The organism is Burkholderia sp. 4M9327F10 (assembly GCF_005503145.1).
GTDB lineage: Bacteria > Pseudomonadota > Gammaproteobacteria > Burkholderiales > Burkholderiaceae > Paraburkholderia.
The window spans coordinates 1-55,241 of the sequence record NZ_SCNV01000038.1 but is presented as its reverse complement, the minus strand read 5'-3'; the positions used below and the strand labels follow the sequence as shown (position 1 = coordinate 55,241).

At 63.7% G+C, this 55,241-nt stretch carries 55 protein-coding genes and 1 other RNA gene (1 of these 56 running past the window's edge); 31 read left to right on the top strand and 25 right to left on the bottom strand.

The features are described 5' to 3' along the window. Nucleotides 1-1,490, bottom strand: the 5' portion of a protein-coding gene (locus FFS45_RS27670; RefSeq protein WP_249362956.1) for a cobyric acid synthase. Its footprint begins 58 nt before the window's first position; the window shows 1,490 of its 1,548 coding nt (coding positions 1-1,490); the start codon lies at nt 1,488-1,490; its stop codon lies off the left edge, out of view. 65 nt (nt 1,491-1,555) lie between these two features. On the opposite strand from FFS45_RS27670, the gene cobU reads away from it, so the two are divergent. The 4 genes from cobU to FFS45_RS27650 all read left to right on the top strand — a co-directional run bounded on the left by cobU (nt 1,556) and on the right by FFS45_RS27650 (nt 5,044). After that, the gene (gene cobU, locus FFS45_RS27665) at nt 1,556-2,104 is read left to right on the top strand and encodes a bifunctional adenosylcobinamide kinase/adenosylcobinamide-phosphate guanylyltransferase (RefSeq protein ID WP_137957823.1); all 549 of its coding nucleotides are present in this window, start codon (nt 1,556-1,558) and stop codon (nt 2,102-2,104) included. A gap of 2 nt (nt 2,105-2,106) precedes the next feature. Beyond that, nucleotides 2,107-3,042 (top strand): adenosylcobinamide-phosphate synthase CbiB, encoded by a 936-nt coding sequence (gene cbiB, locus FFS45_RS27660; RefSeq protein ID WP_137957822.1) that lies wholly within the window; start codon nt 2,107-2,109, stop codon nt 3,040-3,042. Then, a complete protein-coding gene (gene cobD, locus FFS45_RS27655) occupies nt 3,035-4,054 on the top strand; it encodes a threonine-phosphate decarboxylase CobD (protein ID WP_137957821.1) in 1,020 nt (339 codons plus the stop codon). The genes cbiB and cobD overlap by 8 nt, the downstream gene beginning before the upstream one ends. A 66-nt stretch (nt 4,055-4,120) precedes the next feature. Further along, nucleotides 4,121-5,044 carry a cobalamin-binding protein gene (locus FFS45_RS27650; RefSeq protein WP_137957820.1) on the top strand — a complete coding sequence of 308 codons (924 nt, stop codon included), beginning with the start codon at nt 4,121-4,123 and terminating at the stop codon, nt 5,042-5,044. A 62-nt stretch (nt 5,045-5,106) separates the two neighbouring features. Here the strand turns inward: FFS45_RS27650 and cobC are convergent, their stop codons facing one another. From cobC to FFS45_RS27625, 5 genes are all read right to left on the bottom strand, one after another. Next, the gene (gene cobC, locus FFS45_RS27645) at nt 5,107-5,697 is read right to left on the bottom strand and encodes an alpha-ribazole phosphatase (protein ID WP_137957819.1); all 591 of its coding nucleotides are present in this window, start codon (nt 5,695-5,697) and stop codon (nt 5,107-5,109) included. Next, nucleotides 5,682-6,440 (bottom strand): adenosylcobinamide-GDP ribazoletransferase, encoded by a 759-nt coding sequence (locus tag FFS45_RS27640; protein ID WP_137957818.1) that lies wholly within the window; start codon nt 6,438-6,440, stop codon nt 5,682-5,684. The genes cobC and FFS45_RS27640 overlap by 16 nt, the downstream gene beginning before the upstream one ends. Before the next feature lie 72 nt (nt 6,441-6,512). Then, nucleotides 6,513-7,565 (bottom strand): nicotinate-nucleotide--dimethylbenzimidazole phosphoribosyltransferase, encoded by a 1,053-nt coding sequence (gene cobT / locus FFS45_RS27635; RefSeq protein ID WP_137957817.1) that lies wholly within the window; start codon nt 7,563-7,565, stop codon nt 6,513-6,515. A 36-nt stretch (nt 7,566-7,601) separates the two neighbouring features. Then, nucleotides 7,602-8,462 (bottom strand): ABC transporter ATP-binding protein, encoded by an 861-nt coding sequence (locus FFS45_RS27630; RefSeq protein ID WP_137957816.1) that lies wholly within the window; start codon nt 8,460-8,462, stop codon nt 7,602-7,604. Beyond that, nucleotides 8,459-9,511 (bottom strand): iron ABC transporter permease, encoded by a 1,053-nt coding sequence (locus FFS45_RS27625; RefSeq protein WP_137957815.1) that lies wholly within the window; start codon nt 9,509-9,511, stop codon nt 8,459-8,461. Before FFS45_RS27625 ends, FFS45_RS27630 begins: the two co-directional genes overlap by 4 nt. 701 nt (nt 9,512-10,212) lie before the next feature. Here FFS45_RS27625 and FFS45_RS27620 point away from each other — a divergent pair. The 5 genes from FFS45_RS27620 to FFS45_RS27600 all read left to right on the top strand — a co-directional run bounded on the left by FFS45_RS27620 (nt 10,213) and on the right by FFS45_RS27600 (nt 12,839). Continuing rightward, complete coding sequence (locus tag FFS45_RS27620; RefSeq protein WP_137957814.1) at nt 10,213-10,569, top strand: ATPase; 357 nt, start codon at nt 10,213-10,215, stop codon at nt 10,567-10,569. Continuing rightward, nucleotides 10,566-10,880, top strand: a complete 315-nt coding sequence (locus tag FFS45_RS27615) for a cell division protein ZapA (protein WP_074302088.1) — start codon at nt 10,566-10,568, stop codon at nt 10,878-10,880. Before FFS45_RS27620 ends, FFS45_RS27615 begins: the two co-directional genes overlap by 4 nt. 120 nt (nt 10,881-11,000) lie before the next feature. Continuing rightward, nucleotides 11,001-11,182, top strand: a non-coding RNA gene (ssrS, locus tag FFS45_RS27610) — 6S RNA. 144 nt (nt 11,183-11,326) lie between these two features. Beyond that, complete coding sequence (locus FFS45_RS27605; RefSeq protein ID WP_137957813.1) at nt 11,327-11,785, top strand: EVE domain-containing protein; 459 nt, start codon at nt 11,327-11,329, stop codon at nt 11,783-11,785. Nucleotides 11,786-12,113: 328 nt separating this feature from the next. Then, nucleotides 12,114-12,839, top strand: a complete 726-nt coding sequence (locus FFS45_RS27600) for an SIMPL domain-containing protein (RefSeq protein ID WP_137957812.1) — start codon at nt 12,114-12,116, stop codon at nt 12,837-12,839. Nucleotides 12,840-12,956: 117 nt separating this feature from the next. Here FFS45_RS27600 and lgt read toward each other — a convergent pair whose 3' ends face one another. After that, complete coding sequence (lgt, locus tag FFS45_RS27595; protein ID WP_137957811.1) at nt 12,957-13,862, bottom strand: prolipoprotein diacylglyceryl transferase; 906 nt, start codon at nt 13,860-13,862, stop codon at nt 12,957-12,959. A gap of 129 nt (nt 13,863-13,991) precedes the next feature. Then, nucleotides 13,992-14,984, bottom strand: a complete 993-nt coding sequence (locus FFS45_RS27590; protein WP_137957810.1) for a LysR family transcriptional regulator — start codon at nt 14,982-14,984, stop codon at nt 13,992-13,994. Between the two features lie 194 nt (nt 14,985-15,178). On the opposite strand from FFS45_RS27590, the gene ilvD reads away from it, so the two are divergent. Both ilvD and FFS45_RS27580 read left to right on the top strand, forming a co-directional pair. Then, the gene (ilvD, locus tag FFS45_RS27585; protein WP_137957809.1) at nt 15,179-16,852 is read left to right on the top strand and encodes a dihydroxy-acid dehydratase; all 1,674 of its coding nucleotides are present in this window, start codon (nt 15,179-15,181) and stop codon (nt 16,850-16,852) included. Nucleotides 16,853-16,957: 105 nt separating this feature from the next. Beyond that, on the top strand, nt 16,958-17,284 hold the full coding sequence (locus tag FFS45_RS27580; RefSeq protein WP_137957808.1) for a c-type cytochrome: 327 nt from the start codon (nt 16,958-16,960) through the stop codon (nt 17,282-17,284). 63 nt (nt 17,285-17,347) lie between these two features. Here FFS45_RS27580 and FFS45_RS27575 read toward each other — a convergent pair whose 3' ends face one another. The 3 genes from FFS45_RS27575 to FFS45_RS27565 all read right to left on the bottom strand — a co-directional run bounded on the left by FFS45_RS27575 (nt 17,348) and on the right by FFS45_RS27565 (nt 20,020). After that, entirely contained in the window at nt 17,348-17,884 is a 537-nt protein-coding gene (locus tag FFS45_RS27575; protein WP_249362955.1) for a DUF2486 family protein, read from the bottom strand. A 113-nt stretch (nt 17,885-17,997) separates the two neighbouring features. Next, complete coding sequence (locus FFS45_RS27570; protein ID WP_137957806.1) at nt 17,998-18,414, bottom strand: DNA polymerase III subunit chi; 417 nt, start codon at nt 18,412-18,414, stop codon at nt 17,998-18,000. Between the two features lie 49 nt (nt 18,415-18,463). Beyond that, nucleotides 18,464-20,020, bottom strand: a complete 1,557-nt coding sequence (locus FFS45_RS27565; protein ID WP_137957805.1) for a leucyl aminopeptidase — start codon at nt 20,018-20,020, stop codon at nt 18,464-18,466. A 132-nt stretch (nt 20,021-20,152) separates the two neighbouring features. On the opposite strand from FFS45_RS27565, the gene lptF reads away from it, so the two are divergent. Genes lptF through FFS45_RS27550 form a run of 3 tightly spaced genes read left to right on the top strand, consistent with a single transcriptional unit; the run spans nt 20,153 to nt 22,787 of the window. Continuing rightward, nucleotides 20,153-21,253 carry an LPS export ABC transporter permease LptF gene (lptF, locus tag FFS45_RS27560; RefSeq protein ID WP_137957804.1) on the top strand — a complete coding sequence of 367 codons (1,101 nt, stop codon included), beginning with the start codon at nt 20,153-20,155 and terminating at the stop codon, nt 21,251-21,253. A gap of 3 nt (nt 21,254-21,256) precedes the next feature. After that, entirely contained in the window at nt 21,257-22,405 is a 1,149-nt protein-coding gene (gene lptG, locus FFS45_RS27555; RefSeq protein ID WP_137957803.1) for an LPS export ABC transporter permease LptG, read from the top strand. Between the two features lie 10 nt (nt 22,406-22,415). Then, nucleotides 22,416-22,787, top strand: a complete 372-nt coding sequence (locus tag FFS45_RS27550; RefSeq protein WP_137957802.1) for a CbiX/SirB N-terminal domain-containing protein — start codon at nt 22,416-22,418, stop codon at nt 22,785-22,787. 774 nt (nt 22,788-23,561) lie between these two features. Here FFS45_RS27550 and cobA read toward each other — a convergent pair. From cobA to FFS45_RS27515, 6 genes are all read right to left on the bottom strand, one after another. Beyond that, complete coding sequence (gene cobA / locus FFS45_RS27540; protein WP_137957841.1) at nt 23,562-24,311, bottom strand: uroporphyrinogen-III C-methyltransferase; 750 nt, start codon at nt 24,309-24,311, stop codon at nt 23,562-23,564. 113 nt (nt 24,312-24,424) lie between these two features. Then, entirely contained in the window at nt 24,425-25,738 is a 1,314-nt protein-coding gene (locus FFS45_RS27535) for a GTP-binding protein (protein WP_137957800.1), read from the bottom strand. Between the two features lie 21 nt (nt 25,739-25,759). After that, a complete protein-coding gene (cysD, locus tag FFS45_RS27530) occupies nt 25,760-26,722 on the bottom strand; it encodes a sulfate adenylyltransferase subunit CysD (RefSeq protein ID WP_137957799.1) in 963 nt (320 codons plus the stop codon). A gap of 85 nt (nt 26,723-26,807) precedes the next feature. Further along, complete coding sequence (locus FFS45_RS27525; protein ID WP_137957798.1) at nt 26,808-27,548, bottom strand: phosphoadenylyl-sulfate reductase; 741 nt, start codon at nt 27,546-27,548, stop codon at nt 26,808-26,810. Next, entirely contained in the window at nt 27,545-28,090 is a 546-nt protein-coding gene (locus FFS45_RS27520; RefSeq protein WP_137957797.1) for a DUF934 domain-containing protein, read from the bottom strand. The genes FFS45_RS27525 and FFS45_RS27520 overlap by 4 nt, the downstream gene beginning before the upstream one ends. A gap of 23 nt (nt 28,091-28,113) precedes the next feature. Then, nucleotides 28,114-29,793 (bottom strand): nitrite/sulfite reductase, encoded by a 1,680-nt coding sequence (locus tag FFS45_RS27515; protein ID WP_137957796.1) that lies wholly within the window; start codon nt 29,791-29,793, stop codon nt 28,114-28,116. Between the two features lie 218 nt (nt 29,794-30,011). On the opposite strand from FFS45_RS27515, the gene FFS45_RS27510 reads away from it, so the two are divergent. The 11 genes from FFS45_RS27510 to FFS45_RS27460 all read left to right on the top strand — a co-directional run bounded on the left by FFS45_RS27510 (nt 30,012) and on the right by FFS45_RS27460 (nt 41,734). After that, nucleotides 30,012-30,953, top strand: a complete 942-nt coding sequence (locus FFS45_RS27510; RefSeq protein ID WP_137957795.1) for a CysB family HTH-type transcriptional regulator — start codon at nt 30,012-30,014, stop codon at nt 30,951-30,953. Between the two features lie 54 nt (nt 30,954-31,007). Further along, a complete protein-coding gene (locus FFS45_RS27505) occupies nt 31,008-32,168 on the top strand; it encodes an ABC transporter substrate-binding protein (protein WP_137957794.1) in 1,161 nt (386 codons plus the stop codon). Between the two features lie 257 nt (nt 32,169-32,425). Then, nucleotides 32,426-33,241 (top strand): DeoR/GlpR family DNA-binding transcription regulator, encoded by an 816-nt coding sequence (locus FFS45_RS27500; RefSeq protein ID WP_137957793.1) that lies wholly within the window; start codon nt 32,426-32,428, stop codon nt 33,239-33,241. 25 nt (nt 33,242-33,266) lie between these two features. Next, nucleotides 33,267-34,163: a substrate-binding domain-containing protein gene (locus FFS45_RS27495; protein WP_137957792.1), complete on the top strand. Its 897-nt coding sequence runs from the start codon at nt 33,267-33,269 to the stop codon at nt 34,161-34,163. Beyond that, nucleotides 34,160-35,785, top strand: a complete 1,626-nt coding sequence (locus FFS45_RS27490) for a sugar ABC transporter ATP-binding protein (RefSeq protein WP_137957791.1) — start codon at nt 34,160-34,162, stop codon at nt 35,783-35,785. Before FFS45_RS27495 ends, FFS45_RS27490 begins: the two co-directional genes overlap by 4 nt. Continuing rightward, nucleotides 35,782-36,786, top strand: coding sequence for an ABC transporter permease (locus tag FFS45_RS27485; RefSeq protein WP_137957790.1), 1,005 nt, complete (start codon nt 35,782-35,784; stop codon nt 36,784-36,786). Before FFS45_RS27490 ends, FFS45_RS27485 begins: the two co-directional genes overlap by 4 nt. Then, a complete protein-coding gene (locus FFS45_RS27480) occupies nt 36,779-37,762 on the top strand; it encodes a sugar kinase (protein WP_137957789.1) in 984 nt (327 codons plus the stop codon). The genes FFS45_RS27485 and FFS45_RS27480 overlap by 8 nt, the downstream gene beginning before the upstream one ends. After that, nucleotides 37,755-39,038: a D-tagatose-bisphosphate aldolase, class II, non-catalytic subunit gene (locus tag FFS45_RS27475; RefSeq protein ID WP_137957788.1), complete on the top strand. Its 1,284-nt coding sequence runs from the start codon at nt 37,755-37,757 to the stop codon at nt 39,036-39,038. The genes FFS45_RS27480 and FFS45_RS27475 overlap by 8 nt, the downstream gene beginning before the upstream one ends. Before the next feature lie 24 nt (nt 39,039-39,062). Next, entirely contained in the window at nt 39,063-39,821 is a 759-nt protein-coding gene (locus tag FFS45_RS27470) for a GolD/DthD family dehydrogenase (RefSeq protein ID WP_137957787.1), read from the top strand. 125 nt (nt 39,822-39,946) lie between these two features. Further along, nucleotides 39,947-41,302, top strand: a complete 1,356-nt coding sequence (locus FFS45_RS27465) for a sugar ABC transporter substrate-binding protein (RefSeq protein WP_137957786.1) — start codon at nt 39,947-39,949, stop codon at nt 41,300-41,302. A gap of 162 nt (nt 41,303-41,464) precedes the next feature. After that, complete coding sequence (locus FFS45_RS27460; protein ID WP_137957785.1) at nt 41,465-41,734, top strand: hypothetical protein; 270 nt, start codon at nt 41,465-41,467, stop codon at nt 41,732-41,734. Between the two features lie 27 nt (nt 41,735-41,761). Here the strand turns inward: FFS45_RS27460 and FFS45_RS27455 are convergent, their stop codons facing one another. From FFS45_RS27455 to FFS45_RS27425, 7 genes are all read right to left on the bottom strand, one after another. Then, on the bottom strand, nt 41,762-42,469 hold the full coding sequence (locus tag FFS45_RS27455) for an NAD(P)H-binding protein (RefSeq protein ID WP_137957784.1): 708 nt from the start codon (nt 42,467-42,469) through the stop codon (nt 41,762-41,764). 53 nt (nt 42,470-42,522) lie between these two features. Further along, nucleotides 42,523-43,674, bottom strand: coding sequence for a Gfo/Idh/MocA family oxidoreductase (locus FFS45_RS27450; RefSeq protein WP_249362954.1), 1,152 nt, complete (start codon nt 43,672-43,674; stop codon nt 42,523-42,525). A gap of 36 nt (nt 43,675-43,710) precedes the next feature. Then, a complete protein-coding gene (locus FFS45_RS27445) occupies nt 43,711-44,769 on the bottom strand; it encodes a sugar phosphate isomerase/epimerase family protein (protein ID WP_137957783.1) in 1,059 nt (352 codons plus the stop codon). A gap of 69 nt (nt 44,770-44,838) precedes the next feature. After that, a complete protein-coding gene (locus tag FFS45_RS27440) occupies nt 44,839-45,801 on the bottom strand; it encodes a substrate-binding domain-containing protein (RefSeq protein ID WP_137957782.1) in 963 nt (320 codons plus the stop codon). A gap of 182 nt (nt 45,802-45,983) precedes the next feature. Continuing rightward, nucleotides 45,984-46,997, bottom strand: a complete 1,014-nt coding sequence (locus FFS45_RS27435; RefSeq protein WP_137957781.1) for an ABC transporter permease — start codon at nt 46,995-46,997, stop codon at nt 45,984-45,986. Then, nucleotides 46,978-48,465 (bottom strand): sugar ABC transporter ATP-binding protein, encoded by a 1,488-nt coding sequence (locus FFS45_RS27430; protein ID WP_137957780.1) that lies wholly within the window; start codon nt 48,463-48,465, stop codon nt 46,978-46,980. The genes FFS45_RS27435 and FFS45_RS27430 overlap by 20 nt, the downstream gene beginning before the upstream one ends. 3 nt (nt 48,466-48,468) lie before the next feature. Further along, the gene (locus FFS45_RS27425) at nt 48,469-49,455 is read right to left on the bottom strand and encodes a LacI family DNA-binding transcriptional regulator (protein ID WP_249362959.1); all 987 of its coding nucleotides are present in this window, start codon (nt 49,453-49,455) and stop codon (nt 48,469-48,471) included. Nucleotides 49,456-49,711: 256 nt separating this feature from the next. Between FFS45_RS27425 and FFS45_RS27420 the strand changes: the two genes are divergently transcribed. Further along, nucleotides 49,712-50,365 (top strand): protein-L-isoaspartate O-methyltransferase, encoded by a 654-nt coding sequence (locus tag FFS45_RS27420; RefSeq protein WP_137957778.1) that lies wholly within the window; start codon nt 49,712-49,714, stop codon nt 50,363-50,365. A 133-nt stretch (nt 50,366-50,498) separates the two neighbouring features. Next, a complete protein-coding gene (locus tag FFS45_RS27415; RefSeq protein ID WP_137957777.1) occupies nt 50,499-50,822 on the top strand; it encodes a rhodanese-like domain-containing protein in 324 nt (107 codons plus the stop codon). A 125-nt stretch (nt 50,823-50,947) separates the two neighbouring features. On the opposite strand, the gene FFS45_RS42480 is transcribed toward FFS45_RS27415, so the two are convergent. Then, nucleotides 50,948-51,343, bottom strand: a complete 396-nt coding sequence (locus FFS45_RS42480) for a hypothetical protein (RefSeq protein ID WP_249362953.1) — start codon at nt 51,341-51,343, stop codon at nt 50,948-50,950. Between FFS45_RS42480 and FFS45_RS27410 the strand changes: the two genes are divergently transcribed. The 4 genes from FFS45_RS27410 to FFS45_RS27395 all read left to right on the top strand — a co-directional run. Further along, nucleotides 51,342-52,505, top strand: coding sequence for a DUF3443 family protein (locus tag FFS45_RS27410; RefSeq protein ID WP_249362952.1), 1,164 nt, complete (start codon nt 51,342-51,344; stop codon nt 52,503-52,505). The genes FFS45_RS42480 and FFS45_RS27410 overlap by 2 nt on opposite strands. Nucleotides 52,506-52,673: 168 nt before the next feature. Continuing rightward, the gene (locus tag FFS45_RS27405) at nt 52,674-53,111 is read left to right on the top strand and encodes a DUF2844 domain-containing protein (RefSeq protein WP_137957775.1); all 438 of its coding nucleotides are present in this window, start codon (nt 52,674-52,676) and stop codon (nt 53,109-53,111) included. A gap of 32 nt (nt 53,112-53,143) precedes the next feature. Then, nucleotides 53,144-54,523 carry a DUF3443 domain-containing protein gene (locus FFS45_RS27400; protein ID WP_137957774.1) on the top strand — a complete coding sequence of 460 codons (1,380 nt, stop codon included), beginning with the start codon at nt 53,144-53,146 and terminating at the stop codon, nt 54,521-54,523. A 488-nt stretch (nt 54,524-55,011) separates the two neighbouring features. Continuing rightward, a partial coding sequence (locus tag FFS45_RS27395) for a transporter substrate-binding protein (RefSeq protein ID WP_171029778.1) occupies nt 55,012-55,241 on the top strand: 230 nt, incomplete at its 3' end.

Genomic DNA, 55,241 nt, shown 5'->3' with positions numbered 1-55,241 from the left:
AGCCGGTCCAGCGAGGCTTCACGCAGCGCCGGGTAGTCGATCGTCCCGGCATCGCTCAAGCCGGCCCATTCCAGCAGCGCGGCACAAGCCGAAGGCGTATCGAACAGACTGTGCACGTAGGTAGCGAGGATTTGCCCATCCGGCGATAGCGCCCCGTCCGGCCGCTCTCCGCCCTCCGGCGAGACCAGTCGCAACGCCGGCGCAGCGAGCGCCGGGCCTTCGGTTTCGCCCATATGAATCTCGTAACCGGCCGCATCCGCCGCACCCGGCAACGCTAGCCAACCCGTCACGTTCTTGAGTGTCTTCTCGCGCGTCAAGGTGGTCGAATAATCGAGCCAGCCGAGCCCCGCGACGCTTCCCGGCGCCCCTTCGACGCCATGCGGATCGGCCACTTCGCGCCCGAGCATCTGCATGCCGCCGCAAATGCCGATCACCTTGCCGCCGTAGCGCAAATGACGCTGCAGCACCTGATCCCAACCCTGCGCGCGCAGAAACGCCAGATCGCCCTGCACGTTCTTCGAGCCTGGCAGGATGATCAAGTCGGCGGGCGGGGGCGGCGTGCCGCTGCGCACGTAGTGAAAATCCACCTGCGGATGGGCACGCAGCGCGTCGAAATCGGTGTGGTTGCTGATATGCGGCAGCACCGGCACGACCACGCGCAAGGCCGTGCGCGCCTCGGCGCCGGCCGCCTGCGCGGCGCGCAGTTCGCGCGGCAGCATGTCTTCGGCATCGAGCGTGAGGCCGTGCAGATACGGCACCACGCCGAGCACCGGTTTGCCGGTCCGCGCTTCGAGCCAGTCGAGTCCAGGCTTGAGCAGGCTGATATCCCCGCGAAACCGGTTGATGATGAAACCGCGCACGCGTGCCTGCTCGCTCGCCGACAAACAGGCCAGCGTGCCGGTCAGATGGGCGAACACGCCGCCGCGATCAATATCCGCCACCAGCACGACCGGACAATCCACCGCTTCGGCAAAACCCATGTTGGCGATATCGCGCTCGCGCAGGTTGATCTCGGCGGGACTGCCCGCCCCTTCCACGAAGATCGTGTCGTAGCCCGCCTGCAGGCGCGCGTATGACGCCAGCACGGCTTCGAAGGCGACCGGTTTGTAGTCGTGATAAGCGCGGGCATCGAGATTCATGCGCGCCTTGCCGTGGATGATCACCTGGGCGCCGCGGTCGCTGGTTGGCTTGAGCAGCACCGGGTTCAGATCGGTGTGGGCTGCGATGCCCGCCGCCAACGCCTGCAAGGCCTGGGCGCGGCCGATCTCGCCGCCGTCGATGGTCACCGCGCTGTTGAGCGCCATGTTCTGCGGCTTGAACGGCGCGACCCGCACGCCGGCGCGCCGCGCGAGGCGGCACAGGCCGGCGACCAGTGTGCTCTTGCCCGCATCGGAGGTGGTCCCCTGGATCATCAGCGTGCCGCGCGGCACGCGTACCGGGTCAGGGACGCGCCCGCCCTCAGGCAAATTTGAAGTCTCTACCGTCGTCATGAAACGCAAGGCCGGGCCGGTTGATCGAAGCCGGCATTATCCCATTGCCCCGGTACAATCACGCGATGACTCCCCGCGACCTCACCTTCGTTCTCGGCGGCGCCCGCTCCGGCAAGAGCCTGCACGCCGAACAGCTTGCGAGCGACAGCACGCGGCCCGTCACCTATATCGCCACGGCGCAGCGCGGGGACGACGAGGAATTCGCCACACGCATCGCCCATCATCGGGCGCGGCGGCCGGCACACTGGCAATTGCTCGAAGCCTCGGTGGACCTCGCCGGCGCCGTCGCGCAAGCGGACGCGCCCGGCCATTGCATCCTGATCGACTGCCTGACGCTGTGGCTCGCCAACCTGCTGTGCCCGCCGGAAGGCACAGCACCCAGCGACGGCTACCTCGCGCGCTTCGCCGCGTTCGAGGCTGCGCTCGGCGCGGCCCAGGGCAAGATCATCGTCGTCAGCAACGAGATCGGCCTGGGCGTTGTGCCGCTCGGTGCGGCGACGCGCCTGTACGTCGACGAACTCGGGCGTCTCAACCAGCGCATCGCCGCATTGAGCACCCAGGTCACGATGATGGTCGCGGGCCTGCCGCTGGCACTCAAGTCCGCGAGCCGCTAGTCATGCTGTCCTTGCCCTTGATCGCCACCCTGGCGACGGCCGGCGTCGCAGTTGACCGCTGGTTCGGCGAGCCACGCACCGCTCATCCTCTGGTCGGCTTCGGCAAACTCGCCATGTTGATCGAAGCACGCCTGAACACCGGACAGCGCGGACGCCTGCTCGGCATCGCCGCATGGGCGCTCGCCGTGCTGCCGCCGGTGCTGATCGCCGCGTGGCTGGTTGCCACGCTGCCGTTCCTGCTGGCCTGCGCCGTGCATGTCCTGCTGCTGTGGTTCGCGCTCGGCGCGCGCAGCCTCAACGATCACATTGCGCCGATCGCCCGCGCGCTCGCCCAGCGCAATCTCGCCGAAGCGCGACTGCTGACAGCGCGCATCGTCTCGCGCGAGACGGCCCATGCCGACGAGGCCGCGCTCGCGCGCGCCGCGATCGAATCGGCGCTCGAAAACGGCAACGATGCGATCTTCGGCGCGCTGTTCTGGTTCGCCATAGCGGGTGGTCCGGGTGCGCTGGCGTTTCGCCTCGCCAATACGCTCGACGCCATGTGGGGCTATCGGACGCCGCGTTATCTGCGCTTCGGCTGGGCCGCCGCCCGCTTCGACGACGTGCTGAACTGGATTCCCGCCCGCCTGACGGCGGCAAGTTACGCGCTGCTCGGCGACACGCGCACCGCGTGGCGCTGCTGGCGCGAGCAGGCGCCCCGCTGGGATAGCCCCAACGCGGGGCCGGTCATGGCATCCGGCGCCGGCAGCCTGAACGTGCTGCTTGGCGGCGCGGCGGTGTATCACGGCGCCATCGAAACGCGCCCCACGCTAGGCGCCGGACAAACCGCCAGCACGACGCATATCGTCGCGGCGCTGCAGTTGGTGGAACGCACGGTGATCCTGTGGCTCGCAGCGCTCATCGTGCTCGCCTTGTTGAGCGTCCCGTTCCATGGCTGATCCCATCGTCCACGGCGGCAACCTGCATGAAGCGGCGCAGCGCTACGGTATTCCCTACGCGCAGTGGCTCGACCTCTCGACCGGTATCAATCCGCACGGCTATCCGGTGCCGCCGATGCCCGCCGAGGCCTGGCGCCGCCTGCCCGACGAGGGTGACGGTTTTGCCGCGTGCGCTGCGGGCTACTACGGCGCACCCACTACGCAGCATGTGCTGCCGGTTGCAGGCAGCCAGGCGGCGATCCGCACGCTGCCTTTGCTGTTGCCGCGTGCGACCATCGCCATCGCCCCACTCACCTATAGCGAATATGCGCCTGCGTTCGAACGGGCCGGTCATCGGATCGCGCCGCTCGACGTGGCATGCGACGTGCTGCCCGACGACGTCACGCACGCAGTTGTCGTCAATCCGAACAACCCGACTGCGGATCATCTGGGCGCCGAAAGACTTCTGCAATGGCACGCGCAACTGGCGAAGCGCGGCGGCACGCTGGTGGTCGACGAGGCGTTTGCCGATGCGCTGCCTACGGCATCGCTGACTGGCTACACAGATCGCCCGGGGCTAGTCGTGCTGCGTTCGCCGGGTAAGTTCTTCGGCCTCGCCGGCGTGCGCGCAGGTTTCGTGCTGGGCGACCCGGCGTTGCTCGACGGCCTGCGCGAGAGACTCGGTGCATGGACTGTCAGCGGTCCCGCTCGCCATGCCGTGAGCGCAGCGTTCAAGGATCTCGCATGGCAAACCCGGATGCGGACCCAGCTTGAAGCCGACAGCGCGCGCCTGAACGAACTGTTGCAAGCGCAACGATTTTCGCTGCACAGTACGCCACTGTTTGCGTGGACCGACGATCCGCGCGCCGCCGCGTTACATCATCAACTGGCCTTGCGCGGCATCTGGACACGCTTGTTTGCCGCCCCGGCAAGCGTGCGTTTCGGGCTGCCCGGGTCCGAGCTGGAATGGCAGCGCTTCGGGCAAGGTCTGCGCGAAAGCATGAGCGCCCTGCGTGCTGCACAACCTGGCTGAGGCGAAGTTCACCTCCCAACCGCCCTCTACCAGCCTCTACCGCCCACCCACTCGTCGCCCAGCCCCATGACCCGACTCTCACGTTTCGTCTCGCTGATCTGCGCCACGCTCGTCGCCTGCATTTTGGCGCCGTCCGCACAGGCCACAGTCAGCGCGACCGACGACACCGGCGCTACCGTCACGCTCGCCGCTCCGGCGCAACGCGTGATCAGCCTTGCGCCGCACGTGACCGAGCTGATCTACGCAGCGGGCGGCGGCGCAAAGCTGGTGGGAGCCGTGTCGTACAGCGACTATCCGCCCGCAGCAAGGCAAGTGCCGCGCGTGGGCGACAACAAGGCGCTCGACCTCGAGCGCATCGTCGCGCTGAAGCCGGATCTGATCGTGGTCTGGCGGCACGGCAATGCGCAGTCGCAACTTGAACGCTTGCGCGAATTGCACATCCCGCTCTTCTTTAGCGAACCGCATCAACTCGATGACGTCGCCGTGACTCTGACCCGGCTCGGCACGCTGCTCGGCACGCCGGACACCGCAGATGCCGCCGCGAAGTCATACCGCGAGGACATCGCGCGGCTGCGCGCACGCTATGCGGACCGGCCGCCTGTCAGCGTGTTCTATCAGGTATGGGATCAGCCGTTGATGACGCTCAACGGTACGCATATGGTCAGCGACGTGATCACGCTATGCGGCGGCCGCAATGTGTTTGCGAAGCTCGCACCGCTGGTGCCGACAGTCTCGACCGAGGCGGTGCTGGCGGCCAATCCCGAGGCGATCGTGACGGCATCGGCGGGCGCCACCCAGCCCGATGCGCCGCTCGCCAAGCTCGACGCATGGCGCGCCTGGCCGAACCTCACGGCGGTGGCGCGCAGCAACCTGTTCGCGATTGACGGCGATCTGATCGACCGTCCCGCGCCACGGATCGCGCAAGGCGCAGCACAGTTGTGTGAGGACCTGGAAGTAGCGCGCTCGCGCAGACCGGCCGGTGCACAGTGAGGGCGAGGGGCACGCCAGGCTCACATCAAGCGCAGTTGAAACCAGCCGGCCGCGCCAGCCGCTCAGGCATTCCATCGCACCAGCGACCAGACTTGCCGCTCATCGTCACGCCGCAGCCACACCACACCGGCCATCTCGAGCGACCACTGGGTCGCGCGCGCCACCGGCACGCCGAGCAGCAGCGCGGCGATCACCCGTATCACGCCGGCATGCGTCACCACATACGCCGGCGAGCATTCGCGTGTCTGCGCAAACGCGTCGAGCCACGCCTGCACCCTGGCCGCAAACTGCGCGACGCTCTCGCCGCCATGGGCACGGGCGTGATCGAAATTCGCCGCCCATTCATCGAGCAGGGCGCGATCGATCGCGTCCCAGCGCTGTTGCTCCCATGCGCCGAAATCCATTTCCTTCAGGCGCTCGTCGAGACTGTGGGCGCAACCGAAACTCCCCGCCAGCGCCGCAGCCACCGAGGCACAGCGCAGCAACGGACTCGCCAGCAGCACGCGCGGCGGCGGCACCTGCAAGGTAGCAAGGCGCATGGCAAGCGCCGTCGCTGACTCCTCGGGGTCGGCGGCAAGCGCGACATCACTGTGCCCATAACAGACACCCGCTTCGACAGCGACCGCCGGATGACGAATCAGGACGAGATCCATGCCAGCCCCAACAGATAGACAGCCAGTTCGAAGATCTGCTGTGCAAAGCCCAGGCAATCTCCGGTATAGCCGCCAATGCGTCTGAGGAAATAGCGGCCCATGGCCAACCGAAGCACAACTAGCAGCATGAGCGCCGCGCAGCCAAAACGCCAGTCCGGCCAGAACAGCGCCGGCAGACCGAACAGCGCCGCCAGCGCAAACGCCGCGCCGCTAAGGCGTTGCGCGACCGGCTTGGCCTTGCCTTCGGCGCGCACGTAATCGAGCGTGACCAGATAGCTGATGGCAGCCGTGCGGCTCGCGGCGTGCGCCGCAATCATCAGTCCCGCGGCGCGCAGCGGCGGCAGGGCCGCAAGCGTCTGCCACTTCAGCGCCAACGCAATCATCAGCGCAATCGCGCCGAACGCACCGATGCGCGAGTCATGCATGATGCGCAGCACGTCCTCGCGCGTATAGGCGCCACCGAACGCATCACAGCAATCCGCCAGGCCGTCCTCATGAAACGCACCGGTGACGAGCAAGGTAGCAGCCATCGACAACAGCACCGCCACGCCCGGCGGAAACACATGCAAGGCCGCCAGATAAACGAGCGCAGCAAGGCCGCCCACCAGCACCCCAACGAGCGGGAAATAGCGCGCCGCGGCATTCAGATAGTGCGGCTCATAGCCGACCCAGCGCGGCACCGGCACGCGGGTGAAATAGCCGAGCGCCGTGAAGAAGTAGCGCAACTCCATCAGCGGATTCATCGGCGTGCGGCGCCTGTGAGCTGACCTGCGAGCCGACCCGCGAGCCGACCTGTGACCCGGCCTGCGAGCCGCTTAAGCATCGCGATCCGCGACCCCGGCCGATTCGAAGCTGGCCATCTCGTTGAGGAACGCCGCTGCCGCGCGCAGCAAGGGCACCGCCAGTGCTGCACCGGTGCCTTCGCCGAGGCGCATGTCGAGCGCGAGCAGCGGGATGCCGCCGAAATGGTCGAGCATGCGGCGATGCCCGGCCTCATTCGAAGCATGCGCGAACACGCAGTATTCCCGCACGTTCGGCTCCAGCGTGTCGGCCACCAGCAGCGCGGAGGTGGCGATAAAGCCGTCGACGAGAATCGTCATGCGTGCCTCGGCTGCGGCGAGATAGGCGCCGGCCATCATGGCGATTTCGAATCCGCCGAAGGTTGCGAGCACAACCAGCGGATCGGCACTGGGTGCGTGATGCGCCAGGGCCGTGGCCAGCACATTGCGTTTCTTCGCGAGCCCGGCATTGTCGAGACCCGTGCCGCGTCCGACGCATTCGTCGATCGGCACGCCGCACAACCGGCTCATCAGACACGCGGCCGCCGACGTATTGGCAATCCCCATCTCGCCAAAGCCGATCACGTTGGTGCCGAGCGCCGCATGGCGACGCACGCGCTCTGCCCCGGCGCGCATCGCGGCGAGCGCCTGGTCGCGCGTCATGGCAGGTTCATGGGCGAAATTACGCGTGCCCGCGGCAACCGGAATATCGACCAGCCCCTCGGTCGCCGGCAACGGCGTCGCAATGCCCGCGTTGACCACTTCGAGCGTCATATCGGCCACGCGGCTCAGCGCATTGATAGCCGCCCCGCCCGCCAGAAAATTTGCCACCATCTGCGCGGTCACGGCCTGCGGATATGGGCTCACGCCTTCCGCGGCAATGCCATGATCGCCCGCAAAGACGATCATGGCCGGACGCTGCACCGTGGGACGAGTCGTCCGCTGGATCATGCCCATCTGCCGCGCCAGCGTTTCGAGCCGCCCGAGGCTGCCAGGCGGCTTGGTTTTCGTATCGATCAGATGCTGCAGGGTATTGCGCAGCGTCTGATCAAGCGGTTCGACAACGGGCAAAGCAAGTGACGAAGTCATAGATGTTCGAGTGAAAGAAAGAGTCTGCAGCGTGCTTCATGAAGACGGCCCTGCCGCCTCGCCCTGCGCGGTCTGCGGCCGCGGCGCGGGGATCAGCGCTTCGTGGCCGCCATCCTGCAGGAGGATCAGCGGATAGCCGAAGGCACGGCTCGCCAGCGTCGGCGTCAACACTTCGCGCACCGGACCTGCGAATGCGGAGCCTGCGCCATCCAGCAGCAGCGCATGAGTTGCAAAACGCCGCGCGAGGTTCAGGTCGTGGCACGAAAACACTACTGTACGCTTCGGCTCGACCGCCCAACCAGTCAATGCCTCAAGGCAGCCGATCTGGTGATGCAGGTCGAGATGCGACAACGGTTCGTCGAGCAGCAAAAGCGGCGCCTCCTGGCATAGCACGGCGGCGAGCGCCACGCGTTGCCGCTCGCCGCCCGAGAGCGACAACACATCACGCGTGGCAAACGCGCTCAGGCCAAGCAGGTCGAGCGCGGCATGCGCAGCGGCGCGATCAGCCGGGCGCTCCCATCCCCATCCTGTGAGGTGCGGAAAGCGGTTCAGCATCACAATGTCGAGTACGCTCGCGCTGAAAGCGTCGTGTGCGCTTTGCGGCATCAGCGCACGGCGGCGCGCCAGCGATGCGGAAGGCCAGTCCGGCACACGCACGCCGTCCAGTTCCACGTGGCCCGCCGCGGGCAGCAAGAGCCCGGCCAGCGCCGAGATCAAGGTGGTCTTGCCCGCGCCGTTCGGCCCGGCGATGCACCAGACCTCGCCCGGATAGAACGTGTGCGTGAAACGATCGAGCAGCGTGCGCGCGCCCGCGCGCAGCGTCAGGTGCTGCACGCTCAGCGTGGCGGGCGGGGTAATCGAGTCATGCGTCACCCCCGGTAGCGTGCGTGTCGTCATCGCGGTCTGCGCAAGAGCATCCACAGGAACACCGGCACGCCGATCAGCGCCGTGATCACGCCCACCGGTAATTGTGCGGGCGCAACCACCGTGCGCGCGACAAGGTCTGCGCCCATCACCGCCACGCCGCCGCCGAGCGCGGCGGCCGGCAACAGCATGCGCTGATCGTTGCCAAACGCAAGCCGCAAGGCGTGCGGCACCACCAGGCCCACGAAGCCGATCGTGCCACCCGTTGTCACGGCTGCCGCGGCTGCGAGCGAGGCGACCAGATAGACCCGCAACCGCAGACGCATGACGGAAACGCCCAGCGCCTGGGCCGCGGCATCGCCGCGCAACAGTACGTTGAGCTGCGGCGCGGCAGGCACGATCGCCACCAGCACGGCCGCGAGCGCCGCGAGCGCGAGCCACGGAACACCGACGCCGTTCAGATCGCCGGTCAGCCAGAACAGCATGCCGCGCAAGCGGTTATCCGGCGCGAGCGTCAACAGCAAGGTGATCAGCGCGCCCCATCCGGCCGCGATCACCGCCCCGGTCAACAGCAGACGCGGCGAGGTGTCCTGCGGCTCGCCACGCCACAATTCACGGCGCGCGAGACCCAGCACCAGCAGAATCGACACGAAGGCACCGGCGAACGCACTCGCATCGACGAGCCACCACGCGCAACCGGCCATCATCGCAAGCAACGCGAGACTCGCGGCCCCGCCGGATACGCCCAGCACATACGGCTCGGCCAGCGGATTGCGCAGCAACACCTGCAGCAGCGCACCGGCCACCGCCAGCAACGCGCCGCATGCAAAACCGGCCAACGCACGCGGCAGACGCAGTGAACGCACAATCTCGCCAGCGAGATCAGCGGGCGCGCCGCCATGCCCAGGCAGCGGCAGCAGCGCGGCCAACACACGGGCCGGCGCAAGCGGCACACTGCCGAGCGCCAGCGACGCGATCAGCACGGCGAGCGCCAGCACCGCGAGCACGCACCAGATCGCCGCGGCGCGCTTCGCGTGCATGAGCGGCAGACGGCGCACCGGACGCACGGACAGGCGATTCATCTGTGCAGCCCCGGCACGGCGAGCCCGGCGCCATTGATGCTGCCCCGCCAGCAGGACGCGGGTGCCGCGACGCGGCAGGTTGTAGGTATAGGCCAGCTCATAGTGTTCGACAGACTCTGGATTTTTGCGGCCGTGAACAACGACATCCTGACGTGGTAGCGCGCGCAACGAGTCCGAATAGCTCGCGGTGGTTATTATCTGGCGTTCGGGGGAGATTCAGGCAATAGCCCAGATAGTAACTGTTTGCCCCGTCGCGGCAGGGATAGGAGTCGTGGCGCCGCGCTTCGCCTTCCCACGGCACGCCCGCAATGGCACACTCGCGGCTTCGCATTTGAGCCACACGCCAGCCTTGTCTGCATGACGAAGCACCTGCTTAACGATGCGCGGGCAGCACAGGTTAGCTTTGCCCGGCGGGCGCCGCTCCCTGTTTCCCGCTTTTCATTGCAGAAGATATAGGAAAAACGCGTGCCGGCGCCAAAGTGCGGCAAGTTTAGGAGCGGTGGGAGAACCCGTCAAGAAAGGTCAAGCAGGTCAGTTTTCGTGCGCTTGCACACTGATCGACGCGCGATTGAGGGGTACGTTCCAGCCGTTTCGGCTGCGGAAGTCTGCACAAAGCGATGCTGTTACGTCTCGAAACGAGACAATTATCGGAACCTGCGACATTCCGCGCTAAAATGCCATGTCTTTAGAGGACGCAGCACATGCTCACCGAACTCGAAACACTTTCACAGAATATCGGCAGGCTGATTGCGATCAGCCAGCGTCATAACGAAGCGCGTCAGGCACTCGAAACACAGCTCGTGCAAGTGCGCGCCGAGGCCGAGGCAACCCGTGCCGAACTCGCACAGATGCGCGACGAGCGCGACGCGCTGCAAGCGGAACGCGATGCACTGTCGGCCAAGATCGACGACGCTCAGGTGCGCCTGAATGCGATCCTCGAAAAATTGCCGCGTGCACGGGCGCAGAACGAGCCGGACAATCAGCTCGACCTGCTCGCCGCTGAGCCACAGGAAGAAGAGGCCGGTAACGCCGTCACCCGCCACGGAGAAAACGCATGACCACCAAGCAGATCGAAGTATCGATTCTCGGCCAGCCCTATCGTCTCGCCTGCTCGCCGGAAACCGAAGCTGCGTTGCTGGAAGCGGTGGCACGCGTGGATGCCGAGATGTCGAAGATCCGCGCGCACAGCAATGTGCGCGGCGTCGATCGCATCGCAGTGATGGCTGCGTTGTCGCTGGCATCGGAACTGCTTAAGCTGCAAGCGAGCGTGCGACACGGCGAAGCATTTCCCGCAGAGGAAATCCGGCGTACAATGCACCAGATGAATGAGCAGCTAGGTACTGTGATTCAACAGTACAGCATGCAGTAAAAAGGTTTAGAGTAGCGGTACGATCAATTTTGAATTCACGCTCAGTGACTCACTCTGTGAGCGGTCCCGCCTCATAAGATTCACGAAGGGATCATCAAGCGCTTGAATTCAATCAGTTTAGCTTCCCTGCCTGGTTCGCCAAGGTCATATATTCCTTGAACCAATGCCATGTGCACGGTTGCGGAAATTTGTAGCACGGGTGTGCGCGTCACTCTGTCTGATGTACCCGAAGTGCTGCTAACTGCGACCAATTCTGAACCTCAGGTTCAGGATGCCGGCCTAGCGGCTAAGGCGGGGACCTTATCAAACGGCATCGGACTGGAGTCCGGTGCCGTTTTTCTTTGGCCCATGCTTTTGAGTTGACGTTTTTGCGTCTACACTGCGTCTACGCTTTTAGGCCCTGATTTACGGCGTTTTCTCTTTCTTTTCAACGTTCAATTCGATTCATGCGCTACTGGCTAATGAAGTCCGAACCGGACGAAGCAAGCATCGACCATCTCGCCGAGGCACCGCAACACATCTTGCCGTGGACCGGCGTGCGCAACTATCAGGCACGCAACTTCATGCGCGACATGATGCAAATCGGCGACGGGGTCCTCTTCTATCATTCGAGCTGCCCCGAGCCTGGCATCGCCGGCCTCGCCGAAGTGGTGTCGACGCCCTACCCCGACCCCACGCAGTTCGACGCGAAAAGCCCTTACTACGATCCGAAATCGTCGCCTGAGTCGCCGCGCTGGGTGCTCGTCGACGTCGTGTTCAAGAAGAAAATCCCGTTGATTCCGCTTGCCGCGCTACGCGAGCATGACGAACTCGCGGACATGCGCGTGCTCGCCAAAGGCAACCGGCTGTCGATCACACCGGTTAGCGAAGCCGAGTGGCGCTTCATCACCAGGCGCCTTGCGTAACGGTATAACCGCGTAACCGGGTGCGGTGCGCCGGACAAGCTGCAGCCATAGCGGGGCCACGCCGCGGCGTTGAGCATGCACTCGCTCGTGTGACCTCGCGTCGCAGCAAGCCAATTGTCAAATTGGGGAACCAAGGCAGGGGTGAGTGCGCCTAAATGGGTCACAAGCGCGGGCTGCAAGCGTCACAGGCAAGCGGCGTGCCATCGGGTAGAACAATCCATCCCGATGTCGAGCATCATGTTGCACGTCGCGACGGCCTCATGAGGGCCGCCGCACGCAGCCCGCAGATAGTCATCGCGCATAACCTGCTCAAGCAAGGAGTCTAATAATGACGCAAAAAGCCGCACGTGCCATCGCACTCGCCCTGGCTCTCGCCACACCGTTCGCCTTCGCCTCGGCCGCCGCCCGCGCGCAGGGCGTCATCCAGCCGGAGCCGGCCGGCGTGCTGTCGCTGAACGCACAGGCCAGTGCCGAGATCCCGCAGGACGTCGTGGACATTACGCTGTTCTACGAACAGGAAGCGAACGATCCGTCGGCCCTGACCAGCACGCTCAACCAGCGCGCCGACGCAGCGCTGCGCCAGGCCAAGGGCGTGAGCGGCGTAACCGCCCGCACCGGTTCGTTCTCGATCTATCCGTCCACCGATCGCGACGGCCGTATCTCTGCATGGCGCGGCCGGACCGAAGTCGTGCTCGAATCGCATGATTTCGCCGCGGCCTCGAAGCTGGCCGGCGAGATGGCGTCGAACATGCAAGTCGGCAACGTGCAGTTCTCGCTCTCGCCGGAAGCGCAGCGCGCCGCCGAACAGAAGCTCACCGGCGAAGCGATCGCCTCGTTCCGCAAGCAGGCCAGCGCTGCGGCCCAGGCATTCGGCTATGGCGGCTATTCGATCCGCGAGGTGAACGTCGGGCAAAACGGCGTGATGCCGCGTCCCGTGATGATGATGAGCGCGCGCGCAATGGGCTCCGAGTCCAAGGCCAACGCACCGCTGCCGCTTGAAGCCGGCACTTCGACGGTGACGGTGAATGTATCGGGTTCGGTGCAGATGAAGTAACGATGCATCGCCTCGTGCGGAGGCCGGGCGCCTGAGTGTCGCCTGACCTTCAAGGCAGCCCGCTCCAGAAAAAACGCCACGGCATGCCGTGGCGTTTCTCTTTCAACGCGGCCCGAATCAGTTCGCACCGACGGCCTTGACCGCTTCGCGGCCCTTGCGCCGATAGGCCCATGCCAGCAGTCCCACGCCGGCGACGATCATCGGCATCGACAGCCACTGCCCCATCGAAAGCCCCATCGCCAGCAGGCCGAGGAAGTCGTCCGGCTCACGGGCGAATTCCACCGTGAAGCGCGCGAGGCCGTAACCGATCAGGAACACCGCCGAAATGGCGCCGAGCGGACGCGGCTTGCGGGAGAAGAACCACAGCACGAAGAACAAGGTAATGCCTTCGAGCGCGATCTCGTACAGCTCCGACGGATGACGCGGCAGCATGTGATATTGCGCGAATATCTCGTTCAGATGCCATTTCGCGGCCAGCTCGGGGTGGCGCGTGAGCCAGATCGCGTCGTCGTTCGAGGCGCCCGGGAACATCATCGCCCACGGTGCTTGCGGATCCGTCACACGGCCCCACAGCTCGCCGTTGATGAAGTTGCCGAGGCGGCCCGCCGCGAGCCCGGTGGGCACCATCGGTGCAACGAAATCGGTGACTTGCAGCCATGAGCGCTTGCGTTGATACGCGAACAGCACCATCGCCAGCGTGACGCCGAGAAAGCCGCCATGAAACGACATGCCGCCTTCCCACACCTTGAAGATGTCGAGCGGATGCGCGAAGTAGTAATCCGCCTTGTAGAACAGCACGTAGCCGAGACGGCCGCCGAAGATGGTGCCGAGCACGCCGTAAAACAGCATGTCGTCGATATCCTTGACGGTCCAGCCTTGCGCCGCGACATACGGCAAACGCAGGCGCAGCCGGCCGACGACGATCGCCATGATGAACGCCACCAGGTACATCAGGCCGTACCAGCGGACGGCGAGCGGCCCCAGATGAATCGCGATCGGGTCGAAATTGGGATGAATGTGCATCGTGTTGTTATGGGCAGTTCAGGTTCAAAAAGCGGTTTCGATAAGGCTCAGCGGGTTCGCGTTGGACGGCGCACCGCGCGATGCGTTCGCAGCGGCGCGCAAAAAGGCGCAGTGTAAGCCCCGCAGCTTTCACTCGCCTCGCGCGGGCCGTACCCCGCCAGCGTCGGCGCCGGCCGCATGCGCGCGGACAATGCCGATAAAGCCGGCCAGCACCGGGCTCACCTGCGCAGTGCGCCAGACGAGGCCGGTTTCGATGGCGGGCACCGATTCGCGCAGCGGCCGGTACACCACACCGGTGCGGCGCAGGTTACGCAGCGATTGCGGCACGAGTGCGACACCCATGCCCGCCGAGACCAGGCTCACAATCGTCTGCATCTGGATAGCTTCCTGCGCAATGCGCGGCGTGAGGCCGGCCACGCCGTAGCAATCCATAATGATGTCATAAAAGCCCGGCGCCAGACGCCTTGGGAAGATCACAAGCGGCTCGTCGGAGAGATCGCGCAGGCTGACCGGTGCGTCGCGCCACTCGGCAACAGCGGCCGCGCCGTCATCGACGCCCGGCCCTTCGATACGCGCCGCCAGCTCCGACGACATCGCAATCACCAGCGGTTCGCGGGCAATCGGCAGCCATGACAGTTGCGCGGCGTGACGCGGCGGCAGCGGCGCGATCACGAGGCCGGCGTCGATGCGGCCGGCCACCAGTTCGTCAATCTGCACGTCGCTGGTGGCCTCGGTCAGTTGCAGCCGCACGCGCGGATAGCGAGTGCCGAAATCACGCAACAGCAAGGGCAGCAGCCCATAGTCCGCAGTCGATACGAAGGCCAGCGACAACACCCCGGCCTCGCCGCGCGCAAGACTTTGCGCAAGCGGCCGCAACCCCTCGGCGCTGGCAAGCAGACGCCGCACTTCCGGTAACAGGTCAGCACCGACCGGGGTCAACTCGACCGAGCGCTTGGTGCGGGCGAACAGCTCGACGCCAAGCGTCTCCTCCAGCGCGCGGATGGCCTGCGACAACGGCGGCTGCGTCATCGACAGGCGCGCCGCGGCGTGGCCGAAGTGCTTTTCTTCGGCCACGGCGATGAAATAGCGCAGCTGGCGCAAATCGGGTGCGGCAGGCAGCATGAATAATATCTTTTACGACCTAGTAGACCATCAATAATATATTGGACTGGCGTATCGCGAAACTGCATTCTTGGGCGGCGCGCCACCACCTAAACTGGTCAGGACAGAGCGGAAGCTCGCAAAGAGCACCTGAGCCCCCGAGTTGGATTGGGTGAGCCGCACCGGTGCCAGGATCCACACCCACAGGAGTCCCCATGCCGTACAACCGTCGCTCGAAGAACATCACCCAAGGCGTCGCGCGCTCGCCGAACCGTTCGATGTATTACGCCCTCGGCTATCAGAAGGAAGACTTCGACAAGCCGATGATCGGCATCGCCAACGGCCACTCGACGATCACGCCGTGCAATGCCGGCCTGCAGCGCCTCGCCGACGCCGCGGTCGCCGCCGTCAAGGGCGCGGACGCGAATCCGCAGATCTTCGGCACGCCGACGATTTCCGACGGCATGTCGATGGGTACCGAAGGCATGAAGTACTCGCTGGTGTCGCGCGAAGTGATCGCCGACTGCGTGGAAACCTGCGTGCAGGGCCAGTGGATGGACGGCGTGGTCGTGATCGGCGGCTGTGACAAGAACATGCCGGGCGGCATGATCGGCATCCTGCGCGCCAACGTTCCGGCGATTTACGTGTATGGCGGCACGATCCGTCCGGGCAACTGGAAGGGCACCGACCTGACCATCGTGTCGTCGTTCGAAGCGGTGGGGGAATTCACGGCCGGCCGGATGTCGCAGGAAGATTTCGAAGGGGTCGAAAGGAACGCCTGCCCGTCGACGGGTTCGTGCGGCGGCATGTACACCGCCAATACGATGAGCTCGTCGTTCGAGGCACTGGGCATGTCGCTGCTGTACTCGTCGACGATGGCCAATCCGGATCAGGAAAAAGTGGATTCGGCGGCGGAATCGGCGCGCGTACTCGTGGAGGCGGTCAAGAAGGACCTGAAGCCGCGCGATATCGTCACCAGGAAGTCGATCGAAAACGCCGTGGCCGTGATCATGGCCACCGGCGGCTCGACCAATGCCGTGCTGCATTTCCTCGCCATTGCGCACGCCGCTGAGGTGGAATGGAGCATCGAGGACTTCGAGCGCATGCGCAAGAAAGTGCCGGTGCTCTGCAACCTGAAGCCGTCGGGCCAGTACGTGGCGACCGATCTGCACAAGGCCGGCGGCATTCCGCAGGTCATGAAGATCCTGCTCGACGCGGGTCTGCTGCACGGCGACTGCATCACGATCACCGGCAAGACCATCGGCGAAGAGCTGAAGGACGTGCCGGCCAAACCGCGCGCCGACCAGCAGGTGATCTTCCCGATTGAACAGGCGCTGTACCGCGAAGGCCACCTCGCGATCCTGAAGGGCAACCTGGCCACGGACGGCGCGGTCGCCAAGATCACCGGCCTGAAGAACCCGGTCATCACGGGACCCGCACGCGTGTTCGACGACGAGCAAAGCGCGCTGGAGGCGATTCTCGCCGACAAGATCAAAGCCGGCGATGTGGTCGTGCTGCGCTATCTCGGTCCGAAGGGCGGCCCAGGCATGCCGGAGATGCTTGCGCCGACTTCGGCGATTATCGGCAAGGGCCTGGGTGAAAGCGTCGGCCTGATTACCGACGGCCGCTTCTCGGGCGGCACGTGGGGCATGGTGGTGGGCCACGTCGCGCCGGAAGCGTTCGTGGGCGGCGCGATTGCGTTCGTGCGGGAAGGCGATTCGATCACCATTGATGCGCATCAGTTGCTGCTGCAACTGAACATCGACGACGCTGAACTGGAGCGCCGCCGCGCCGCATGGCAGCAGCCGAAGCCGCGTTATACGCGGGGCGTGATGGCCAAGTACTCGGCGCTGGCGCTGCCGGCCAACAAGGGGGCGATCACGGGCTAAACCAGTCACTCCGGAAACACACAGGGGCGCACGAAAAACCGTGCGCCCCTTTCCTTTTATAATGCCTCCACCACAAGTCGGGCACCGGCACCGACGGAGACCAGTATGAAATCCATGTCGTATGCAACATTGGCGCTTGCGGCAGCCCTCACGATCCCCGCTCCTGCGCGGGCCGAATCGGCCCCGGGCCTCGTTCTCGCGCAGCGGCAAAACTGCATGAGCTGCCACTCGGTGAACCGGCCGTTCATGGGACCGGCGTTGCATGACGTCGCCGCCAAATACGCTTCACGCACCGACGCGGAAGCCTATCTCGCACACAAGATCATCGACGGCAGCACGGGAGTATGGGGCCAGGTGCCGATGCCCGCTAACACCCAACTCACGCCCGACCAGGCCGCCACCCTCGCCGGCTGGATCCTGACGCTGAAATAGCGGCGCGCTCCGTGCCCGCTTAGTGCCCGTTCAGTGCCTGCTTAGTGCCCCCTCTGCACGGGCTCAATGCTCTTTGGAGCGCCGCGCCAATTCGTCTTCAACCGCCTCCCGCACCCAGCCGGTTATCTCGGTCTCCAGCGCCATCGCAACCTCCCGCGTGATCTGGTTCACCAGCCACGTGGTGTGGTCTTGCAGCGCATCACGGCAACGTGCCTCGATCGCCGCACGCCCTTCGCCGGTCAGATAACTGGCAAAACGGCCGCGCAGGCGGTCGGCTAGCACGTCGGCGTCGAGCTCCGTGACCGGCGCCGCGGGCTCCCCCTGTGCACGGGAAAAGTGAAACGCCGTCGCCGGCTCAAACGGCGCAGGCTCCTGTGCCGCGGCCAATTCGGCCGGCGCGGCCTGCTCCGGGAGCTCGAACGCCTGCACCTGGGCGGGCGTAACGGCATGCACGGTTACGCCATCCGCCGGCTCCGCGGCCTGGGCCTCGGCTGCGCCGGATTCCCGGGGGGCGCGCGCGAACTCGGGCTTGCCCCGCACGAGGACTTCCTGCAGAACCGGGATGGAGGTATCGAAAGTAGTGTCGGACGAATCGGGCACGAATAGACTCCGTCGATGAATCGGGCGATGACGTGCCGGACCGCTGCCGCCCAGCCCAACGGGCGCCGGCTGGCGGCCGTCGCGCGAGGAGCGAGGGGTAAGGCACGCCGGCGCTAGCCGCCCTGCTTGTAGTTGTTTAGAGCATAGCCGCGATCGCGGTAGAAGCGGTAGCGTTCACGGCCCGCAATCAGTTCGTCTTGTGCGTTACCGACCACTTCCAGCAATCTTTCGAAGCGCGCGAACTGCGCCGGCACCTCGGCGCCCAGATTCAGCAGCACCTGGTAGTGCGGCACGTTGTCGAGCGTAGCGCTCAGCACGATCGGCGTTTGCGCGGCGAGCGGGCTGTCGGCGTAGCAGTGCGGCACGAAATCAAGCGGTGAAAAGCTCCATAGCTGCTCGTCGAACGCGCGCAGCCGCGGCGGCTCGGCCAGCACAATGGTGGGCTGGCCGGCCAGATACGCCTTGCGTACCAGGCGGCACGCGTACAGCAGCGAATCGCCGACGTTCGAGTGAAAATCGATTCTCGTCATCGGCGGCTCCGCCTCAGCGCCTCAGCAGGCGCATCGGTACAGCGATCGGTCATTGTGCAGCGCGACCGTCCGCGGCCCGACCGTCAGCGGCCCTACCGTCCGCGGCCCGGTCGATCAAGAACTGCGACAGCAGCGGCACCGGACGGCCCGTTGCGCCCTTCGCTGCGCCGCTCTTCCACGCGGTGCCGGCGATGTCGAGGTGGGCCCACGGATACTCTTCAGTAAAGCGCGACAGGAAGCACGCCGCCGTGATGCTGCCGCCCGGACGGCCGCCGATGTTGGCGAGGTCCGCGAAGTTCGACTTCAACTGATCGTGGTATTCCTCGTCGAGCGGCATGCGCCATGCCGGATCGGACGCTTCGCGCGAAGCGTCGAGCAACTCGCCAGCCAGCGCGTCGTCTTTCGAGAACAGGCCGCTGTTGTGATGGCCCAGTGCGATCACGCAAGCGCCGGTCAGGGTGGCCACATCGATCACCGCCGCCGGCTTGAAGCGCTCCGCATAGGTCAGCGCGTCGCACAGGATCAGACGGCCTTCCGCGTCGGTGTTCAGCACTTCGATCGTCAGGCCCTTCATGCTGGTGACGATGTCGCCCGGCTTGGTGGCGTTACCGGCCGGCATGTTCTCGCAGGTCGGAACGATCACCACCAGGTTGATCTTCAGGCCCATTTCCGCGACGGCGCGTATGGTGCCGAGCACCGAACCTGCGCCAAGCATGTCGTACTTCATCTCGTCCATGCCTTCACCCGGCTTGAGCGAAATGCCGCCGGTGTCGAACGTGATGCCCTTGCCGACCAGCACGACCGGAGCAGCCTTGGCGGCCGCACCCTGGTACTGCAGGACGATGAACTGGGGCGGTTCGACGGAGCCGCGCGTGACGGACAGGAATGAACCCATGCGCAGCGCTTCGAGCTGCTTCTGGCCCAGCACTTCGACCTTCAGCTTCCAGTCTTTGGCAAGCTTCCTGGCGGTGTTAGCGAGGTAAGCCGGGGTGCAGACGTTGCCCGGCAGGTTGCCGAGGTCGCGCGTCAGATCCATGCCGTTGGCAAGCGCTGCGCCTTGCTTGGCGGCGACTTTGGCTGCTTTCTCGTCGCCCGTGTCGACGCTGAAGACGATGCGCTTGAGCGCCTTCGGGGTGGTATCCGGCTTGCTCTTCATCTGCGTGAACTTGTACGACAGCTCGCGCAGCGCAAGGATGGCCGTGCGCACGCCCCAGTCGGACGAGCGCTCGAGGACCGGCAACTGGGCCAGCGTGAAGGTAACCTGGACGATCCTGGTGGCCAGAATGGCGCGCCAGGCGGCCCGCACCGCGTCGCCGTAGGCTTTCTGGCCGAAGGCATCCTGCTTGCCGAGGCCAACCAGCAGGACGCGCGAAGCACCGATACCGGACACTTCGTGCAGGAACAGGGTGGTGCCGCTCTTGCCGTCCATGTCGCCGGCTTTGATGATACGGGTCAGCAGACCCTTGGTGGCCGCATCTATCTCCAGTGCGGCACCCGACAGCGTTTGTGACTCGAAAATGCCGATCACGATGCAGTCGGACTTCCCAGTCAGGAACCCGTTTGACGAGCCTTTGCTCCAATCACAGGCTTTTATGCTAAAGTCCATCGCGCTTGTCCTCGGATAAAATCTGGGCTTAGGATGAAAGCCGCAATTATCCGCTATTTTTCCCGCGGCGGCTGCACGGGGCTGACGGGATCAACCCGGAGCACCTGAAGGCACGCACTCTCTTCATCAACAATGATCTTTGAACGCTCCCTCCAGCGCGAACTCGCGTACACGGCTGGTGCCGTGTTCATGGTTCTCCTCACGCTCGTGCTGACGACGATGATGATCCGGATCGTCGGCTTCGCCGCCTCCGGGGAGATCGATCCACGCGACGTGCTGGTTCTGATCGGCCTGACCGTGATCGGCTATCTGGCCATCATGCTGGTCGCGACCCTGTTCGTGTCGATCCTGTTCGTCCTGACACGCTGGTACAGAGACTCGGAAATGGTCGTCTGGCTGGCCTCGGGCGTAAGCCTCACGCGCTTCATCAAACCGATCGCCGTGTTTGCGACGCCTATCGTCATCCTCATCATGTTCTTTGTGTTCGTCGGCTGGCCGTGGTCGAACCAGCAGAACAAGCTGATCCGCGCGCGCTTCCAGCAGCGCGACGAGGTCTCGCTGCTGGCGCCGGGCCAGTTCCGCGAATCGGCGGTGAGCCACCGGGTGTTCTTCATCGAGAAGATGACGCCTGACCAGTCGCACGTCGAGAACGTCTTCGTGACCAGCACGGAAAACGGCAAGGTCAACGTGGTCGTGTCGAAGACTGGCCACACCGAGACGAGCAAGAACGGCGACCGCTTTGTCGTGCTCGAGAACGGCCGCCGTTACGACGGCGAACCGGGCAAACCGGATTTCCGGATCATGGAGTTCGAACGCTACGGCGTGAAAATCCAGAGCCAGCCGGTGATCAGCACGCCCAGCACCACCGGCACGCCGACACTCGAACTGTTCCGCAATCCGACTCGCGACAACCTCGCGGAGTTTGCATGGCGCGCGGGCCTGCCGCTGATTGCGATCAACCTGATGCTGCTGGCCATCCCGCTCGCCCACCAGAATCCGCGGCGCAGCCGCACCATCAACCTGGTGATGGCGGTGCTGATTTATCTGACGTATTCGAACCTGTTGAACGTTGTGCAGTCATGGATCGAGCAAGGCAAGATGTCGTTCCCGGTTGGCCTGATAGGGCTGCACGTAATCGTAGCGGGGATCGTGGCGTTCATTTTCTGGCTGCGCGTGCGCAACCGGCCGCTGTTCTCGCGGGCGACGTTCCGCCGTTCGTCGCAGGGAGCCTGACCGATGCGGATTTATGAAAAGTACTTCGCAAGTCAGGTCTACCTTACGTTTCTGTTTGTGCTGTTTGCATTTTCGGGTCTGTTCTTCTTTTTCGACCTGATCAACGAACTGAACTCGGTCGGTCACGGCAACTACAAGTTCCAATATGCGGTGCTACGGGTGGCGCTGCAAACGCCGTCGCGCTTCTACGAAATCATCCCGGTGGCGGCACTGATCAGCGCCATCTATGTGTTTGCGCAGATGGCGGCAAACTCGGAATACACGATTTTCCGCGTGTCGGGTCTCGCGACGAACCAGGCGCTGCGCTCGCTGCTGAAGATCGGCATTCCGCTGGTGATCCTGACGTACATCATCGGCGAAGTGATCGGGCCATATACGGATCAGTTGTCTGAGCGGGTGCGGCTGGAGGCGTTGGGTTCGGCGGTGTCGACCAACTTCGAGTCGGGCGTATGGGTGAAGGATACGTTGACGGCACGAGCGGATGGCGAGCAGGTAACGCGTTTCGTGAACGTCGGCAAGCTGCAGCCGGATGCGACGATTACCGACGTGCGGATCTACGAGTTCGATTCGAAGTTCCGCCTGTCGAATGTGCGGATTGCGCAAAGCGGCAGGTACCAGCCGCCGGGGCACTGGTTGCTGAAGGACGTGACGGATACGCAATTGCTCGACGTGGCGCCGACGGCGGGTACGCCCAAGGACGCGCTGAATCCGGTTTACCGCGCGAGCCAGACTACGCTGCCGGAGTATTCGTTGCGCTCGGAACTGACGCCGCAGATTTTGTCGGTGCTGCTGGTGTCGCCGGACAACATGTCGATGTTCAACCTGTTCCGCTATATCGAGCATTTGCAGCAGAATCATCAGGACACGCAACGGTATGAGATTGCGCTGTGGCGCAAGCTGCTGTATCCGTTTGCGGTGCTGGTGATGCTGGTGCTTTCGTTGCCGTTTGCGTATCTGCATACGCGAGCGGGCGTGGTGGGGGTGAAGGTGTTCGGTGGGATCATGCTGGGGATGAGCTTCCAGTTGTTCAACACCTTGTTCTCGCACATGGGCATGTTGAATACCTGGCCCGCGCCATTGACTGCGGCTACGCCTGGGCTGGTGTATCTCGTGCTCGGGTTGGTCGGGTTGAAGTGGGTCGACCGGCATTAGGAGGTTCGCCATGGCCTTGCATGGGATTGTGTTGTTCGGACATGGCGCTCGGGATCCTCGCTGGAAGGAGCCTTTTTCCCGTTTGGCTGATAAGCTGCGGGCGGGTTATGGGGCCGCTGGGCCGGTTTCGTTGGCGTTTCTTGAGTTGATGGAACCGGATTTGGGGACTGCTGTGGCTGAGCAGGTTGCTCTGGGGTGTTCTGCTGTTACTGTCGTGCCCGTGTTTTTTGGGCAGGGTGGGCATGTTCGGCGGGATTTACCTGCGGTCATTGAGGTTTGTCGTGCTGCGCATCCTGGGGTCCAGATTTCTTGCTCCACTGCCGTGGGGGAGGATGATTCTGTGCTTGAGGCTGTGGCGCTTTATTGCCTTCGGCAGGTTTAGCGGGTTTTTTGCTCTTCCGGGTCGGGGGTTTTTTGCCTGCGGTGCCTTGCTTTTTGGTTGGTGTTCCTGCGGCGTTGGCCTTTCCTTGCTTTGTTATCGGTCTATTGGCGTTGCCCCTGTGCGGGGCGGCACTTACTTTCTTTGCCGCCGCAAAGAAAGTAAGCAAAGAAAGCGGGCTGCAACCGCTAGCCCGTAGTGAGCCATCCCGGTCTGCTACCGGGAACGGCCCAAGACAAGACCCGCTCTCGCACACTCCCCCTTCGTGACACAGCGCTCATCCACCCCACTCCGCACTTCGTGCGTCGCGGAGGGGTTTGCATGCGAAACCCGGAGCGCACCATCTACGCAGTAAACCCGCCACTCCTGCGCGGGTGCGGGTGCGGGTGCGGGTGCGGGTGCGTTAAGGATAACGGTGGTGCTGTGCTACTGGGAGTTGGCAAGCCAAAACAGTTAGAATAACTACAGAATTTGCAGAGGGGAGTGCACCCGACGGCGGGGCGCGCAGCGCGACGCTGGAGCGGATGAGCGCTGTGTCACTAACGGGGGTGGTGCGAGAGCGGGTCTCGTCTTGGGCCGTTCCCGGTGGCAGACCGGGATGACTCACTACAAGTTAGCGGTTGCAGCCCGCTTTCTTTGCTTACTTTCTTTGCGGCGGCAAAGAAAGTAAGTGCCGCCCCGCACAGGGGCAACGCCAATAGACCGATAAGAATGCAAGGAAAGGCCAACACCCCAGGAACAACAACCAAACACAAACCGCCGCAGGCAAAAAAACCACTACGCCGCGCTCAGCAACACCTCACCCTCACCCTTCTGCAAACCCCGCGCAGCAAACGCCTCCCCAATCATAAGAAGACTAGGCTGCGAAGCATCAAGCCACTGCAAAGCCTCACCAGCAGCGAGCCCAGAAAGCGTGAGTGTGAGCATCCGCTCACGATCCGTGCTACAGGCTTCGACAATGGCCACAGGCGTCAACCCATCACGCCCAGCAGCAATCAGTTCCTGCGCAATCTCCGGCCCACTATCCCGCCCCATGTAAAACACGAGCGAATCAGCATTCACCTGCTCACGAATCGCCTCAGTATCAACCGCCCGGCTATGCGTCGCCAGCGCAACACTGCGCGACACCCCTCGCAGCGTCAAAGACCGCTTCAACGCAGCCGCACTAGCCAGCGCCGCGGTAATCCCCGGCACAACCTCATACTCGATCCCAGCAGCCTCGAGCGCCCGCATCTCTTCATCGGCACGCCCAAACAACATCGGGTCCCCGCCCTTCAGGCGGACCACCACGCCATGCTCCTGCGCCGCATCCACAATCTGCTTGTTGATGAACTGCTGCGCCGTCGAAAGCTGACCACAACGCTTGCCCACCGCAATCTTGTGCGCCTGCGGCGCATACTCCAGCATCGCCGGCTCGACCAGCGCGTCGTGCAGCACCACATCCGCCGTGGCCAAAAGCCGCGCGCCCCGAACCGTGATGAGATCCGCGGCCCCTGGCCCGGCACCGATCAGATACACCTTACCCATTTGCCTCAACCCCATTCGTCCGGTTCGTGCAATACCCCAAGCGCGCGTCCATTCCTCAGCCGGGTTCTCAGTCAATCCATACCTTCAGATCCTGAGTCTAACCCTTCTAACCCCTAAGCCGAAAATGCCCGGATCATCCCCGCCGCCACCGTGTGGTGCGTCGCCTCGTCAATCAGCACGAACGCCCCCGTGCCCTGGTGCGAGTCGTACACATCGCACACCAGCGGCTTTTGCAGCGTCAAGGCCACCCGGCCAATGTCGTTCATCGTCAGGTCGTGACGGTCCGTCGCGTGCGACAGCGTATGCACGTCCAGCACCTGCTTGATCGCGCCAATCCGCGCGAACACGGTGTTCGTGGTCTGCTTCAACAGATACTTGCGTTGCGTCGACAACGGCGTGTCGTCGAACCAGCACAGGTCCGCTTCCAGTTTCTTCGCCGGTTCCGGCGCCGCCGCGCGCAGCACGAAGGTATCGCCACGCGATACGTCTACGTCTTCGGCGAGGCGAATCGTCACCGTCTGACCCGCAAAAGCACGCGCCACCTGCGCCGTGCCGCCCGGCACTGGGGCGATAATTTCCGCCACCGTCGCTTCGCGGTTCGCCGGCAGCACGACGATCGTGTCGCCCACTTTCACTTCGCCCGCCTCGATGCGGCCCATGTAGCCGCGGAAATCGTCCGCCTGGCTGCCGTCCTGGCGCGCTACCCACTGCACCGGGAAACGCAGCGCCTGGCCCGTCGGAATGTCCACCGGCAGCGCCTCGAGCAGGTCCAGCAGCGGTTCGCCGCCGTACCACGGCATGCGTTCGCTCAGCGTCACGATGTTGTCGCCCTTCAGTGCCGATACCGGCACGAAGCGCACATCGGTCAAGCCCAGGTGACGCGCGAGTTCGACGTAAGCATCGCGGATCTCATTGAAGCGCGTTTCGCTGTAGTCGACCAGGTCCATCTTGTTGATCGCCACAATCACGTGCTGCAGCCCGAGCAGTTTGACGATCGCGCTATGGCGCTTGGTCTGCGGCAGCAGTTGCGCCACGCCGTCTTCGAACGTCACGCGCGTCGCGTCGACCAGAATGATTGCTGCATGCGCCGTCGATGCGCCGGTCACCATGTTGCGCGTGTACTGCTCGTGTCCCGGCGTATCCGCGATGATGAACTTGCGCTTCGCGGTCGCGAAGTAACGATAGGCCACGTCGATCGTGATGCCCTGCTCGCGTTCGGCTTCAAGGCCGTCAGTCAGCAGCGAGAGGTCGATTTCGTCGCCCACGGTGCGCTTGTTCTTCGCACGCGAGAGCGCCGACAACTGGTCCGACAGCACCGCCTTGCTGTCATACAGGAGCCGCCCGATCAGCGTGCTCTTGCCGTCATCCACGCTACCTGCAGTAATGAAACGCAGCACGCCGAGGTCTTCCGGTTGATGAATACTCATGATGTTCCTACCCTCGTGTGCTTAGAAATAACCTTGCTTCTTGCGCTGTTCCATCGCGGCTTCAGAGACCTGGTCGTCCATCCGCGTCGCGCCGCGTTCCGTGATTTCGGTCACGGCCGTTTCGGCGATGATCTTCTCCAGATCGTCGGCGTCGCTTTCCACCGGGCAGGTGCAGCTAATGTCGCCCACCGTGCGGAAGCGCACTTGCGCAATCTCGCTCGCCTCGCCTTCGCGAATCGGTGTGAGCGGCGTGACCGGCACCAGCAGGCCGTTGCGGCGCACGATCTCGCGTTGATGCGCGTAGTAGATCGACGGCAGTTCGAGTTGCTCGCGGGCGATGTACTGCCACACGTCCAGTTCGGTCCAGTTCGAAATCGGGAACACGCGCAGGTGTTCGCCGTTGTGCAGCCGCGCGTTGTACAGGCTCCACAGTTCCGGGCGCTGCGCCTTCGGATCCCATTGGCCGAACTCGTCGCGGAACGAGAAGATGCGTTCTTTCGCACGGGCCTTTTCTTCGTCGCGGCGCGCGCCGCCGATCAGCGCGGTGAACTCGTGCTCCGCGATCGTTTCGAGCAGCGTGACGGCTTGCGCGGCGTTGCGCGAATCGGTCTCGCGACGCAGGCGCACGGTGCCGCGCTTGATCGAATCTTCGACATGACCCACCACCAGCTCGGCGCCGATCTGCTCGGCACGGCGGTCGCGGAAATCGATCACTTCCTGATAGTTATGGCCGGTGTCGATATGAACCAGCGGGAACGGCAGCACGGTCTTGCGGTTCGCGCCGAGGCCGAAAGCCTTCAAGGCGAGATGCAGCACGACGACCGAGTCCTTGCCGCCCGAGAACAGCAACGCGGGCTTGCTGCATTCGGCGACCAGCTCGCGCAGAATGTGAATCGATTCAGCTTCGAGCCAGTCGAGGTGATCCATCCGGTTCGCCGTAGTGGTGAGCGATGCGTTGACAGTGGAATCGAGCGTGGTGCTCATGTTCGGGTCCTTCGTGAGTTCGTGCCGCCAGCAACTGCCCGCGTCACGCAAGTATTCTATCGAGAATCAAAATCGGCTTCGGTGTTCAGGCGGAGGCGCTTTCGCTGACAACTGCGACCGGAATCGTGGTGATATGCAAGCCACATTCCTTGGTATCGCGCGACTCCCACCACCAGCGCCCTGCCCGGCTATCCTCGCCGGGACGGATTGCCCGCGTACACGGCTCGCAGCCGATGCTCGGATACCCGCGCGCATGCAGCGGATTGACCGGCACGTCGAAGGCCTTCAGGTAGGCCCACACATCGGCTTCGGTCCAGTCCGCGAGCGGATTGAACTTGGCGATGCCGCGCGCCGCGTCATGCTCTTCCTCGTGCAGTTCGGCACGCGTCACCGATTGCTCGCGGCGCTGCCCGGTCACCCAGGCGCTGACGTCGGAGAGCGCGCGGTTCAGCGGCTCGACCTTGCGGATCTCGCAGCAGCGCTTGCGCAAGTCGATGCTTTCGTAAAACGCGTTCAGGCCGTGCGAAGCGACGTATTCGTCTACCGCCGCTGCCTGCGGATGAAACTGCTCGATCGCGTAGCCGTAGCGCTCATGCACGCGGTCGAGCATGCCGAGTGTCTCCGCATGCAGGCGGCCGGTGTTCAGCGAGAAAATGCCGATCTTCACCTTGCGCGACAGAATCGCGTGCGTAAGCAGCATGTCTTCGGCTGCGAGGCTGCTGGCGAGCTTCACCTTGTCATGACGGGCGGCAATCGAATCGAGCAGCGCATCCAGGCGCTCGACTTTCGCAGCCAGTTCGGGCTGCAGAGGAGCAACGGCAGTCATACCGCCGCCTTCTGGGAAGCCGCGGCGGCTTCACGGCGGCGGAACAGCGGCGACGGGTTATCCACCGCGCCCTGGTACTGCACGCTGAATTCGTCGAACGCCTTCAGCGCGTCGTGGATGTCCTTGTCGGCGCGCACGGCGTATGCGTCGAAGCCGCAACGAAACATGAACGTCAGTTGATCGCGCAGCACGTCGCCAATGGCGCGAATCTCGCCCTTGTAGCCATAGCGCTCGCGCAGCAGGCGCGCAATGCTGAAGCCGCGGCCGTCGCGGAACACCGGGAAGTCCACCGCAATCAGCGCGACACGCTCGAAGTCGGCGACGATCTCCGCAGGTTCGCTATCGGGCGCGAGCCACACTGCGATTTCAGCGGCGCTGCGCGACGCCGTCAACGCATCGCGCTGAGCCTGCCACAGCGCCAACGGCACGATGATCTTGCCGGCCGGCAACGCATCCACTGCGGGCAGCGCGCCGTCTTCCGCGGCACGCACCACCGTCCAGTCATCGTTGACGATCGCGCGGTTCTTGATGATAGAAGCCATCTGTTCAGTATCCTTTGTCTCGGTTACGCGTGAGCCGGTTGACGCGATGCGTACACGCGTTCCTTGAACGGGGTGATGCCGATGCGGTTGTACGTTTCGATAAAGCGTTCGCCTTCGAGGCGATTCTCCACGAACGTATCGATCACCTTCGACACCACGTCCGGCATTTCTTCCGCCGCGAACGACGGGCCGATCACTCGGCCGATCTGCGCGCCGTTCGCACCCGTGCCCTGCTCGCCGCCGAGCGTCACCTGATACCACTCCGAGCCGTCCTTATCGACGCCCAGCACACCGATGTTGCCGACGTGATGGTGGCCGCAGGCATTGATACAGCCCGAAATGTTCAGCGACACGTCACCGAGGTCATACACGTAATCCAGATCGTTGAAGCGCTCCTGGATCGCCAGCGCGATCGGAATCGACTTCGCATTGGCCAGCGAGCAGAAATCGCCGCCCGGGCAGGCGATGATGTCGGTCAGCAGGCCGATATTCGGCGTTGCAAAACCTTGCGCCTTCGCCTCGCCCCACAGCTCGAACAGATCGCGCTTCTTCACGTTGGCCAGAATCAGGTTCTGTTCGTGCGACACGCGAATCTCGCCGAGCGAGTACTTGTCGGCCCAGTCGGCCACGGCTTCCATCTGGGCGTCCGTGGCGTCGCCCGGGGCAATCGTCGTGGGCTTCAACGACAACGTGACCGAAGCATAACCCGCCACCTTGTGGGGACGCACATTGCGCTCGACCCAGCGGGCGAAGCCCCGGTCTTCCAGCAGATGCTTTTCGAACGAAGCGTCCGTATCCGGCAGCTTTTCGTACTGCGGCGGCTGGAAGTATTGCGAAACACGGTCGAGCTCGGCTTGCGTGAGCGTCGACGGACCGTCCTTCAGGTGCTGCCACTCTTCTTCCACCTGCGCCGAGAACTTCTCCGGGCTCAAGGCCTTCACCAGAATCTTGATGCGCGCCTTGTAGATGTTGTCGCGGCGGCCGTAGCGGTTGTACACGCGCAGCACGGCTTCGCAATAGGTCAGCAGGTGCTGCCACGGCAGATCGCGGCGGATGATCGCGCCGACGATCGGCGTGCGGCCCATGCCGCCACCGGCCAGGATGTCGACCACCAGTTCGCCCTGCTCGTTCTTCTTCACGTACACGCCCAGGTCGTGGATCTGCACGGCGGCGCGGTCTTCCGTGGAGCCTGAGACGGCGATCTTGAACTTGCGCGGCAACCAGGCGAATTCGGGGTGGAACGTCGACCACTGGCGCAGGATTTCGGCCCACGGACGCGGATCGACGACCTCGTCGGGCGCCACGCCCGCGAACTGGTCGGCGGTGATATTGCGGATGCAGTTGCCCGAGGTCTGAATGCCGTGCATCTGCACCGCTGCGAGCTTGCGCAGGATTTCCGGCGTTTCTTCGAGCTTGATCCAGTTGTACTGGATGTTCGAGCGGGTCGAAAAGTGGCCATAACCGCGGTCGTGCTCACGCGCGATCTGCGCCAGCACGCGCATCTGGTCGCTGCGCAGGTTGCCGTACGGAATCGCAATGCGGTGCATGTAAGCATGGCGCTGCATGTACAGGCCGTTCTGCAGGCGCAGCGGACGAAACTCCTCTTCGCTCAATTCGCCAGACAGCCGGCGCCGAACCTGGTCGCTGTATTGCGCCACGCGTTCGTCAACGATGGTCTGGTCGTACTGATCGTATTGGTACATTCGGGGACCCCAGGTTTGCGTTACACGCCGCGCTCCGGTTGCGCCGCGCAAGGATTCCGGCCTTTGTCAGCACGGTTGAGCAGAACCTTTCAGACCCTCCGCTCATTTCCTAATGACAAAAACAGATATCCATATTGAAAAAGATGGGGAAATCGTAATAAACTCCCCTTATATTTCAAACGACTAAAAAATTCTTTTGATATGCACAGAGGTTATATATGAACCTGCACCAGTTCCGCTTCGTGCGCGAAGCCGTGCGGCAGAACTTCAACCTCACCGAAGCGGCCAAGGCGCTGTATACAAGCCAGCCAGGCGTCTCGAAGGCCATCATCGAGCTCGAGGATGAGCTGGGCGTCGAAATCTTCACCCGGCACGGCAAACGCGTGCGCTCGCTGACCGAGCCGGGGCGGATTATCCTCGCTTCGGTCGAGAAGATCCTGCAGGAGGTCGAGAGCCTGAAGCGCGTCGGCAAGGACTATGCGGCACAGGATCAGGGCAACCTGGTGATCGCGGCCACGCACACCCAGGCGCGCTACTCACTTCCGGCCGCCATCGCCGAATTCAAGAAGCGTTTTCCGAAGGTTCACCTTTCGATCCTGCAAGGCAGCCCGACCCAGGTGGCCGAGATGGTGATCCACGACCAGGCCGATCTGGCGATCGCCACCGAAGCGATCTCCCACTATAAGGAACTGGTGTCGCTGCCGTGTTTCCAGTGGCACCACGTCGCCGTGATGCCGGCGGACCACCCGCTGCTCGACCGCAAGCTGCTGTCGCTCGACGATCTGACCCAATATCCGCTGATTACGTATGACAACGCGTTCGCGGGGCGCTCCAAGATCAATGAGGCGTTCCGGCTGCGGGGCCTCGCGCCGGACATCGTGCTGGAGGCGATCGACGCGGATGTGATCAAGACCTACGTCGAACTGGGCATGGGCGTGGGCATCATGGCCGATATCGCCTTTAACGCCGAGCGCGACCGCCATCTGCGGGCCATCCCGGTCGGCCACCTGTTCGGCAGCAACGTGACGCGGGTCGCACTCAAACAGGGGGCCTATCTGCGTAGCTATGTGTATACGCTCGTCGAACTGCTCTCGCCGAGCATGAACCGCAAGCTGATCGAACAGGCCCTCAAGGGCGAACACGAATCGTATGAGCTATAAGGGGTGCCGCAAACCTACCGCTTCAATTTCCGCTTCCCGCTACGGAGACCTCCGATGACGTCGTATAAAAAGACCCTGCGCGGCATGACCGTGCTCGGGGCACTGCTTGCGGCCACGGCTGCGCACGCCGACCTGAAAGTCGGTATCGATCTGTCGAGCACCGGTCCTGCCGCCGTGATCGGCATTACCAGCAAGAACGCCATGCTGATGTGGCCGGACACGATTGCCGGCCAGAAAGCCGACTACATCATTCTGGACGACGGCTCGGACCCGGGCGCGGCGGTGCGCAACATCCACAAGCTGATCAACGAAGACCATGTCGACGTGATCGTCGGGCCGAATATCACGCCCGCCGCCATGGCCGCGCTGGACCCGGTCGCGGAAAGCCAGACGCCGATGATCACGCTGGTCGGCTCGGCGAGCGTCGTCGAGCCGCAGGAAGGCAAGCGCGTCTGGGCCTTCAAGATGGCGCAGACCGATAGCGCGATGGCCGATGTGATGACGCGCTACATGTCGAACCACAACGTCAGGACGGTGGGATTCATCGGCTTTGCGGACGGCTACGGCGAAAGCTGGCTCAACGAGTTTTCGAAGTTCGCGGCGCTCCGGCATATCCAGCTGGTCGCAACCGAGCGCTTTAACCGCACCGATGCGAGCGTCACGGGGCAAGTGCTGAAGGTGATGGCGGCCAAGCCCGATGCGATCCTGATCGCCGGTGCGGGCACCCCGACGGTGCTGCCGCAGCGCACGCTGATCGAGCGCGGCTTCAAGGGGCCGATCTATCAGACGCATGGCATTGCGACGCCGGAATTCATCAAGCTCGGCGGCAAGGATGTCGAAGGGACGCTGTTTCCGACCCAGCCGGTGGTGGTGGCGCGCACGCTGCCTGCGGATCATCCCGCGAAGAAGGCGGCGCTCACCTTCGTGAACGCGTATGAGGCGAAATACGGTCCGGGCACGGTCACGCAGTTTGCCGGCGACGCGGCGGGTGTCTATCCGAGGCTGCAGGATGCGGTGGCGCGGGCCTTGAAGACGGCGCAACCGGGCACACCGGCGTTTCGCGTCGCGCTGCGCGACGAGCTGGAGCATGCGCATGAACTGGTCGTGCCAAACGGTGTGGTCAATACCAGCGCCAAGGATCACGTTGGACTCGATCAGCGTGCGAGCGTAATGGGCGTTATCAAGGACGGGAAGTTTACGTATCTGAGTCAGTAAGCCGGATGGGCCGCCGATGCGGCCCACACAGGCTAGCCAGTTCGCGCTCCCTCTGGCAGCTCCTCCTCCCCTCGCAGCACCTCCCCCACCTTCACTACACCGCGCTCACGGGCGCGCGTATCCCCGTTCGCCCCTGCCCTTTACCTGCCCCTCCAGGGAAAACCACGACCTCCCAGCCCGTGCTTTCCTTTGACTCACTTTCGATTCGAAACTAGACTCTTTCGAAACAAAAGTATTTTCTTTCGAAGAGCGGAGACATGCTGGTCAACAAGAGTTCCCTGAAGCGACGTCTGCAGATCGTTGAGATGGTCCGCAAGCGCGGCGAAGTGTCCGTGGAGGAGCTCAGCCAGGCTTTCGATGTGTCGAGCGTGACGATCCGCACCGACCTGACCTATCTCGAACAGCAGCGTTATCTGGTGCGCTCGTTCGGCAAGGCTCGCTATCTGGCCCAGCGGCCCGGCGAGAGCGTGCTGATGCCGGTTTCCGACGGCGCAACCCGCAAGGCGGCAGAAATGGCGATTGCGCGTTTCGCCGCGGAAACCGTGGACGACCACGAATCGCTGATGCTGGGCGCGGGCGAAATCGTTCACAAGGTGCTGCCGCTGCTATCCGATCGCTCCAACCTGTCGCTGCTGCTGAACGACATTGCCATGGCCCAGACTGCGCAGCGCTTCGTTCATTGCGAGCTGCAACTGACCGGCGGCCACCTCGCGCTGGAAGCCACCACGCTGACCGGCCCGGACGCCGAACGCTCGGTCACGGCACGCTCGCTCGACCTCTGCATCCTCGAAGCATCGGGACTCGACAGGGACGGCAACCTGCTGTGCGCCGACCCGGGCCTCGCGCGGGTGTTTCATGCCGCCATGCAGAGCGCAACCCGCACCGTGGTCGTCGCGTATCAGCCGCAGTTGTCCGAGCGCGACGGCCACGTGTTTTGCAATCTGTCCGACCTGGGCGCGCTGGTGATCGACGACGGTATCGACGCCCCCACGATGGACCTGTTTCCACGCAAGCACCTCGAACTACACAGAAGGGAAAACGGAATTCTCGAGTTCCGCCAATCCCCGCACTAACGCTCCATTCACGGAAGAGACAACCATGAAACAAAAAACCATTGCCGCGGCATGCGTCGCCGCAGCCCTGTTCGGCACCTCGGTTGCCGCGCTGGCCAACGACGTGACGATCGGCGCCTCGTTGCTCACACAGCAGCATCCGTTCTACGTCGCACTCGCCGACGCCATGAAACAGGAAGCCGCCAAAGACCACGCCACGCTCGACATCGCCATTGCAAACCAGGATCTGAGCAAACAGATTGCCGACGTGCAGGACTTCGTGACCCGCAAGGTCAATGTCATCGTGCTCTCGCCGGTCGATTCGAAAGGCGTGAAAGCCGCCGTGATGGCCGCGCAGAATGCCGGCATCCCGGTGATCACGGTGGATATCAGCGCGCAGGGCGTGGAAGTCGCGTCGCACATCGCCACGGACAATTACGCGGGCGGTCTGATGGCCGGGCAGCTCATGTGCAAGGTGCTCGGCGGCAAAGGCAAGGTGGGCATCATCGACTATCCGACGGTCCAGTCGGTGATCGATCGGGTCACCGGTTTCAAGAAAGCCCTGGGTGGTTGCCCCGGCGTACAGGTGGTCGCCGTACAGCCCGGCATTACGCGCGCTGAAGCGCTCACCACCGCACAGAACATGCTGCAGGCACATCCGGATCTCGACGGCATTTTCGGCTTCGGCGACGACGCTGCACTGGCCGCCGCGGTGGCCGCCAAGTCAGCGGGCAATCATGTGAAGGTGATCGGTTTCGACGGCATGCCCGAAGCACGCGCGGCAGTGGACAAGAATCCGAACTTCGTCGGCGTGATCCGGCAGTATCCGGAAAAGATGGGCGCGATTGCCGTCGACACGGCCGTCAAGATCGCGGACAAGCAAGCGGTGGCCAAGGAGATTCCCGTGCCGCCGGGTGTCTATCTGCACGACGCCGCAAAATGAACGCGAACCTCGAGACCCGCCGTGCTGATCTGCCAGGGGTGAGGTCGAGGCCGGCCGGCTTCGTCTCCGATGTGACCGCGCATACCGGAGACCTGCCCGGCAAGTCCGGTCACACCGATCCGCAACAGCCGTTTCTGGAGTTGCGCTCCATCGCCAAGTCGTTCGGCCCGGTGGAAGCGATCAAGGACGTCTCGCTCAAGCTTCGGCGCGGCCGGGTCCATACGCTGCTGGGTGAAAACGGCGCGGGAAAATCCACGCTGATGAAAATTCTCGCCGGGGTCTATGCGCCGACGCGCGGCGAACTGCTGCTGCAAGGCAGGCCGGTGGTCTTCCATCGCCCCGCCGACGCGCAAGCGGCCGGTATCTCGATCATCTATCAGGAACTCAGCCTCGCGACCAATCTGAGCGTGGCGGAAAACATTTACGCGGGTCACGAGCCGCGCCGCTACGGCATCGTCGATTTCCGGGCACTGACGAAACAGACGCAGCAGTTGATGGACGAACTCGGCATCCACATCGATCCCGGCGCGCCCGTGTCGCGGCTTTCGATGGCGCAGCGGCAACTCGTCGAAATCGCCAAGGCGCTGAGCCATGACGCCGAACTCGTCATCATGGATGAACCCACGTCGTCGCTCAGCGACCGCGAAGCGGAGATCCTGTTCGAGATCGTGATGAAGCTGAAGGCGCGCGGCAAAGCCGTCGTCTATATCTCGCACCGGATGGACGAGATCATGCGCATCTCGGACGACATCTCGGTGATGCGCGACGGGCGCTATATCAGCACCTCGGACAAGAACGACACCACCATCGGCACGCTCATCAACCTGATGGTCGGCCGCGAAATGAGCGACGTCTACCCAGGCCGCGCGCAGCCGTATCTGCGACCCGCGCGGCCGCTACTGGAAGTCAATGCACTGAACCTCGCGGGCAAGTTCCTCGACATCAGCTTCGCGTTGCACGCCGGTGAAATCCTCGGCTTCTTCGGACTGATCGGCGCGGGCCGCTCCGATGTCATGAATGCGCTCTTTGGCGTCGGACGACCTGAAGGCGAAATCCTGATGAACGGCAAGCGCGTGAAGCTGCGCTCGCCGCAGGACGCGATTGCCGCGGGTATCGCCTTCGTCACCGAAGACCGCAAGCACCAGGGCCTCGTGCTGATGCACTCGATTGCCCAGAACGTGACGATGGCCAGTTTCGAACTTAAAGGTTCACGATTCGGCATCCTCAGCAACAGCTTCGAGCGCAACGAAACTCGCCATGCAATCGAGCGCATGAACATCCGTGCCTCCGGCGCAGACCAGGCCGTGGGCGATCTGAGCGGCGGCAACCAGCAGAAAGTGGTGCTGTCGAAATGGCTTGCCCTCAAGCCCAAGGTGCTGATTCTCGATGAACCGACCCGCGGCGTCGACGTAGGCGCCAAGTTCGAAATCTACCGGGTGATGCGCGAGCTTGCAGCGGCGGGCACCGCGATCATCCTGGTGTCATCCGAATTGCCCGAGGCGCTCGCGATGAGCGACCGCCTGGCCGTCATGCGGGAAAAGCGCATTGTCAAACAGTTCGATGCGGCAGGACTCAGCCCGCAGGCCGTGATGTCGTATGCAACGGGAGCCATGCAGTCATGAAACTCACTCATCTTCAACCGGATAGCGCCATCAGCGGCGTCACCCGCCGGGCGAGCGGCGCCGGCGCGCTATCCAAGTGGCTGCGGCACTACGGCGGCATCGTCTGTGGGCTGATCGTCCTATGCGGACTGTTTTCCGTGCTGTCGCCGAACTTCCTCTCGCTGAGCAATCTGCTCAACGTCGTGCTGCAGGTTTCCATCATCGCGATTCTCGGGTTTGGCATGACCTATGTCCTGCTGCTCGGTGATATCGATCTCTCGGTCGGCGCGGTGATGGCGTTAGTGGGAACCGTCGCGGCGCTCGTCATGCAGCACGGCGTGCCGCCTCTCGCCGCTGTGCTCGCCGCGATGCTGGCCGGAATCGTGCTCGGTTGGGTCAACGGCGCGCTCTCCGCCATGCTGACGATCCCGTCGTTCATCGTGACCGTGGCAACCATGGGCGTGTTTCGCGGGCTCGCCTACATCACCTCAGCCGGTGTGCCGATCTCGATCGACGACGACCGCTTTGCGGCTCTCGGCAACGGCTCGTTTCTGGGCGTGGCCATTCCGATCTGGGTGCTGGCCGTGCTTCTGTTCGTCAATCACTTCGTGCTGTCGCGCACCGTCTTCGGACGCAAGGCCTACCTCGCAGGCGGCAACCGCGAAGCCGCGCTGTACTCCGGCATCAACCTGCGCCGCCTGCGCATTGCGATCTTCATGATCTCCGGCCTGATGGCGAGCATCGGCGGCGTATTGATGACCTCACGCCTGTATTCCGCGCAACCGAACGCCGGCATGGGCTACGAGCTGGATGCGATCGCCGCGGCCGTGCTGGGCGGCACAAGCCTCTCCGGCGGCTACGGCACTATCGTGGGCACCCTGATCGGCGCGCTGATTATTGGGGTCATCAACAACGGCATGAACCTGTTGAGCGTGCCGTATTTCTATCAACTCATCGTGAAGGGCGTCGTGATTCTCGTCGCTGTCTGCATCGATGTTCAAACGAAGAAACGCCATGCCTAACTCCGTATCGCACAGCACCAGCAAGACCGGCTACATCCTGACGATGGGCGAGATTCTCGTCGAAATCATGGCCACCGAGCGCGGCCAGTCGTTCCGCCGGCCGGGCACGCTGATCGGCCCCTACGCGAGCGGCGCCCCGGCGATCTTCATCGACCAGGTGGCGCGCCTCGGCAGCCGCTGCGCGCTGATCGGCTGCGTCGGCGACGACGACTTCGGCACGCTCAACGTCGAGCGCCTGCGCGCGGATGGCGTGGATGTATCCGGTATCGCGGTGATCAAGGGGCAGACGACCGGCAGCGCCTTCGTCACCTACCGCGAGGATGGCGAGCGCGACTTCATTTTCAACATCACCAACAGCGCTTCGGCGCATCTTTCAGTAGCCAATATCCGCGAGGACCTGCTCAAGGACTGCCGCCACTTTCATGTGATGGGCTCGTCCCTGTTCTCGTTTCGCATCATCGAAGCCATGAAAAAGGTCATCGAGACGGTCAAAGCGCATGGCGGCACGGTCAGCTTCGATCCGAATATCCGCAAGGAAATGCTACGGATTCCGGAGATGCGCGAGGCGCTCGATTTCATTCTCGACTATACGGACGTGTTCCTGCCGAGCGGACATGAGGTCACGCTGCTGGCAAGCGCCAGCTCCGAGCGCGCCGCGATCGACGAACTCCTGCAACGCGGCATCCGCGAGGTGGTGGTCAAGCGTGGCAAAGACGGTTGCAGCTTTTACGACGGCGCCGACGAGATCCATGTGCCCGCGCTCCACGTGCAAGAAGTGGACCCGACCGGCGCGGGCGACTGCTTCGGCGCGACCTACATTGCCTGCCGCGCGCAGGGCATGAGCGTTGCCGAGGCGCTGCGCTACGCCTGTGCGAGCGGCGCCCGCGCAGTCAACGTTCGGGGGCCGATGGAAGGCACGGCGACGCTCGCCGAACTCGATGCATTCATCGCCAAAGCGGAGTCTCATCATGCCTGACGTCGTGGCGCGCCTCGCCAACGGGCACAGCTCTTCGGCATCGCTGAAGGGAATCTATTCGATCTGCTCGGCGCATCCCTGGGTGCTGGGCGCGGCGATGCAACAGGCTCTTGAGGACGGCACGCCGCTGCTGATCGAATCGACTTCGAATCAGGTCGATCAATACGGCGGCTACACCGGGATGAACCCTGAGGCCTTCGTCCGCTTCGTTCATCTGATCGCAGAGCGGGTGGGCTTCCCGCGCGAGCGGCTGATCCTCGGCGGCGATCATCTCGGACCCAACGCGTGGCGCAGCTTTCCCGCCGAAGAAGCCATGCAGCGCGCGGAAGCGCTGATCGATGCCTACGTCTGCGCCGGGTTCAGCAAGATCCATCTGGACACCAGCATGGCTTGCGGCGACGACCCGGAACGCCTGTCCGACGGCGTGGTGGCTCAGCGTGCGGCACGCCTGTGTGCCGTTGCTGAAAGTGCCAGCGCTCGCGCAGGACTGAAGACGCGCCCAGCCTATGTAATCGGCACGGAGGTGCCAGTGCCGGGTGGCGCCAGCGAAGCCCTCAGTACCGTTGAAGTGACCCGGCAAGAAGCCGCGCTGGAGACTGTCGGCGTGCATCGTGACGCGTGGCGCGCACGGAAGCTCGACGCCGCGTGGGACCGTGTCATTGCGCTGGTCGTGCAGCCCGGCGTCGAATTCGACCACACCAAAGTCATCGACTACCAGCCGGCGCTTGCCACCGGGCTTGCGCAGGTGCTGGCGCAACTGCCCGGCATGGTGTTCGAAGCGCATTCGACGGACTATCAAAGGCCCGAGTCCCTGCGCGCTTTAGTGCAGGACGGCTTCGCGATTCTGAAGGTTGGGCCAGGCGTCACGTTCGCGTTGCGCGAGGTGCTTTACGCGCTATCGGACATCGAAGCGCAGTTGTTGCCGGCCGCGAGGCGCGCCGACCTGCGGGCGGTGGTGGAGACCGCGATGCTGCGCAAGCCCGCGAACTGGGACAGGTACTACCACGGGGACGAAGCCCAGCAGCGTCTGCTTCGCACCTACAGCTATAGCGACCGGGTGCGGTACTACTGGGCCGATCCGCAGGTCGATGCAGCCGCGCAGCGTCTATTGCGCAATCTCGCCAATACGACGATTCCGGAAAACCTGCTGAGCTGCCATTTGCCGGCCCAGTACTGGGCGCTGCGGCGCCACACCATCGACGGCTCGCCGATGAGCATCGTGCAGAGCAAGGTCCGCGAGGTTATTCAGCACTACGCGTCGGCCTGTCGTCACTGATCGCGCACGCGTCAGGAGGAAGTCATGTCCTTTGAGCCGAATGCTTCTTATGACTTTAGCCATGCTGTCGTAGTGATAACCGGTGCGGCAGCCGGCATAGGCCGCCAGGTCGCCGAGCAGTTCGCAGCAGCCGGCGCGACGCTCGCGCTGCTCGACCGTTCAGCATCCATCGCAGAGGTAGCCTCGGGCCTGGGTGCAAGGCATGGAGGCTGGGTTGCCGACGTCGGCGACGCTGAATCCGTCGCGGCGACGGCCAGCGAGATTCTTTCGCGCTTCGGTCGCGCCGACATTCTGGTCAACAACGCCGGCATCGGGCCGCTGGCGCCGGCGGAAAATTTTCCGCTTGAAACATGGGACAAGACCATCGCCGTCAACCTGCGCGGCCCGTTTCTCGTGGCGCGGGCCTTCGCCCCGGGCATGCTCGCGCGGGGACAAGGAAGAATCGTCAACCTCGCCTCTCAGGCTGCGGTGATCGGCATCGAAGGGCATCTCGCCTATTGCGCCAGCAAAGCCGGCGTACTTGGCATGACCCATTGCATGGCGCTCGAATGGGGCCCCAGAGGCGTGACCGTCAATGCCATCTCGCCGACGGTGGTCGAAACGGAACTCGGACTGAGCGGATGGGCAGGAGAAACCGGGGAACGCGCCAGAGCGTCTATCCCTACCCGGCGATTTGCGAAGCCCGCCGAGATCGCCGCAGCCATCCTGTACCTGGCAAGCCGCGAGGCCGCCATGATCAACGGCGCGAACCTGATGATCGACGGCGGCTATTCGATCATCTAGAGATCGACACGGTCAGATTGCACTGACCGGCAGTTGCTGTAAGCGATGTAAGCACGAGGGAACACCTGAGAGCAAACGGAGGCAGTAGAGGACTGAACATAACCCACGATGTTTAGGAGACGAAAATGATCGAGCTTTCTCATGCGGCTTCGTTGCGCCGCAACGTATTGCGGCGGCGCCTGGCCGTTTCGGTTGTAGCGGGCATTGGACTCGGCATCGGCGCCCAGGCACTGGCGACCACCGTGACGATCGCCGTGCCCAACAACAACGATCTGATCGAGATGAAAAAGCTTTCTCCGGTGTTCGAGAAAACCAACCCGGATATCCAGTTGAAGTGGATCGTGCTCGAAGAAAACGTGCTCCGGCAGCGCTTGACCACGGATATCACGACGAACGGCGGTCAATTCGACGTCTCGGCGATTGGAACCTATGAAGCGCCGCTGTGGGGCAAACGGGGATGGCTCGTTCCAATCACCGGACTGCCTGCCAGCTACGATCTCGACGACGTGCTCAAATCGGTTCGCGATGGCCTGTCTTACGGAGGAACGCTTTACGCCCTGCCGTTCAATGCCGAAAGCTCGATGACGTTCTACCGGAAGGATCTATTCGCCGCCAAGGGTTTGACCATGCCTGCCAATCCCACCTACAGCCAGATCAGCGAGCTTGCCGACAAACTCAATGACAGGGCTAACGGAATCTACGGTATCTGTCTGCGTGGCAAGGCCGGCTGGGGCGAGAACATGGCCTTCGTGTCCACCCTGGTGAACACCTACGGGGGGCGATATTTTGACGAAAAGTGGGACGCACGGGTCGATTCGCCTGAATGGAAAAGCGCCATCAACTTCTACGTCGATCTCCTGAAGAAAGATGGGCCGCCGGGAGCCAGTTCCAATGGATTCAACGAAAATCTGTCGCTCATGACAGGCGGCAAGTGCGCAATCTGGGTCGATGCAACCACCGCTGCCGGCATCCTCTACAACAAGACGGAGTCGTCCGTCGCCGACAAGGTGGGATTCGCCGCGGCGCCCACGCAGGTTACGCCCAAGGGTGCGCATTGGCTCTGGTCGTGGTCCCTCGCCATTCCCAAAACGTCGAAGTCGCAAGAGGCCGCCAAGCGGTTTATCGCATGGGCAACCTCCAAGGAATACATCACCCTGGTCGGCAATGACATCGGCTGGGCCTCGCTGCCGCCGGGCACGCGCCAGTCGACCTACGAACGCCCTGAATACAAGCAGGCCGCACCATTCAGCGAGTTTGTGCTGAATGCGATCGAGACCGCCAATCCGAACGATTCAACCTTGAAGAAAGTCCCCTACACCGGCGTGCAATACGTGGGCATTCCGGAATTCCAGTCGTTCGGAACCCTCATCGGGCAACAGATAGCGGGCGCTCTGGCGGGTCAGATAAGCGTTGACCAGGCCTTGCAGGCGGGCCAGGCGGCGGCCAATCGCGCCGTGCGCGAGGCGGGTTATCAAAAGTAGCGGGAAGCCTCTGTCCTGGCTGTTCGGGCCACGCGCCGCCGTGCAAGACGAGGCGCGTGGCTGCGGGATCTAGGTCAATCGGGAGCGCCTTCAGCGATTGAGCGGGCTATCGCGCTGCATTGCTGATACAGTAATTGCCCTTTCTTCCGCAGCCGTACCATCATGCGCACCACCCGAGCCATCCACGCCGTCGAAAGACTGAAAACCCGCAGCGGCAATCCGCAATTCGCGGCAATCAGCCTGTCCGGCGGCCTGTTTTACCTGGTCGACAAATCGGGCGGCGCCGATAAAAAAGTCTCCGACCCGTTGCCGCTCGAGGATTTCGTCAAATTCGTCGACGCCTTCGGGCCGCCGAAGCCGCGCAAGGCCAGCAAGCTCGACCTCGCGTTCGAAGAGCAGATCAAGAAGAGCAAGGGCCGCGGCGAGGCGTGAGCAAAGCGGACGAGGCGAGCGAGACGCCTACCGGCACAACGGCGGCGCCCGGTGCAGTTCGTCGTTTTCGATGACATTGACGCCGCGCGTGTCGTCGCTGAGCACCTCGGTCACCAGCGCCCGCGCCACCCGCTCCACCGAAATGGAACGCCACTTCAGCGGCAGATACACCCCGAGGTGCCGCGCAATGGTCTCCAGCGGCCGGCTCTCGGTACGCTCGCCCATCAGGAACGAGGGCCTCACGATCGTCAGGGTCGGATAATCGAGCTTCTTCAGCCCCTCTTCCACATTCCCTTTGACCCGGCTGTAAAACGTCCGGGCATGCGGATCGGCGCCGATGGCGCTGACAATCGCAAAGTGCGACGCGCCGTGGCGGCGCGCGATGCCCGCAATCCGCAGCGGGTATTCGTAGTCCACCTTGCGGAACGCGGCTTGCGAACCCGCCGTGCGGATGGTGGTGCCGAGCGCGCAGATGACTGCGTCGACATCGAACACATCCGAATCCGCATCGGGCCAGTCGTAGTCGATCAGATGCTCGACGACCCGATTGGTCGCGTTCAGCCCCGTCACGGCCGCCCCCGAGGCACGGCGCACCAGTTGCCGGACCTCGCTGACGCGATCGTCCCTGGCGAGCAAGCGCAGGCACGCAGTGCCGACTAGTCCCGTGCCGCCGAGCAGCAGGACGGACTGTTTCCGAACAGCATTGGACCGGATGGACGCGAGAGGGGTCGACATGCGTGAGTCCACAAAAAGGGGCACCGCAGCATCTTACCGCGTTGGCGTGACGCTTACCCGCCCTGCAATTTCCGGTACTGTCCACCGGCCTGGCTGCTGGCGAGTACCGCTTCGATAAAGTGCAAGCCGGCGACGCCATCGTCGACCGTGGTCAGGAGCCGGCTTTGCGGCGGCAGCGGCTGCCCGGCATCCAAGGCTTCGATCTGCAGCGCCGCGTCTGTATAGAGCTGCGCGAACGCTTCCAGGTAGCCTTCCGGATGCCCCGACGGCACGCGCGTCGCGTGCGCGGCAACCTCGCTTTTTACCCGGCCACGGGTAAGCCGCTGCGCTAGCCCGCCCAGCGGCGTGAGCCACAGCTCGTTGGGACTCTCCTGATCGAAGGCAAGACCCGCTTTCGTGCCGTACACGCGCAGCCGCAGCGCGTTCTCGGCGCCGCTCGCCACCTGGCTTGCCCACAGCATGCCGCGCGCGCCGTTCGCATAGCGCAGCATTGCCTGCACGTGGTCGTCGACGCGGCGGCCGGGCACGAAAGTGTGCAGCTCAGCCGACAACCATTCCGGCTGCATTCCGGTCACGAAGGCAGCCAGGTGATAGGCATGCGTGCCGATATCGCCGAGACACCCTGCTGGTCCGGCCAGCGCCGGGTCGGTGCGCCAGCCGGCCTGTTTGTTGGCGCCGCTTGCCTCGACCGGCTCCGCGAGCCAGTCCTGCGCATATTCGACCTGCACCACGCGAACCTCGCCGAGTTCGCCTGCCTCGACGAGTTCGCGCGCATGACGCACCAGCGGATAGCCGGAATAGGTGTGCGTGAGTGCGAACAGCAGTTTCTTTTCATGCGCGAGCTTTGCCAGCGCCTGCCCCTCGGCAAGTGAGACCGCGAGCGGCTTGTCGCAGATCACATGAATCCCGGCTTCGAGAAATGCCGTGGCGACCGGCGCATGCAGATGGTTGGGCGTGACAATCGCCACTGCGTCGATGCCGTCGCCCTCGCGGGCGGCCTCCGCTTGCGCCATCTCGCGCCAGTGCGCGTAACTGCGGGCGATGCCGGCCTCCGCCGCGCTTGCCGCGGCCCGCTGCGGATCGGACGACAAGGCGCCCGCCACCAGTTCGAAGCGATCGTCGAGCCGCGCGGCGATCCGATGCACCGCGCCGATAAAGGCGCCCTGCCCGCCGCCGACCATGCCCAGGCGTAACTTTCGTGTCATGGGAAATGCTCCTGAATGCTGCTTTGCGCGCCGTGCTCAGAGGCCCAGCACGCGCTTCAATTGCGCCGTGTCGACGCCGCTGCCCGCGAAGTCATCGAACGCATGCTCGGCGACGCGAATGATGTGACGGCGGATAAACTCCGCACCTTCGCGCGCGCCATCTTCCGGATGCTTCAACGCGCATTCCCACTCGAGCACGGCCCAGCCTGGATAATCGTACTGCGCCATCTTCGAGAAGATCGCACCGAAGTCGATCTGGCCGTCGCCGAGCGAACGGAACCGGCCCGGGCGTTCGGTCCAGCCGCTGTAGCTGCCGTACACGCCGGCCCTGCCCGTGGGACGAAACTCGGCATCTTTCACGTGAAAAGCCTTGATGCGCTCGTGATAGATATCGATGAACGCCAGGTAATCGAGTTGTTGCAGCACATAGTGGCTCGGGTCGAACAGAATGTTGGCGCGGCGCGGCGCGCGGCTTCCGTTCAAGCATTCAAGAAAGCGCTCGAACGTTACGCCGTCATGCAGGTCCTCGCCCGGATGCAGTTCGTACGCCACGTCCACGCCGACCTCGTCGAACGCTTCGAGAATCGGCGTCCAGCGACGCGCGAGTTCGTCAAAAGCAGCGTCCACGAGACCGGCGGGCCGCTGCGGCCACGGGTAGATATACGGCCAGGCCAGCGCGCCCGAGAACGACACGTGCGTATCCAGCCCGAGCCGCCGCGACGCCTGCGCCGCCAGCTTGAGCTGCTGAATGGCCCACTCGGTGCGCGCCGCCGGATTGCCGCGCACGTGCGGCGCCGCGAAGCCGTCGAACAGCAGGTCATAGGCCGGGTGCACCGCCACCAGTTGACCCTGAAGATGAGTCGCCAGCTCCGTAATCTCGACACCGGCATCGGCCACCACGCCCAGCAGCTCGTCGCAATACGTCTGACTTACCGCCGCCTGTTCGAGGTCGATCAGGCGTGCGTCGACCGGCACCTGTATCCCTTCGTAGCCGAGACTGGCGGCCCAGCCGGCCAGGTTTTCCAACGTATCGAAGGGCGCCTTGCCGCCCAGGAACTGGGCAAGATAGATCGCCGGCCCCTTGATGGTTTTCATCGTATTGCTCCTCGCTCAAAGCCCGGGCCGCGCGCCGCCTGCTGCATGGCGCGTGGCCCGGCACGCCGGTTAGAACGGTGAATCGGGGAAGTAGTAGTCTTTCGCGTTGTCCTTCGTGACGAGCACCGACGGGACAATCGTCGTCGGCGGCAGTCCCTGGCCTTTCAGGCGGGCCTCGGCGGTCAGCTTGATCGCGTCGTAGATGAACTTCGGCGAGTACGTGACGTCCGCGTTGATGAGCTTGTCGCCGTCCATCACGCGCTTGACCATCTCTTTCGACCCCGCGCCGCCGAGCACTTCCTTGATGTCCGTGCGCTTCGCCTGATCGATGGCCTTCAGCACGCCCACCGACATGTCGTCATCGGCCGACCAGACCGCGTCGATATGCTTGAAGCGCGTCAGGTAGTCCTGCATCACCTTGAACGCGTCGTCGCGATTCCAGTTGGCGTATTTCGCGTCGAGCACCTTCACACCGGGGCACGCCTTCAACGCATTGGTGAAGGCGCCGTAGCGTTCGTTATCGAGCGTGGTCGGGATGCCGCGCAGCGCGACGATGTCGCCCTGGCCGTTCAGCGTTTTGCAGAAGTACTCGCCCGCGAGCCGGCCAAAGGCCGTGTTGTCACCCGCCACGTAAGCGTCCTGCGCGCTGGTATCGGTGAGGCCGCGATCCACCACGGTCACGTAGATGCCTTTCTTCTTGACCTGCGCCACCGGCTGGGTCAGCGAAGCCGATTCATGCGGGAAAATCACCAGCGCATTGATCTTGTTGACCGTAACCATGTCCTGCAACTGGTTGGCCTGCTCCGGCGCGCTGGCCGAGGTCTTGAGGATCACTTTCAGGTCGGGATGCGCCTTCTCCATGTCCTCCTTGGCCTTGTTGGCCCACCAGTCGATGCCGCCGGTAAAGCCATGATCGGCCGTGGGTATCGCCACACCCAGAATCACCTTGTCGTCGGCGCGCGCCGCGCCCGTCGTCCCCAGTATCCCCAACGCCAGCATGCCGGCGCCGATCGCTCGAATGACCTGCTTCATGGTTGTCTCCAGTTTATGGTGCGCTTTCGTGCGCCCCGGATTCTTGGACTGCCGCTACCGTGCCGCCATGCTTGCCGTGCCGTTCCTTGCCGTTCCTTGCCGTTCCTTGCTGCTCCTGCTGTTCGCTGCTTTTGCCGCCCGCCCTCCACTTGCCACGAGCCGGTTCACGCTAACAACCGGCCCTACCGTCGCCCACGCTGCAAAAACGCCACGACGATAATCACCGCACCCTGCACCGCCGCGTTCAGATACACGCTGATAATGCTGGTCAGATTGAGAATGTTCGCGATCACCGACAGCAGGATCGCGCCGATCACCGTGCCGATCACGCGCCCCTCGCCGCCCTTGAGCGCCGTGCCGCCGACCACCACCGCCGCAATCGCCTCCAGTTCCCACAGGAGTCCGGTAGTCGGCGTGGCCGACCCGAGGCGCGGGACATACAGGACGGTCGCCACGCCGACGCAGATGCCAAGCAGTACGTAGGTAATGATCTTCACCGTATCGACGCGGATCGCCGCATAGCGTGCGACCTGTTCGTTCGAGCCGATCGCCTGCACATGCCGGCCGAAGGCGGTGCGATTGAGGATCAGCGTGCCGCCCGCCGCCACGACCAGAAACACCCAGATCGGCACCGGCACGCCGAGCAGGCTCGCGTAGTACACCGGTCCGTAGAGATCGGTCAGCGAATTGTTGAGCGTGAGCGCGCCGCCGTCGGCAAGCCACGTGAGCACCGCGCGAAAAATGCCGAGCGTGCCCAGCGTGACGATGAACGGCTCGATACGCCCCTTGGTGATCAGGAGGCCGTGCGCCCAGCCGAACAGTCCGCCCAGCACGAATGCGAGCACGATGCCGATGGCGATGATCGCAAGCGGCGCGACGGTATGGCCGCCCACGCCTGCCGAGAGACCGTTCATCAGCCAGATCATGCTGCCGGCGATCAACGCGGCCATCGAGCCGACCGACAGGTCGATGCCCCCGGAAATAATCACGAAGGTCTCGCCGACCGCGATGATGCCGATGAACGAGGTACGCGTGAGCACGTTCATCAGGTTGTCGAGCGTTGCGAAATCGCGATTGAGCAAAGTGCCGGCAATGCACAGCACGATCAGGCCCACGAGCGGCCCGAGCCCGTACAGGTGGTGCGCGAGCCGCAGCGCGCGGCCGGAGTGTGCGGCTTCAGTGGGTGCCGGTCGCATGGGCGATCAACTCCTCTTCGGTCAGGTGGTCCAGATCGAGCGTGGCCTGCAGGCGGCCGGCGCGCATCACCGCGACGCGATGGCACAGGCCGATCAGCTCGATCAGTTCGGATGAGATGACGATCACCGCGCGCCCCTGGGCCGCGAGCCGGTGAATCAGGAAGTAGATATCGCGCTTCGAGCCGACATCGACGCCGCGGGTCGGCTCGTCGAGCACCACCACGTTCGGGTCGGGCTGCAGAAACTTGGCGAGCGCGAGCTTTTGCTGATTGCCGCCCGAGAGCATGCGGGCGCGGCTCGACAGGTCGCCCGTGCGAATGCCGAAATCGCCGACCGCCTTCTGCAGAACCGCGCGACCTGCTTTCAGATCGAGCAGTGGATGCGCGTAGCGCTCGAGTGTCATCAGGGTGAGGTTGTCCTGCAGGTTCAGGTTGACGTGCAGCGCCTTGCCTTTGCGGTCCTCGCTGAGATAGGTGAGGCCGTGCCGCATGGCATCGCGCGGCCGTTTGACCACAACCGTGCGACCGCCGATCTCGATGTGCCCCGCCGTACGGCGGCGCAAACCGAGAATGGCCTCGAAGGCCTCCGTGCGACCCGCGCCGACGAGGCCGGCGAAACCGAGCACCTCTCCCGCGCGCACGTCGAAGCTCAGATGCTCGACCCAATCCGGCACGACAAGGCCTTCCACCTTCAAGGCGACCGCGGCATCGGCAGACACCGGCGCCTTGTCCGGAAACATGTCGGACACGTCGCGCCCGACCATCAGGTTGGCCATCTGCTGGCGCGCCAACCCGGCGGTTGCGCCGCGCGCGACGAAGCGGCCGTCGCGCATCACGATCACCTCGTCGGTGATGTGCTCCACTTCGTCGAGCTTGTGCGAGATGTAGATGATCGTGACGCCGTCGGCCTTCAGCTTCGTCATCAGCGCAAACAGCCGCTCGGTTTCGGACGGTGTGAGCGTGGCGCTCGGCTCGTCCATGATCAGCAGCCGCGCCCGGCGCGAGAGCGCTTTGGCAATTTCCACCATCTGCTTTTCGGCGACGATCAGATCGCGCACCCTGGTGTCAGGCGGCTTCGTCAAACCCACCTGGGCAAGATAGCGTGCTGCCTCGGCGCGCATCGCCGCGTCGTCGAGCAGCCAGCCACGGCGCTTTTCGTGGCCCAGGTACATGTTCTGCGCAATCGACAGATGCTCCGCCAGGTTGAACTCCTGGTGTATCAGCACGATGCCGGCCGCTTCCGCCTCGCGCGAACTGGCAAACTGCTGCGCGGCGCCGTCGATCAGCAGCATGCCGGCGCTTGCCGTCTCGTAGCCGGCGAGGATTTTCATCAGCGTGGATTTGCCCGCTCCATTCTCACCGAGCAGGCCGTAGATGCGCCCCGGCGCCAGTTCGAAGCTCACGCCGTGCAGCACGCGCACCGGGCCGAAGTCTTTGCGGATGTCGTCGAAGCGCACGGCGAGGCTCATGGCTTACGTGCTCCTGCGAATCACGAGCCGGTGCGGCAACAACACACCGGGGACGTTCGCCAGCGGATTGGCAAGGCGCTGCAATAGCAGGCGCGCCGCGGTCTCGCCGAGCTCACGCATCGGCTGCGCGATGGTGGTGAGCGGCGGGTCGATCTGGGCGGCCAGCGAAATATCGTCGAAGCCCACCACGGCGACGTCGTCCGGCACCCGCTTGCCGACGCTGCGCAGGCCGTTGGTTACGCCAATCGCCAGCGTGTCCGATACGGCGAAAATCGCGCTGGGCGCGTCGCGTTGCGCCATCAGCAACGCTGCGGCGGAGGCGCCCGCTTCGTAGTCGAGACTGTTCAGATTCATGCGCCAGCGCTCGTCCGGCGTGATACCGGCTTCGCGCAGCGCGTCGAGATAACCCTGCTGGCGCTGCTTCGCATACAGGTAGGCCACATCGGAGTTGATCAGACCAATGCGCCGATGCCCACGCGCCAGCAGATGCCGCACCGCATCGCCAGCGGCGCGGTAATTGTCGATGCCCACGTACGGTACACCGACCGCCGGATCGAATTCGCAGCACGCCACCCACGGCAAGGCGCCGGATTCTTCGCCGAGCGCCTGCTGCACGGTGGCCGGATCGAGACAGATGGCGCCGTCGGCGCGGCGGCGGCGCAGCAGGTCGAAATAGCTGCGCTCGCGGCCCGGGTCGGCGCCGGTATCGCACAACAGCATGAAATAGCCGTGCTGACGGGCGACGCTATCGATACCGCGCACGATCTCCGCGTAAAACGGGTTGCCGAAGTCCGGCACCATGGTCAGCAGCAGCCGGCTTTCGGCCGTGCGCAGATTGCGCGCCAGTTCGTTGACGCGGTAGCCGCTTGCGTCCACGGCGGCCAGCACCTTGTCACGCGTGGCGGGACGCACGTTGGCGTGGCCGTTCAACACCCGCGAAACGGTCGCCACCGAGACCCCCGCCTGCTCCGCCACGCCTGCAATGGACATGCCTTCGGCCGGGCCGGGCTCGGCTCGCGGCGCTGCGGTGCCGGATTGGCGCAGTTTGGGCACGTGTTTGGGTTCCGAAAATGTAATCGATTACATTTTTGGGCGATGGCGCGCGGAATCGCAAGGACCGTCTCATAGGGACTAACACGGAGCCGGGCTGCCTGCCTGGAGATGGTTTCCACCCCCACTTTGGTACAATTCCACAGTTGTCCCGGACCCCACCGGGTCGCACCTAAACCGAACCGCCGAATCCACCATGAATATCGAGCAAGCGCGTTTCAACATGATCGAACAGCAGATCCGCCCCTGGGAAGTGCTCGACCAGGACGTGCTGAACCTGCTCTCCATCGTCAAGCGTGAAAATTTCGTCCCTGCGGCCTACCGCGAGCTGGCTTTCGTCGATTTCGAAGTGCCGCTGCCCGCTGGCCAGCACATGCTGGCGCCGCGCATCGAAGCGCGCGTGCTGCAGGAACTGGCCGTGAAGAAGCACGAAAGCGTGCTGGAAATCGGCGCGGGCTCGGGTTATATGGCGGCACTGCTTGCGCATCGCGCGCAGCACGTGCTGACGGTGGATATCGAGACGGAACTGGCTGAACTGGCCAAGGCCAATCTGGCGGCCAACGGCGTGCTGAACGCGGAAGTCGTGACCGGCGACGCGTCGCGTGGCTGGCCGGCAGCGGCGCCGTATGACGTCATCTGCGTATCCGGCGGCCTGCCGGTCCTGCCGCAAGAGATTCTCGAACATCTGAAGATCGGCGGCCGTCTGGCGGCGTTCGTCGGCACCGCGCCGGTCATGAAGGCGCAGATCATCACGCGTATCGACGAGAAGCAATATCGCATCGCCGATGTGTTCGAAACCTATGTCGAGCCGCTGACCAACGCCGTGCAGCCGCCGCGCTTCAAGTTCTGAGCGCCGCGGGGTCGCCCTGGCGTTTCGACGCCGGGCGATCTGCTGGCCGGGTGCGCCAGAATGCGCCCGGTTACGCCCGATCCCTGTGCGCTGTTAGTCATAGTTGTTCTCACCTGAACCGGATGTCTCCCCGATGCAAAACCTGACTGCCCCCGCTCTCGCCGAATGGCTGGCCGACAAATCGCGTCCCGCGCCCGTGCTGCTCGACGTGCGCGAGCCGTGGGAAATCCAGACGGCGTCGATCGCAGGCGCCGTATCGATCCCGATGCGTGAGATTCCGGCGCGCAGCGAAGAGCTCGACGATGACGTGGAAATTGTCTGTGTGTGCCACCACGGCGCACGCAGCGCGCAAGTCGCGCTGTTCCTGGAATCGCGCGGGCACAAGAACGTGTTCAATCTGCAAGGCGGGATTGACGCCTGGTCGCGCCAGGTTGATCCGGCTGTGCCGACGTATTGATTCATCCCTGGCGCCCGTAGTTGTGGTGTGAGCCGCGCGGGGCTTCCTCGCGGCTTGAGTTGTTCGCATCGCCCACCCCGCCTCATCTTCCTGCTCTCGCCGTCAATCTCCATCACGACGGCGTTTCACCCGAGAGCTGCGGAAACTTCCCAAGGTATCCTCAGCACCCCCTCTGGCACCATGCTCCGACTCGTTTTCTGGAGCATGTCCATGAAGTTCGCAAAGATCGCACTGTCGACGATCTGCAGTAACGCATCGCGTCGAGTTTCCTGACATAACCCGATGGAAACTCTCGGTACAACGCTCAGCGTTGCAATGCTTGTCGCCAGTATTGCGCTGCTTTCTGCCTGCGGCGGCGGCAGCGGCACCTCAGGCGGCAGCAACGCGACCAACAACACCGCCGTCAACTGGCCAGCCGCGCCCAGTTGGCCCGCCTCGGCCGTCTGGCCCGCAACGCCGGTCTGGCCCGCCAACTCCGGCAGTAGCGGGTCAAACAGCAACAGCACGCCTGGCAACAACATGCCGGTCAATCCAAGCAACGCCCCGGCCAATGGCCCAGCCACCATCACGCCAGTCAGTGGCGCGAATGCCGCAACCATCACGGTCGACGGCAAGACCAGCATCAATCAGCCGTATGTAACCATTACGCTGTGCGCGCCGAATGCACAAGGCAGCAACCCATGCGCGACGATCGACCGCATGATCCTCGACACCGGCTCGAGCGGCGTGCGCGTCATGGCCAGCGCGGTGAGTTCGCTTTTGGCCGCGCAGTTGCCGGCGCAAACCGGCGCCACCGACGATCCGACCGGCAACGCACCGGTCGCCCAATGCGCGACGTTTGCCTCCGGCTTCACCTGGGGCTCCCTCAAGCGGGCCACCGTGTCTATAGGGGGTGAGAGCTCATCGGTCATGCCGGTGCAACTCATCGGCGACACGGCCTTCACGGTGCCAGCCGATTGCAGCGCGCGCGGCGGCCGCAATCTCAGCTCGGCGAGCGCGATGGGCGCCAATGGCATTGTGGGCATCAGCAACCTGGTGTACGACGACGCCGCTGCGGCAAACACGGTGTTCCCCGCCGGGTTTTACTACTGCCCTGGTACAAGCTCGTGCACCAGCACGCGTTTGGCCGTGAACAAGCAACCGTTGAACCCGGTCGCCGCGTTCCCCTCCGACAACAACGGCACGATCATCCGCTTGCCGAACTTGCCGCGCACGGGAGCCGCGAGCGCTACGGGCCAGGTCATATTCGGCATAAACACGCAGCAGAACAACGCGATGCCGTCGACTGTGAATATCCTGCCGCTCGATCAGTACGGCAATTTCACCAGCATCTACAAGGGCCGTCTGCTTACGCAAAGCGCCGTCGATAGCGGCACTAACGTGTTGCTGTTTCCGGATAGCACCATTCCGACCGAGAGCGGGTTCTACGTGCCTGCGTCACCTCTAAACCTGGCGGCGATCTTCCAGTCGCCAAATGGAGCCCGCACGCAGATCAATGTGCCGTTCGAGATCGACAACGCCGAAAATCTCTACGCGAGCGGCAACGCGGCCTTTAACGATATCGGTGTGAATGCGTCCGGGCTGGTTCTCTGGGGACTGCCGTTCTTCTATGGCCGTAGCGTGTACACCGTACTCGAGAGCGCAAAGGTAGGTTCGCAGGCCGGACCGTTTGTCGCATTCTGAGGCCAGCCCGGCACGCTGTCCTCGGGCGAGGCGTCACGCGTTCCTCGCTATTCCTGTTATTCCCACCCGACCACGGAAGCGCTTTCCGCCATGTCGTTAGGAAATTTCAGGCATTTCTGCTGACGCACCGCTGGCAACATGCTCCGACCCATTTTTCGGAGCAATTCGATGAGATTCGCAGAGATCGCGCTGGCCGTTACAACGTTGTTGCCCCTAGCCTCGTACGCGGCATTGGGCGGAGCGCCAGGCGCCAGCTCATCGGCTCCGAAAGGGCTGCGCTCAGTGCAGCAGAACACCGCGGCCTATTCGGTGCAAACCTCGGTCGACGCCGACGGCGTCACCGTGCATGAGTACACGCTGCCGAGCAACGTTGTGTTCGCCGTCACCTGGCAAGGCCCCGTGCGCCCGGATATGACCGCCTTGCTCGGCAGCTACTTCCAGCGCTTTGTCTCCGCTGGCGAGGCCCGCCCCCATGGCACAGGGCTCATGATCGAGCGCAGCAGCGACTTCGTCATCCAGTCTGCTGGACGTCCCGGCAATTTCTTCGGCAAAGCTTATGTTCCGCGCCTTGTGCCGGCCAATGTCAACGCAGACGATCTGCAATAAGGCGAATTCCAGGTCTTCCGGAATACATAATTGTGAAAAAGATAAACAAATCGCTTTGTTTCGCAGTACTTAGTACCAGTGTGGTGGTCTCCGCCTGCGGCGGTGGTGGTAGCGGCGGTGGTAGCGGCGGCGACGCAAACGCGTCGAACAATAAGGGTGCCTCGCCACCGGTCACGTCGAATCCGGCTCCGACGCCGACACCGAGCCCGACATCAACCCCGGCTCCGACTCCGACTCCGACTCCGACGCCGACGCCAACGCCGACTCCAACACCAACACCAACACCAACGCCCGCCGCCAACAACATCGTACCGATCGTCGTCGACCGCACGCTGGGCGGCACCAACAGCCTCTACGTAACCGCTACGATTTGCTATCCCGGCACGCAGGGTAGCAGCCAGTGCGCGAGCGTAGATCACATGCTGCTAGACACTGGTTCGGCCGGCGTTCGGGTATTGGCCGGCGCGTTGGGTTCGGCACTTGCAGGGCGGTTGCCGGCACAAACCGGCGCCACCGACGACCCGGCCGGCAACGCGCCGATCGCACAATGCGCGACCTTTGGGTCGGGCTACACGTGGGGGTCGATCAAACGCGCGGACGTAACAATTGGCGGTGAGATTGCGGGCAATCTGCCGGTCCAGGTGATCGGCGACGGAGCGTTTGCCACGCCACCGGACTGCCTCTCGCACGGCGGCCCAAGCCTCAACACGCTCGGGACGCTCGGCGCAAAAGGGGTAATCGGCATTGCGCCAGGCATACGCGACTTCCCTCTGGCGGCACAAACCGTCTTATCCGCGAATTACTACTATTGCCCGTCGTCAGGTTCCTGCACCAATACGCGCGTGCCCCTCAATACCCAGGTGATGAACCCGGTCGCCGGCTTCGCCGCGGACAACAACGGCACGATCATCAGCCTTCCTGCCATACGGGCCGGAGGACAGACGAGCGCAACCGGGCAATTGACGTTCGGTATCGGAACGCAGCAGAACAACGCGTTGCCTTCGACGGCAAACATTGTGTCGCTGGATCAGAACGGTTACTTCACCTCGGTGTACAGGAGCCGCTCGCTGACCAGCATAATCGACAGCGGCACGAACGTGTATTCCTTCCCGGACAACACAATTCCTACCGCAGTCCTCTGGACGGATACGTGGTACACCCCGCCCGCACCGCTCAGCCTGTCCGCAAGCATGCAGGCGAGCAACGGCAGCGGTATACCCACAACCGTACCGTTTTCGCTGGGCAATGCAGTCAACCTGCTGGCGAGCGGAAATGCCGCTTACGACAGTCTCGGTGCGCCGATGTCCGGGGCCTTCATCTGGGGTTTGCCGTTCTTCTACGGCCGCAACGTTTACACCGTGCTCGACAACGCCAAGGTGGGTCCCCGGACCGGGCCACTCGTCGCCTTCTGAGTCACTGCAACACTCAGGCAATCCAACACTCAGGCAATCGAAACAGGAGGCCGGCGCCCTTAAGGCTCCGGTCTCCGTCATTGCGGGGTGCCGATACAAGCTCCTTGCCGGTCGAATCTCCCAGCCCCCTGCACGCTCGCGCACGAAGCGGCGGCATCAATGCACTGCCGCCACCCATTGGCGTCTAAACGCGCTTCGCCGCAGCGCGGTACGCACCGCAAAGAAGCGGAACGCCATGCGTTGCACCAGATTCGCGCACAAACGTCAGATCCCGGCGAATGGTGCGAGCACATCCAAAGCGTATCGCAGCGAGCGCCAAGCTCCCTTGCCGGCCTGGCTTACCGCTTGGCACGTGCCTTGCAGCAACAGCCGCGCAAGCCATGCGGGCCGCTCGTACCATCCACTGCCTGGCCTGGAAGTTGCTCTCCGTGGATTTCGTCTTGTATCCAAGACTAAATCCAACTCTTTCAACAGGCAGAGGATGATCGATGAACAAGCGTGAGTTTCTGAAGGTCGCATCGGCAGCAGGGGTTGCGGGTGTGACGGGGGCCGCAGGCGGGATTCCTTCCGCTTTCGCCCAGGGCAGCGGCCCGATCAAGGTAGGCATTCTGCATTCACTGTCGGGCACGATGGCGATCTCCGAAACGTCGCTCAAGGACACCGCCCTGATGACGATTGCCCAGATCAATGCCAGCGGCGGTGTGAATGGCCGGCAGAT

Coding starts and splice junctions, on each gene's coding strand:
- lgt (WP_137957811.1), bottom strand. CDS start 13,862: ATGCACATTCATCCCAATTTCGACCCGATCGCGATTCATCTGGGGCCG.
- FFS45_RS27525 (WP_137957798.1), bottom strand. CDS start 27,548: ATGACTGCCGTTGCTCCTCTGCAGCCCGAACTGGCTGCGAAAGTCGAG.
- FFS45_RS27520 (WP_137957797.1), bottom strand. CDS start 28,090: ATGGCTTCTATCATCAAGAACCGCGCGATCGTCAACGATGACTGGACG.
- FFS45_RS27425 (WP_249362959.1), bottom strand. CDS start 49,455: ATGTCCATTGCAGGCGTGGCGGAGCAGGCGGGGGTCTCGGTGGCGACC.
- FFS45_RS27445 (WP_137957783.1), bottom strand. CDS start 44,769: ATGAAAACCATCAAGGGGCCGGCGATCTATCTTGCCCAGTTCCTGGGC.
- FFS45_RS27570 (WP_137957806.1), bottom strand. CDS start 18,414: ATGACGAGAATCGATTTTCACTCGAACGTCGGCGATTCGCTGCTGTAC.
- FFS45_RS27480 (WP_137957789.1), top strand. CDS start 36,779: ATGCCTAACTCCGTATCGCACAGCACCAGCAAGACCGGCTACATCCTG.
- ilvD (WP_137957809.1), top strand. CDS start 15,179: ATGCCGTACAACCGTCGCTCGAAGAACATCACCCAAGGCGTCGCGCGC.
- FFS45_RS27455 (WP_137957784.1), bottom strand. CDS start 42,469: ATGTCGACCCCTCTCGCGTCCATCCGGTCCAATGCTGTTCGGAAACAG.
- FFS45_RS27415 (WP_137957777.1), top strand. CDS start 50,499: ATGCAAAACCTGACTGCCCCCGCTCTCGCCGAATGGCTGGCCGACAAA.
- FFS45_RS42480 (WP_249362953.1), bottom strand. CDS start 51,343: ATGTTGTTGCCAGGCGTGCTGTTGCTGTTTGACCCGCTACTGCCGGAG.
- FFS45_RS27505 (WP_137957794.1), top strand. CDS start 31,008: ATGACGTCGTATAAAAAGACCCTGCGCGGCATGACCGTGCTCGGGGCA.
- cobT (WP_137957817.1), bottom strand. CDS start 7,565: ATGACTTCGTCACTTGCTTTGCCCGTTGTCGAACCGCTTGATCAGACG.
- lptF (WP_137957804.1), top strand. CDS start 20,153: ATGATCTTTGAACGCTCCCTCCAGCGCGAACTCGCGTACACGGCTGGT.
- FFS45_RS27420 (WP_137957778.1), top strand. CDS start 49,712: ATGAATATCGAGCAAGCGCGTTTCAACATGATCGAACAGCAGATCCGC.
- FFS45_RS27630 (WP_137957816.1), bottom strand. CDS start 8,462: ATGACGACACGCACGCTACCGGGGGTGACGCATGACTCGATTACCCCG.
- FFS45_RS27450 (WP_249362954.1), bottom strand. CDS start 43,674: ATGACACGAAAGTTACGCCTGGGCATGGTCGGCGGCGGGCAGGGCGCC.
- FFS45_RS27605 (WP_137957813.1), top strand. CDS start 11,327: ATGCGCTACTGGCTAATGAAGTCCGAACCGGACGAAGCAAGCATCGAC.
- FFS45_RS27640 (WP_137957818.1), bottom strand. CDS start 6,440: ATGAATCCGCTGATGGAGTTGCGCTACTTCTTCACGGCGCTCGGCTAT.
- FFS45_RS27600 (WP_137957812.1), top strand. CDS start 12,114: ATGACGCAAAAAGCCGCACGTGCCATCGCACTCGCCCTGGCTCTCGCC.
- FFS45_RS27490 (WP_137957791.1), top strand. CDS start 34,160: ATGAACGCGAACCTCGAGACCCGCCGTGCTGATCTGCCAGGGGTGAGG.
- FFS45_RS27510 (WP_137957795.1), top strand. CDS start 30,012: ATGAACCTGCACCAGTTCCGCTTCGTGCGCGAAGCCGTGCGGCAGAAC.
- FFS45_RS27405 (WP_137957775.1), top strand. CDS start 52,674: ATGAGATTCGCAGAGATCGCGCTGGCCGTTACAACGTTGTTGCCCCTA.
- FFS45_RS27550 (WP_137957802.1), top strand. CDS start 22,416: ATGGCCTTGCATGGGATTGTGTTGTTCGGACATGGCGCTCGGGATCCT.
- FFS45_RS27440 (WP_137957782.1), bottom strand. CDS start 45,801: ATGAAGCAGGTCATTCGAGCGATCGGCGCCGGCATGCTGGCGTTGGGG.
- cobC (WP_137957819.1), bottom strand. CDS start 5,697: ATGGATCTCGTCCTGATTCGTCATCCGGCGGTCGCTGTCGAAGCGGGT.
- FFS45_RS27470 (WP_137957787.1), top strand. CDS start 39,063: ATGTCCTTTGAGCCGAATGCTTCTTATGACTTTAGCCATGCTGTCGTA.
- lptG (WP_137957803.1), top strand. CDS start 21,257: ATGCGGATTTATGAAAAGTACTTCGCAAGTCAGGTCTACCTTACGTTT.
- FFS45_RS27410 (WP_249362952.1), top strand. CDS start 51,342: ATGCCGGTCAATCCAAGCAACGCCCCGGCCAATGGCCCAGCCACCATC.
- cobD (WP_137957821.1), top strand. CDS start 3,035: ATGGCTGATCCCATCGTCCACGGCGGCAACCTGCATGAAGCGGCGCAG.
- FFS45_RS27650 (WP_137957820.1), top strand. CDS start 4,121: ATGACCCGACTCTCACGTTTCGTCTCGCTGATCTGCGCCACGCTCGTC.
- cobU (WP_137957823.1), top strand. CDS start 1,556: ATGACTCCCCGCGACCTCACCTTCGTTCTCGGCGGCGCCCGCTCCGGC.
- FFS45_RS27625 (WP_137957815.1), bottom strand. CDS start 9,511: ATGAATCGCCTGTCCGTGCGTCCGGTGCGCCGTCTGCCGCTCATGCAC.
- FFS45_RS27565 (WP_137957805.1), bottom strand. CDS start 20,020: ATGGACTTTAGCATAAAAGCCTGTGATTGGAGCAAAGGCTCGTCAAAC.
- cysD (WP_137957799.1), bottom strand. CDS start 26,722: ATGAGCACCACGCTCGATTCCACTGTCAACGCATCGCTCACCACTACG.
- FFS45_RS27435 (WP_137957781.1), bottom strand. CDS start 46,997: ATGCGACCGGCACCCACTGAAGCCGCACACTCCGGCCGCGCGCTGCGG.
- FFS45_RS27500 (WP_137957793.1), top strand. CDS start 32,426: ATGCTGGTCAACAAGAGTTCCCTGAAGCGACGTCTGCAGATCGTTGAG.
- FFS45_RS27460 (WP_137957785.1), top strand. CDS start 41,465: ATGCGCACCACCCGAGCCATCCACGCCGTCGAAAGACTGAAAACCCGC.
- FFS45_RS27515 (WP_137957796.1), bottom strand. CDS start 29,793: ATGTACCAATACGATCAGTACGACCAGACCATCGTTGACGAACGCGTG.
- FFS45_RS27615 (WP_074302088.1), top strand. CDS start 10,566: ATGACCACCAAGCAGATCGAAGTATCGATTCTCGGCCAGCCCTATCGT.
- cobA (WP_137957841.1), bottom strand. CDS start 24,311: ATGGGTAAGGTGTATCTGATCGGTGCCGGGCCAGGGGCCGCGGATCTC.
- FFS45_RS27535 (WP_137957800.1), bottom strand. CDS start 25,738: ATGAGTATTCATCAACCGGAAGACCTCGGCGTGCTGCGTTTCATTACT.
- FFS45_RS27430 (WP_137957780.1), bottom strand. CDS start 48,465: ATGAGCCTCGCCGTGCGCTTCGACGACATCCGCAAAGACTTCGGCCCG.
- FFS45_RS27580 (WP_137957808.1), top strand. CDS start 16,958: ATGAAATCCATGTCGTATGCAACATTGGCGCTTGCGGCAGCCCTCACG.
- FFS45_RS27590 (WP_137957810.1), bottom strand. CDS start 14,984: ATGCTGCCTGCCGCACCCGATTTGCGCCAGCTGCGCTATTTCATCGCC.
- FFS45_RS27485 (WP_137957790.1), top strand. CDS start 35,782: ATGAAACTCACTCATCTTCAACCGGATAGCGCCATCAGCGGCGTCACC.
- FFS45_RS27475 (WP_137957788.1), top strand. CDS start 37,755: ATGCCTGACGTCGTGGCGCGCCTCGCCAACGGGCACAGCTCTTCGGCA.
- FFS45_RS27620 (WP_137957814.1), top strand. CDS start 10,213: ATGCTCACCGAACTCGAAACACTTTCACAGAATATCGGCAGGCTGATT.
- FFS45_RS27465 (WP_137957786.1), top strand. CDS start 39,947: ATGATCGAGCTTTCTCATGCGGCTTCGTTGCGCCGCAACGTATTGCGG.
- cbiB (WP_137957822.1), top strand. CDS start 2,107: ATGCTGTCCTTGCCCTTGATCGCCACCCTGGCGACGGCCGGCGTCGCA.
- FFS45_RS27495 (WP_137957792.1), top strand. CDS start 33,267: ATGAAACAAAAAACCATTGCCGCGGCATGCGTCGCCGCAGCCCTGTTC.